Raw genomic sequence first — 55,680 nt, forward strand, 5'->3', positions numbered from 1 at the left:
GGCGGCGGCAATGGCGACATTCCGTTGCCCGGCAAGGTGGAGCTGGCCGAGATCTCGGGGTCCGACACCTTCGTCCACGTCGAGACGCTGGTGGGCGAGGTGGTTGCGCAACTGACCGGCGTGCATCGCTTTGACCTGGGTACGGCGGTCACGCTGTATTTCAGCGCATCGCAGGCTTATGTGTTCGATAGCGGCGAGCGGCTGGTCGTTGCGCCCGCCTGGCGCCACAAGGGAGGCTGACATGGCCCGCATCGACCTGGACCTCGCCCACGCCTACCGTCCCAACCCGACGGAGGACAGCGACTACGCACTCCTGCCGCTCAAGATGAGCTTCCGCGATGGCGGCGCCTATGCCTTGCTCGGCCCCTCGGGCTGCGGCAAGACCACGATGCTCAACATCATCTCGGGCCTGCTCGCGCCGTCGAAGGGCAGCGTCAAGTTCAATGGCCGCGACGTGACGCTGGAGACGCCGCAGCAGCGCAACATCGCGCAGGTGTTCCAGTTCCCGGTGATCTACGACACGATGACCGTGGCGCAGAACCTCGCGTTTCCGCTGCGCAATCGGAACATGCCCGCCGAGCAGATCCGCAGGCGTGTGGGCGAGATCGCCGAGATGCTCGACATGAGCGGCCAGCTCAACCAGCGCGCGGCGGGCCTCGCCGCGGACGCCAAGCAGAAGATCTCGCTCGGCCGAGGACTCGTTCGCAGCGATGTGTCGGCGGTGCTCTTCGACGAGCCACTCACCGTGATCGACCCGCACCTCAAGTGGCAGCTGCGGCGCAAGCTCAAGCAGATCCATCGCGAACTCAAGCTCACGCTGATCTACGTCACGCACGATCAGGTGGAGGCGCTGACCTTCGCGGAGGAAGTGGTCGTGATGACGCGCGGCAAGGCGGTGCAGATCGGCAGCGCGGAAGCGCTGTTCGAGCGGCCGGCCCATACCTTCGTCGGTCATTTCATCGGATCGCCCGGCATGAACTTCCTGCCGGCGCAGAGTGTGGGCGGCATGCTGGACATTGCCGGAACACGGCTGCAAGCGATACGCGAACTGCCGGAAGGCGCACTGAAGGTAGGCATCCGCCCCGAATACGTGGCGCTGGCGGCGCCAAACGCATCAGGAGCGGTGATGGCCACCGTGGCGCAGGTGCAGGACGTCGGCACGCACGTGATGCTGAGCGCGAAGGTCGGCGACAACACCCTGAAAGCCCGTTTCGGCCTGGAGACGCAAGTCCCGGCGGCGGGCGAGCCAGTCTGGCTGACCGTGATGAGCCGCCACACCTGCTACTACCGCGACGAAGAGTTGGTGGCCTGAACCGGAGGCTTCGACATGAACGGAATCAACAAACCGATCAACCAGAAGGCATGGTGGCTCGTGCTGCCGGTGCTGGTCTGCGTGGCCTTCTCGGCCATCATTCCGCTGATGACGGTGGTGAACTACTCGGTGCAGGACATCATCTCGCCGGACCGCCGCGTCTTCGTGGGCACCGAATGGTTCGCCTCGGTGATGCGCGACAGCGAGTTGCACGAGGCGCTGCTGCGCCAGCTCGGCTTCTCGTTCGCGGTGCTGTCGATCGAGATCCCGCTCGGCATCTGCCTTGCGCTGTCGATGCCGTCGAAGGGCTGGCGCTCGTCGGCGGTGCTGGTGATCGTCGCACTGTCGCTGCTGATTCCGTGGAACGTGGTCGGCACCATCTGGCAGATCTTCGGGCGCGCGGACATCGGCCTGTTCGGCTATGCGCTGCAGAAGCTGGGCATCGACTACAACTACACCGGCAACGCGACGCACGCGTGGCTGACGGTGCTGCTGATGGACGTGTGGCACTGGACGCCGCTCGTGGCGCTGCTGTGCTACGCGGGCCTGCGCTCCATTCCCGATGCCTACTACCAGGCCGCGCGCATCGACGGCGCGAGCAAGTTCGCGGTGTTCCGCTACATCCAGTTGCCCAAGATGCGCGGCGTGCTGGTGATCGCGGTGCTGTTGCGCTTCATGGACAGCTTCATGATCTACACCGAGCCCTTCGTGCTGACGGGCGGCGGTCCGGGCAATTCGACCACCTTCCTGAGCCAGTACCTCACGCAGAAGGCGGTGGGGCAGTTCGATCTCGGGCCGGCGGCGGCTTTCTCGCTGATCTATTTCCTCATCATCCTGCTGCTGTGCTTCGTGCTCTACAACTGGATGCTGCGCGTCGGCACGCAAGACGTAGAAGTTGGGGAGGCGAAATGAACGAAGACCGCCTGCGCAAGCGCAGCCTCTTTCTGGTGCTGTATATCGTCTTCGCGCTGTTGCCCATCTACTGGATGATCAACATGAGCTTCAAGACGAACGAGGAGATCCTGTCGAGCTTCTCGTTCTTCCCGCAGCATCTGACGTGGGAGAACTACAAGCGCATCTTCACCGACGAGTCGTGGTACTCGGGCTACATCAACAGCCTGATCTACGTCGGCATCAACACGGTCATCTCGCTCACGGTGGCGCTGCCTGCGGCCTATGCGTTCTCCCGCTATTCGTTCCTCGGCGACAAGCACGTCTTTTTCTGGCTGCTGACCAACCGCATGACGCCGCCGGCGGTCTTCCTGTTGCCGTTCTTTCAGCTCTACACGACCGTGGGCCTGATGGATACGCATCTCGGCGTGGCGCTGGCGCACCTGCTGTTCAATGTACCGCTGGCGGTGTGGATCCTCGAAGGCTTCATGAGCGGCATACCGCGCGAGATCGACGAGACGGCCTATATCGACGGCTACTCGTTCCCGCGCTTCTTCCTCACGATCTTCCTGCCGCTCATCAAGGCGGGCGTCGGCGTCGCGGCCTTCTTCTGCTTCATGTTCAGCTGGGTCGAGCTCTTGCTGGCGCGCACGCTGACCAGCGTGAACGCGAAGCCGATCGTCGCAACGATGACGCGCACCGTCAGCGCCGCTGGCATGGATTGGGCGACGCTGGCTGCTGCGGGTGTCTTGACGATCGTGCCGGGCGCGATCGTGATCTGGTTCGTGCGCCACTACATCGCGAAGGGATTCGCAATGGGGAGGGTCTGATGAAAACCACAGCGATTGCAGTGCGTTTTTGGGAACACCGCGGAACCGGCTTTGCCGGGCCGCTGGTGTTGCCCCCTGCAAGGGGGTTGGCGAAGCGACACGAAGTGCGCGAAGACTGGGGGTGTGCTCATGCTTGATTGGATGGTCTGGACCACGCCGGTGGCTGTCTTCTTCACCTGCATCGCGCTGATGCTCGTCGGAATGACCGTGTGGGAACTCAAGTCGCCCACCACCCTGCGCCGCGGCTGGCTGCCGCTGGAGACCACGCGCGGCGACCGGCTCTTCATCGGGCTGCTCACCGCTGCCTACATCAACCTCATCTTCATCGGGCTCGCCGGCAGGTTCCAGGATTGGATGAGCCTGGAGGAAGAGCCGTCGATCTGGATCAGCTTCGTCGTTTCCATGTGCGTGCTCGGACTGATCATGCGCAAGGGCTGACGCCGTCCACCTTTTTTGTTTTCAACTGGACCGGCTCTCCGCTTTCCCGGAGCCGACTCCTCCAGAACCGGGAAGCGCCATCGAGGAGACAGCCATGAAGATTCGCTACACAGCATTGGCACTGGCCGCGGCGACATTCGCCATGCAGAGCGCCGGGGCGGGAGAAGCGGAGGCCAAGAAATGGATCGACAGCGAGTTCCAGCCGTCGACACTGAGCAAGGACCAGCAGATGGCCGAGATGAAATGGTTCATCGACACGGCCAAGAAGCTGCAGGACAAGGGCGTGAAGGAAATCTCGGTGGTTTCCGAGACGCTGACCACGCACGAGTACGAGTCGAAGACATTGGCCAAGGCCTTCGAGGAAATCACCGGCATCAAGGTCAAGCACGACATCATCCAGGAAGGCGACGTCGTCGAGAAACTCCAGACCTCGATGCAGTCGGGCAAGTCGATCTATGACGGGTGGATCAATGACTCCGACCACATCGGCACCCACTACCGCTATGGCACCGCGCTTTCGCTCACCGACCAGATGGCGGGGCCGTGGAAGGAATACACCAATCCGGGCCTCGACCTGAAGGACTTCATCGGCACGAGCTTCACGACCGCGCCCGACGGCAAGCTCTATCAATTGCCCGACCAACAGTTTGCCAACCTCTATTGGTTCCGCGCCGACCTTTTCGCGCGCAAGGACCTGCAGGACAAGTTCAAGGCCAAGTACGGCTATGAACTCGGCGTGCCCCTGAACTGGAGCGCCTACGAAGACATCGCTGCTTTCTTCAGCGAAGACGTCAAGACCGTCGATGGAAAGCCCATCTACGGCCATATGGACTACGGCAAGAAGGACCCATCGCTCGGCTGGCGCTTCACTGATGCATGGCTGTCGATGGCCGGCGAGGCCGATGTCGGCATCCCCAACGGCATTCCGGTCGACGAATGGGGCATTCGCGTGGCGGCCGACAAGTGCACGCCGGTGGGCGCATCCGTCGAGCGCGGCGGCGGCGCCAACTCGCCTGCGGCCGTCTATGCGTTGACCAAGTACATCGACTGGATGAAGAAATACGCGCCCAAGGAAGCCACCGGCATGACCTTCGGCGAAGCCGGCCCGGTGCCGGCGCAAGGCCAGATCGCCCAGCAGATCTTCTGGTACACCGCCTTCACCGCCGACATGATCAAGCAAGGCCTGCCGGTGGTGAACGCCGACGGCACGCCCAAGTGGCGAATGGCGCCCGGCCCCAACGGTCCGTACTGGAAGCAGGGCATGCAGAACGGCTACCAGGACGTGGGCTCGTGGACCTTCCTGAAGTCCAACGACCCGAACCGCGCGGCGGCGGCGTGGCTCTATGCGCAGTTCGTGACGGCGAAGACGACTTCGCTGAAGAAGTCGATCGTCGGACTGACCTTCATCCGCGACAGCGACATCCGCTCCGACTACTTCACGCAGAACGCGGCGAAGTACGGCGGCCTGATCGAGTTCTATCGCAGCCCGGCGCGTGTCGCCTGGACGCCGACCGGCAACAACGTGCCCGACTATCCGAAGCTCGCGCAGCTCTGGTGGAAGAACGTGGCCGTCGCCGTGACGGGCGAGAAGACCCCGCAGCAGGCCATGGACAACCTGGCCACCGAGATGGATGACGTGATGGCACGCCTGCAACGCGCCGGCATGGCGCACTGCGCGCCCAAGCTCAACCCCAAGAGCGCGCCCGACAAATGGCTGAGCGACAAGGGTGCGCCGTGGAAGAAGCTGGCGAATGAGAAACCGCAGGGCGAGACGATCAACTACGACAAGCTCGTGGGTGCCTGGAGGGAAGGGCGAGTCCGCTGAGGCTGCATCGCATGCATCGCATGCATCGCATGCATCGGGCATGAGCTGCCGCCCCGTCGATTGCGAAGATCGGCGGGGCGCTTATCCTTCGAGCGCATGAACATCACCTTTCGCTGCGATCCGGCGCTCATCGACTTGTTGCCGCGCCCCGTGCCGGCGCACGCCATGCTGCCCGACTGGTTGCGCGCGATGCCGCCGCGCGTGCCGTCGGCAGTGCACCAGCGCAGCGTGCGCACGGTGAAGCAGTGCCCGCCCTTCGTCGATGCGATGTCGCACGGGTTCATGATGCTCCTGCCCTGCGATGTTCTCGTGGAGGCCATGCAGTTCAGCTGGGACTGGCCCTTGCCGCCGCTGGCCTCGGCCGCGCATCCCCGCGCGCCGTTGAGTTTTCATGTGCCGGAGCAGATCGAAGGGTCGCCTTTCGCGCACGACCGGCGCTCGGCGTTGAAGTTCAACAGCTTCTGGACCATCGAGCTTGAACCGGAATGGTCGCTGATGGTGGTGCATCCGGTTCATCGTGACGATCTGCCGTTTCGGCTGATCACCGGGATGGTCGATTCGGACCGGTTCGTCGATATCGGCATCAACTTTCCGGCCGTGTGGACCGACCCGGCTTTTCGTGGCGTGCTGCCGCGCGGGACGCCAGTGGCGCAGTGCTATCCGATGCGGCGTGAAGCACCGACGCTGGTGTGCGAAGCCATGTCGGCACAAAACGTCGAGCGCTACAACGAAGTGTCGGCAGGGATCATGGCCGGGCCAGGCGTGTATCGGCGGGGCTATCGGACCAAGCGAGATCGGCGCTGAGTCAGGCGGCGGGCGCGCTGCGCAATGCGGCGCGCAGGGCGTCGAGGTCCAGCCAGAGCCGGCCGGTGTTCGCGGCGGCCAGTGCGTGGGCGATGCGGCCGAACGTGTCTTCGCGCAGGCGGTAGGCGCGGCCATAGGCTTGCATCGCACTGGCGAAGTCGCCGCTTTCCTGCAGCACGATGCCGAGGTTCACTTCCGCTTCGGCGTATTGCGGCAAGAGGAATAGCGCGCTGCGCAGGGCGGCGGCTGCTCCGGCGAGGTCGCCGGTGTCTTGCCGCTTCAACGCGAGTTCGAACCATGCGGCGCCTACGGCGTGCCGGCGTTCGGCGCGGTCGGGCTGCAGGCCGTGGGCGCGTTCGAAGAAGGCCAATGCTTCGGTCGGTGCGCCTGCAGCGCGGGCGATGTCGCCTGCCAGCGCGAGGGTTGGACCATGGGCCGGTCGCATCGCAAGGCTTTGCGTGATGTGATCCCGCGCCTGGGCGATCTCGCCGTCCTGCAGCATCAGGAAAGCGAGCAATTGAAGAACCGCCGGGTGAGGTGCGTGCGCGATGAGTGCCTGATCGCAAAGCGCGCGTGCCTGCGCACGATCGCCGGCATTGACGCGCTGGATCGCAAGCGCCAGCAGCGCCTCCGCCGATGGAGCGGCGGTCGGCACCACGCCGACCGCGGACTGAAGATTGGTGCGCGCCTGCGCTTCGCGTTCCGAGCGCAACCCGGGCGTCAGATAGATCGGCTGCCGTTCGAGAAAGCGCGAAAGGATGGCGCGCCGTCGTTCTTCGAACAGCGGCTGCGCGACGTGCGCGTACTCGGTGCGAATCTGGCGCTCGTATTCCGCAAAGCGCGGTGGGGTGGCGCCCAGGATCGCCAGGTCGATGTCGACGAGCAGCGCCGCATCGTGGCCTTCGGGAACGGCGTCGTGCCGCGTCGCCATGACGAGGTCGTGCACTCTGCGGGCGGACTCCTCAGGCAAGCCGGCGGCGGTCAGCGCCTCGAAGGCCCAGGTGGCGCTTTGTGCTTCGTTGTCGTGGCGGTGTACGTCGTAGATTGCGTCGTGGAACCAAAGCGCGAGCGCCACTTCGGCCGGTCGCTCGGCTGCTTCGCGGTGTGCGTCCAGAAGGGCCAGACATTCGTCCAGGTGCTGGAGCGAGTGGTAGTGACGATGCGGCTCGGCGTAGCGCGCCAGCAATTGGGCGAGGAGAGGATCGTCGGCGGAAGATGTCGGCCTTTGGATGCCGATCGCTCGCCAAGCATCAGCCCACGCTGCGCGCAGACGGGTCGTGTCCGTTGAAGCGGCGGCGGGGGAGGGCGAGCGTTGCATCGTGCCGATTGTGCCGCCGGGAAGGCGCACGAGAACAGGCGTCTCGCTCGCCTTCTGCCTTCGACGTGCCGGGCGCATCCGTCACGGACGGACGAGCAGAAACCGATTGGTCGCCAACTGCTTCCGAGTAGGCACCACCGTTCGATCCGTCCCAATCAACGTGTTGAACAAGTCCAAAGTGAAGATCTTGTTCCCGAAGTACCACGAATGGCCCTTGATGCCAACGAATCCATTCGGCTCGTCCGCGAACGCCACGGCGCCATCGCTATCAAGCTGCTCGTAGTAAGTCGTGCAATCCACGTTGACTGCTTTCGCAGGTGCATCCGCCGGCAATTCAACGCGTCCCACCCGAGGCCCGAGCCCGATTCGCTTCGCATTCGAAATATCGAGAACCTCGTCGTGCCGATTGGAGTAGTTCGTGAACCGGATGCAATGCCGATACACCGACTGCGCGGCACTGTCGGTCGCGCTCATCGAGTCCGACGACACATCGCCGGCCGCAAAGAGAATCTGGCTGGCGGTCCAGGCACCGTTCTCCAGATTCGAATCGTCGGCATCGTCGCATGCCTCCCGAATGACATAGGCGCCTGTCGAATGCCCCAATAGGTGGACGTTGGTCACGCACGCCGTTGTCTGGACCTTGGAAAGATAGGTGATGCCATCCGATACCAACTGCAGAGCGGACTTCTTCGCGCGATGCCGATCCGGCAAATACGCCAGCGCCGAATTGTCGCTGGGCCAGTCGAACGATGCGACGACACCCTTGAAGCCCAGCGCCTTCAGATCGTCACGGATGCGGCGATGACGCACCATGATGTCGTCGATCGAAAGGTTGTACCCATGGACGATGAACAGCACGTCGCCGCGAAGCTCGCCTTGGCTGTTCGTCCATTCCGCAGCTTTCCGGACAGCGCTGCACCATGCGGTGCGCGTCATCGATTGAGCGGCGACCGGCTGCGGCATCTCGCCCTCAGGGACCGCCAGGAACTTGGACGGCCCGACATCCAACGCGAATGCGCCGCCGCGAACGGCGCGGGTTGACAAGACATAGTCGACCATGTGGCTCCTCCGTCTCTGCCGGTGTCCGAAACGAATCTTTGCGACAGGGGAATCAATATAGCTTGGGTCCGCGGCGCCATCACGGCCTGGGCATCCTCACAACGGAGGAGGTCAGTGCGCGACAGCATGCGGTCGTCCCATCCGGCGGTGACACGGAAAGTCGCAGATGTTGCAGCAAAGAGGCTTCGCCCTTGCGGGCGACGAGCGCGCTTGAAGGATCGGCCCAGGTCCACTAGCCTTGCTTTTCAAATCAGGAAGACACCGCATGACCATCGCAAGCTCGTCCCCGACAACCTACAACACCCTTGAACCGCTTCTGGCCTGGCAGGCGGCAGCGTTCGAGAGTTTCACTCAGGCGCAAAACTTCCAGCTTCAATGGATGAGCGCATGGCAGCGCACGTTCCCGGTCACCCAGGAACTATGGGACCAATGGGTCGCCCATTTCGGAGGCGGCGTGCCGTTGGACGCCTGAGAAGGCTCGAACTGCAGCCGCGTGAATAAACCCCGCCAGTGACGTCGCTCCGGCGGCGGCGGGAAGCAGCTTGGCCGCACGGCAAGGCCGCCGTTGTGGGCGCGAAGCTGATATGCCAACATTCTGGGTTTCGAACGATTCAGGACGATCCCCAAGTCATCATCACGCCATGAAAATCACCGTAGAAACCACCGTCGCCGCCCCCATCGCCGAGGTCTGGCGCGCCTATACCACCCCCGAAGACATCGAGCAGTGGAACGCTGCATCCGACGATTGGCACACCACGGCTGCCACGGTGGATCTGCGCGAGGGCGGCGCTTTCACCTCACGCATGGAGGCAAAGAACGGCAGCATGGGATTCGACTTCGCGGGCATCTACACCAAGATCGTGCCCAATGCGCTGATCGAATATTCCTTCGGCGACCGCACCGGGCAAGTCGAGTTCATCGATGGTCCAGGCGGCGTCAAGGTGCGCGTGACCTTCGACGGTGAAACAACCCACCCGGTCGAGCAGCAACGCGAAGGATGGCAAGCCATTCTCAACAACTTCGCGCGCCACGTGGAGAAGCGATAGTTCTCGATATGCCATGGAACTGTCCGACTGTAGCGAAGAAGAGCGCAGGGATCTCGCCGTCCTCGAAACGCGGATCGGTCGCGCGCACCTGCACCAACGCCTGAGCCTCGAAGGCGAGCATGAGGCCTACCTCGTCCGCCGCAACAGGAAGTGGTACTCGCTTCCCACCTTGATCCGCGTCTCGCTCGCGCTGACCGGGTTGCGCGCACGCGGGCGGCGCAACGTGCTGGACATCCGGCTGCGGGACAACGAGGTCCGGCTCGGGCGCCTGCCGCCGGCCTTCGAGGGTTTCAGGCTGCTGCACCTGAGCGACCTGCACATCGACATGAGCGAGACCCATCTGGAACGTCTGATCGGTAGCGTGCGCGGCGTTGCGCATGATGTCTGCGTGCTGACCGGGGATTTCCGGTTTCGCAGCTTCGGGCCGTACACGCCTACGCTCGACGCGCTGGCACGCTTGCGGCCTCATCTGGGCGAGGCAGTCTATGCGGTTCTGGGCAATCACGACACCATTCGCATGGTGCCGGGCATGGAAGCGCTTGGCATCGGCGTGCTCATGAACGAAGCGGTGGGGATCGAACGCGATGGCGATGTGCTCATGCTGGTCGGCATCGACGATGCGCACTACTTTCGGACGCACAACTTCCACAAGGCGGCTGCCGATCTCGCACCGGATGCCTGCGCGATCCTGCTTTCACACACGCCCGAGCCCTATCGCCTTGCGGCGCACGCCGATTTCAGCCTGATGCTCAGCGGGCACACCCATGGTGGGCAGATCTGCCTGCCCGGCGGCATACCGATCCTCACCGACTCCGACGCGCCACGCGCCACGGCCCGAGGGCCCTGGCGGCACCACGGGATGGCCGGCTACACCTCGGTGGGCTGCGGCTCGTCAGTGGTCGATGTCAGGTTCAATTGCCCGCCCGAGATCACGTTGCACCGGCTGCACAGGGCGCGTTGAGCCGCAACTTGCGCAGCCACTGCCAAAGGTGCACCCTTGCGCCATGAAACGACGAGCCGTCCTGGGCAGCGCGTTCGCCCTTGCGTTGATGCGGAACAGTTCGCTGGCAGGCGCAGCCGACAAGGTGCTGCGCCTCGGCTGGGTCACCGCGCAGGATGCCGCCAGCCTGATGCCGGTGGTCGCGGCGTTTCGGGCCTCGCTGGCCAAGCTGGGGTATGTCGAGGGCAGCAACCTCGTCATCGAGTTCAGGTACGGCGACGGCTCGGCCGGACGCGTCCCCGAATTGATCGCGGAGCTTCAGCGCATCCCGGTCGATATCCTGCTCGCACAGGGAGGGCCGGCGGTCGACATCGTCGCCGAGCTTCCGGTGGCCGTGCCGGTGGCCTACGTCTTCAGCGGCGATCCTGTCTCGGCCGGCTTCGCGAAGAGCCTCGCGCACCCCGACTCGAACATGACCGGCCTGACGCTGCTGGCCGCCGAGATCAACGGCAAGCTGCTGGAGATCCTGCGCGAGATGGTCCCGTCGCTGCGCGACGTCGCGATCGTGGCCAACCCTGAGCACCCCGGCTCGAACATCGAGCGTGACTACACCGACAACGCCGCAAGGCAACTCGGGCTGCACACCGAGTACTTTCCCGCGCGAACGCGTGACGAATTGACGTCCTCGCTCGAGGCGATGTCCGCTTCGCCGGCGCGCGCGGTGTCGATCTTCAGCGACAGCTTCGTGGTGTCCAGCCGGCGGCAGGTTCTCGATTTCGCCATCGCGCGCAAGATGCCCGTCATGTCGGGCTGGCCGATCTTCGCGGACAGCGGCGCACTCTGCACCTACGGGCCGCGCCTCGTGGACTCCTATGCGCGGCTCGCTTCGTACGTCGATCGCATTGCCAAGGGCGCCAGGCCCGCGGACCTGCCGATCGAGAGGCCGACGACCTTCGAACTGGTGCTGAACCTGAAGACGGCCGACGCGATCGGGCTCAAGCTGCCGCAGTCGCTGCTGGTGCGTGCCGACCGGTTGATCAGTTGAGCATCACCGGGCCATGAACCCGATCACCAAGGCGTTCACCAGATCGATGAAGAAACCGCACACCAGCGGCACCACGATGAAGGCGCGCGGCGCGGCGCCGTGTTCACGCGTCACCGCGCTCATGTTGGCGATGGCCGTCGCGGTCGAGCCGAGCGCGATGCCGCCGAAGCCGGCGCAGATCACGGCCGATTCGTAGTCGCGTCCCATGCACAGGTAGACGACGAAGATGGTGAAGGCGATCGCCATGATCACCTGCAGCACGATCGCGGTCAGCACGAAGACTGCGACGCCCTGCATCTGCCAAAGTTGGAGGCCCATGAGCGCCATGGTGAGGAAGACGCCGAGACAGATGTCGGCGATCAGGGACACGCCGGCCCGCATGCGGTCCCAGTGCCAAAGCTGGCCCTTCTGCGCGGTGAACAGTGCGGTCACGTTGCGCACCAGGATGCCGGCGATGAGAGCGCCGACGAAGGCCGGCAGCCTCAATCCGGTCATGGCGATGAGGTCGCTGATGCCGCGACCCATGATCAACGCCACATTGAGCCAGAGCAGCGCGAGCAGCACGCTGTTGTAGTCGAGGCGGGTGCGGTTCTCGTCCTCGTAGTGGGCGCCGGGCGCCAGCGCGGCCTCGGCAGACGAACGGACGCGGTGCCGTTTCATCAGGTAGGTGGCAATGGGCCCGCCGATGGCGCATGCGGCGATCAGCCCCGCCATGTTGCTCGACAGGCCGATGACCTCGGCGTTGGTGATGCCGAGGTCGCTGACGAAATGGGGCACCCATGCCAGGGTGGTGCCCACGCCACCCGTGAGGGAGATCGAGCCTGTCAGCAGACCCGCGCGGCGGTCGAGCCCGAAGCCGGTCGCCACGGCCATGCCGAGCAGGTTCTGCATCACCATGTAGCCTGCGGAGAGCGCTAGCAGAATCGCCAACGGCCGCCCGCCTTGGCGCAAGGTCCGCACGTCCGACGCCAGGCCGATGGCCGCGAAGAAATACAGCAGCAGGACGTCCCGCACGCCGAGCTGGAAGTCGACCTTCAGCCCGAAGGCGAGATACAGCGCGCTGACAGTCGCGATGCACACCAGTCCGCCCACGACCGGCTCCGGAATGCTGTAGCGCCGCAACAGCTCGAAGCGGCGCGTGCAGGTCTTGCCGACGAAAAGCAGCAGGACCGCGAGTGTGAAGCTGACGTAGGCATCGAAGTGGAATTCCTGTGGCAAGTCCGTGCTCCAGTCACTGGTCCATCGCGGCCCGCACCTCGCGCCCGAGCTCGATGACCGACATTGCGTAGTAGCTGCTCCAGTTGTAGCGCGTGATCACGTAGAAATTCTGCGTGCCGGCCACGTAGCTCGGCGGTTCGCCGCCGTTCTGCAATTCGATGAGCGCGAGCAGCCCCTTGAACCTGAGCGCCTCGCCTTCGAGCACGGCGCCGCCCGCCACGAAGGCATCGGCGCTGAAGGTCGGCACGATGTCCGGGGCCAGCAGGACGGCCTTCTGGAGCCTCGACGGGTCGAAGCCGACGGGGAAGATCGGCTGCATGCCCGGTTGCCAGCCGAAGGACTTGAAGTAGTTCGCCACCGAGCCGATCACGTCGACGGGGTTGTTGACCAGGTCGATGCGCCCGTCGCCGTCGAAATCCACTGCGTACTTGGCGATGCTGCTTGGCATGAACTGGGGCATGCCCATGGCACCGGCGTAGCTGCCCAGGGGTGCCATCGGATCTTCAGCCGTGCGGCTTTCGGTGCTCAGGAAGCTTTCGAGTTCGCTACGGAAAAAGGCCTGGCGCTCGGGCGCGCGTGGATGGGCTTGCGGAAAGTCGAAGGACAGCGTCGCCAGCGCGTCGATGACGCGGAAGCTGCCCATGTTGCGGCCGTAGATGGTCTCGACGCCGATGATGCCGACGATGATTTCGGCCGGCACGCCGAACTGGGCTTCGGCGCGCGCCAGCGTGTCGGCGTTGTTGCGCCAGAAGCGCACGCCGGCCGAGATACGCACCGGGTCGATGAAGCGGCTGCGGTAGACGTACCAGTTCTTCGGCGTGCCGGTGGGGGCGGGCAGCATCAGGCGCGGCACGTTCGGCAATTGCTTGGCGTTGCCGATGGTGGCGCGCACCCATTGGCGGTCGAGCTTGCGGCGCGCGGCGACCTCGTCGGCGAACTGCATCGCGTCTTCGCGGGTGGCATAGGAAATGCCGCTGCGCACGGTGGCGGTCGGCTTCGGCTTCTTGTGCGCGGCCTGGGCGGCAGAGGAATGCGTCGGGATCAGGAATGCGGCCGAGAAGAGGAGAGCCGAGACGAGCGGCGCCGAGAGAAAGGCGTTCGACAGAGGGCGTGGCATTGCGCGCATTGTGCCGTCCGCACGGCATTCACCGGAAAACTTCACATGTGGTTTCAGCGCGGCCACGACAGTCGGCGGAATTCGGAGCGCAGGGCCGACAAGGCGGCGCCGGGCGTCTTCGCATAACGCTGCGCTTCGAGGCGCAGGAGCCAGTCGTGTGCCGCCTGTGCATTCGCGCCGAAGCGTTCGGAAAGGCGCGTCGCCATCTGGCGCGGCGGGGCGGTCTCCGGCACGTCGATGCCGGCCTGCTTGAGCCGCGCGCGGGCCTGGCCGAGCAGCCGCAGCCAGGGGTCGTGCCGGCTGCGTTCCCAGAGCGTCCAGCCCGCAGCTGCCAGGCTGGCGGCGACCATCAGCACGAGGAGCACGACGATGAGGTCCTGCATGCTGGGTGCTTCGAACCCGAGGCTCTTGAGCAGATCGAGCTGCCGGCTTTGCGTGTAGCTGAGCACCCACTGGTTCCAGCCGTTGTTGACGGCCTCCCAGGCGGCGCGCAGGTGGTGCGCAAGGGTCGGCGTCACGACCTCGAATGCGCCTTCGATCAGGCCCGGCTGCGCCACAAGGCGCCGGAACTGGCCGACCCGGTCGGGCGAGATCGCGCCGGTCGGGTCGATGCGGACCCAGCCTGTGCCTTCCTGCCAGACCTCGGCCCAGGCGTGTGCGTCGCTGTGGCGCACGACCCAGTAGTTGTCGACGCCGTTGATCTCGCCGCCCTGGTAGCCGGTCACGATCCGCGCCGGGATGTCCAGGGCGCGCATCAGCACCACGAAGGCCGACGCGATGTGTTCGCAGAAGCCTGCCTTGATGTCGAACCAGAACTGGTCGGCGGTGTCATCGCCGTACAGGCCGGGCTCCAGCGTATAGGAATAGCCGCCTGTGCGAAGCCGCTGCAGCACGGCCTGGACGTAGGCCTGTGTGGACGCGCCGCGAAGGGCTGGGTCGCTGCGCATCTGCGCCGCAAGCGCGACGGTGCGCGGATTGGTGCCTGACGGTAGCGCGACGAAAGACTGCATGGCGGCCGTGCGGCGCGTCGGCCCGTACTGGAACTGCGTGAAGCTTTCCACGCGGTAGCGCACCAGATCGGTGAGAGGGCGGTTCGTGACCCATTGCAGCTCGGACGTGCCGAACACGTCGAAGTTGGGAAGATCGGGGCGGCTCGGCGTGGCGTCGAGCGTCAGCAGCATGGGCCGGTTGGAGGGCTCGAGCGTGACTTCATAGCGCGCGGGTTCGCCCTGCACCCGCAGGTTCAGCGGCAACTGGCGGCGCACGAACGGCGCTTGGGACGTCCATTCGCGACCGTCGAAATTCGACAGCACGGGTCCGCGGAAGTACAGGGCGGCTCGGGGCGGGATGACGCCGTTGTCGAATTTGATGCGTGCCGCGATGCCATCGTCGAGCGCGAGCTCCGCGATCGCGCCGACGCGCATCGTGTTCGACAGGCCCGTCCGGCCGGCCATGGCGTCGCTTGGCGTGCCCCACAGTGGCGCCATGCGCGGGAACAGCATGAACAGCACCACCATGATCGGTGCACCGAGCAGAGCCATCCAACCGGCCGTGCGGGCTGCCTGCGAAAGCGGCGGCCTGCCGACCGGCATGTGGGCGTTGACCAGGGCGGTCAGCAGGCCGAGCAATGCCAGAAGCATCGCGAAAGCTGTCGGCAGCGATTGCGAATAGAAGAAGTTCGTGAGCATCGTGAAGAAGCCCAGGAAGAAGATCACGAAGGCGTCGCGGCGGGCTCGCAGTTCCAGCGTCTTGAGGGCGAGGAGGATGACGATGAGGGTTACGCCTGCGTCGCGGCCCAGGAGCGTGCGGTGGGTGGAGAACGTTGCTATGAGGGTGAGGGCGAGGAGGGCGGCTCGCCACCACTTGGTGGGCAATGGCTTTGCCTGGACCGCGAGGCTGCCGCGCCAGAGGAGGACTATGGCGGCCAGGAGGCTGCACCACCAAGGGAGGTTGGGGACCTGGGGGAGGACGATGAGGGTGATGACCGAGAGGAGGAAGAGGGTGTCTCGGGTGTCTCTTGGGAGGGTTTGGAGGTTGGCTAGTGGGGTCATGGGCTTGGGGCTTTCTGACCTTGAGGGCCTTTGGGGAGGCTGTTGGCCGGGTCTCGCCCCGGCGGGCGACCTACTTTCTTTTGCTTCGCCAAAAGAAAGTAGGCAAAGAAAAGGCGACCCTGCTGTGGGCGTCCCTGCGCTTCGCTCCGGGCAACCTGCGGTGCTCGCTTTTCGTGGGGTCCGCGCAAACTCGCTTCGCTCAAACACGCGCGGCCCTGATCCACGAAAAGCTCCGCTMCTCGGCACCCCCAGAAGGGAGTGCTCGGGCCGTCGCTTCGCTCGGCCCACTGAATACCAACACCAATACCAATACCAGCAGCCAACACAACACAAGGACGCGCCACGGCGCGTTCTGCCTTGGTATTGGTCTTCGTCTTGGGGTCCCCTCTGTGCGTGCCGAGGAGCGCAGCTTCAGGCGGAAAAAGGGCCGCGCGTGTTTGAGCGAAGCGAGTTTGCGCGGACCCCGCCTGAAGCGAGCACCGCAGGTTGCCCGAAGCGAAGCGCAGGGACACGCACAGTGGGGTCGCCTTTCTTTTGCTTACTTTTCTTTGGCGAAACAAAGAAAAGTGAGTCGCCCGCCGGGGCGAGACCCGGCCCACCGCCTCAGCAACCCCCCCATTCAACATGTAGCAAGCACCTCCAAACACCGCCTCTTATGCCCCTCGCCCGCCGAAGGCGCAACCACCCGACCCCCAACCCGTACCCCGTACTCAACCCCCAACCGATCCGCCATCAAAACCCAAGCACAAACCCGAGAAACCTGAGCTTCCCCTTCAGGCAACCCCGCATGCTGAACATCCAGCCAGAGCTCTTCCCTCTGCGCCTGCTGCGCATCCCGGCTAACCAGTTCATCAGACCCCGCAGCCTGCGCCCGAGCCGCTCTTTTCCAGACGACAAGCTTCAACGAATCCCCCCGCCGATAAGCCCGCACCCCGTCATATTCCCCAGCCACATGAGTACGCGTCAACGCCGAAGCAGCCTGCCCCGCAAGCGGCTCCCCGACAGGCAGCGGCGGCGGATTCACCTCAGGCGCCGGATAGACCAGCACCTTCGAAGCCGGCCGCCAAACCGTCCACACCCGAAAGGTCCCCAACGGAAACCGGGTCTCGGCAGTCAGCGTCGGCACCGCATGCAGCCCACGCCGCTCAGGCCTGAACGCCACCTCCACCGTCGCGCTCCCTTGCGCAGGCACGTCACTCCACGACCATTGCCCACTGCGATGCACCGCCAGCCCGATGCCATAACGCGTGCTCCGCCGCGCGTTATGCAACACCACTCGAAAGACAGCCGCCGACCCCGCGTACTGCGCCTCGGGCGGCATCAGATGCATCGCCAGCCCCCGCAACGTCCCATGACACACATGCATCCCAACCGCCACGCACCCCGCGAGCAGAAAGGTCAGCAGATACCCCAGATTGAGCTGGTAGTTGATCGAAGCGACCAACAGCAGCAGCAGCGTCGCAGCCAGCATCAATCCGGCCACCGTCGGCACGATGTACACATTGCGCTGCGTGAGTTCGAGCGTGTCCGAAGGCGGACGACGCGAAATGAACCACCGGTCGATACGAGACCGGAGCGGCGCGAACGACCGCGCGACCCCGACGCGAGCCGGCGCAGGCACTTTCACGGCAGTGGCACCGCCGCGGTCATCGCGCGCACCTGTTCGACCGCGCCCCGGCCGGCGTCGCCCACAGGCGTGAGCCGGTGCGCGATGGTCTGCGGAAGCACGGCCTGCACGTCATCCGGCGCAACGTAGTCGCGATTGGCCAGAAGCGCTTGCGCCTTGGCGGCGCGCAACACGGCGATGCCCGCACGTGGCGACAGACCCTGGAGGAACCAGCGCCCGGAGCGCGTGGCGGCGATCAGGTCCTGAACGTAGTTCAGCAGCGGTTCCGACGCATGAACCTGGAGCACACGTTGCTGCAAGGCTGTCAGTTCGCCGGCTGTCAGCAGCGCGGGAAGGCTGGCAAGCAAGTCGCGCCGGTCGGCGCCCGCAAGCAACTCGCGCTCGGCGGCCCGGTCGGGGTAGCCGAGCGAGATGCGCATCAGGAAACGATCGAGCTGCGATTCCGGCAACGCGAAGGTGCCCAACTGCTCGTGCGGGTTCTGCGTGGCGATGACGAAGAAGGGCGTTGGCAGCGGGCGCGTCTCGCCTTCCACGGTCACCTGCTTTTCTTCCATCGCTTCGAGGAGGGCGCTCTGTGTCTTGGGGCTCGCGCGGTTGATCTCGTCGGCCAGCAGCACCTGGGCAAAGATCGGGCCCGGATGGAAGACGAAGGCTTGCTGTCCCCGGTCGTAGATCGCCACCCCCGAGAGATCCCCCGGCATCAGGTCGGCGGTGAACTGCACCCGCGAGAACTGCAAGCCGAAGGTATGTGAAAGCGCATGCGCCAGCGTCGTCTTGCCGACGCCCGGAACGTCCTCGATCAGCAGGTGGCCGCCCGCCAGCAAACAGGCCACGCAATCACGCACCTGAGCCTCTTTGCCCACGATCACCGTGTTAAGCTGACCGAGCAAACTGGCGAGCTTCGCGGCAACGTCCATTTTTGTATCCATATGCAAACCATACCTTAAGCCTTGTGGCCCCGTCCGGCCAGAGGCCAGGCGCAATCGATCCATGGGCAAAACCGGCTATTTCACACACCGCGACTGCTGGAAACACGACATGGGGCAGGGCCATCCGGAATGCCCCGCGCGGCTCGATGCCATCGAGGATCGGCTGCTCGTCACCGGCGTCGGCGACGCACTGCACAAGGGCGATGTGCCGCTCGCCACGCTGCCTCAGATCACCCGCGCACACAGCGTCGCGCACATGGAGCACCTCGAAGCGCTGAGCCAGCGGCTCGTCGAGGACGAACCGGCCGGTGGTCCGGACCATGCGCAGATCGATCCGGACACCTCACTGACCCGCTTCACCATGCTGGCCGCGCGCCGTGCGGCCGGTGCCGCGATCGCGGCGACTGATGCGGTGATTGCCGGCGAGGTCGACAACGCCTTCTGCGCCGTGCGGCCCCCAGGGCACCATGCTTGCCGTGACAAGGCCATGGGCTTCTGCTTTTTCAACAACGTCGCGATCGCCGCCCGCCACGCCATCGAAGAGCATGGGCTGGAGCGTGTCGCGATCGTCGATTTCGACGTGCACCATGGCAACGGCACCGAGGACATCCTGAGCAACGATCCCCGCGTGCTGATGGTCGGGATCTTCCAGCATCCTTTCTATCCGTACAGCGGCACCGAGCATCCGGCGCCGAACATGCTCAACCTGCCGGTGCCGGCCTATACCAAGGGCATGGATGTGCGCGAGCTCATCGAGGCCTGCTGGATGCCCCGGCTCGAAGAGTTCCGGCCGCAGATGATCTTCGTGAGCGCCGGATTCGACGCGCACCGCGACGACGATCTCGGTCAACTCCGGCTCAACGAACACGACTTCGCCTGGATCACCGGGCGAGTCGTCGACGTGGCCCGCCGGCATGCCGGCGGGCGCATCGTGTCCATGCTCGAAGGCGGTTACAACCTCGACGCCCTGGCGCGCAGTGTCGAGGCACATCTGCGGGTGCTCGCCGACCTCTAGTTCTGGTTTCGATCGATGGATTTCAGCGCTTTCAACGAAAAGCTTGGCCAGATCCATGCGCAAAACGTGTGGATCCAGCTCGGCGTATTGGCCGCCTGCATCGTCGTCGCATGGGCGATCTGCAGATGGTTCGGGCGCGATCAGCCCGAGGATTCGATCTGGTTCGGCGAGCGCGTTTTCGACGGCTTGTTGTTCCCGTTGCTGGCACTGCTGCTGAGCGAGCTTTCGCGACGCTCGGCGCTGTCATTGGGCTTTGAGCCCGCGCTGGTGTTGCGGATTGCTGTCTCGGTGTTTGTCTCGCTCGCGGTGATCCGCTTTTTCGCGCGCGTGTTGCGGGCTGTTTTTCCGGCCTCCGCGGTGGCGCGGCTGGTCGAGCGAACGATTTCGTGGATCGCGTGGATCGGCGCGATCCTCTGGATCGTCGGTCTCTTGCCGCCGGTCCTGGCGGAACTCGACGAGATCACGCTGGCTTTCGGGCGAACGCGGGTGAGCCTGCGCACCATCCTCAACGGCCTGCTGTCGGCAGGCCTGGTGCTCGTGATCGCGTTGTGGATTTCATCGACGATCGAAAAGCGCGTCCTGCGGGAGGCCGTACACGATCTGTCGATGCGCAAGGTCGCGTCGAATGCGGTCCGCGCCTTTCTGCTGCTGATCGGCCTGCTGTTCGCGCTGTCGGCGGTCGGGGTGGACCTGACGGCGCTGACGGTCCTTGGCGGCGCATTGGGCGTCGGCCTGGGCTTCGGCCTGCAGAAACTCGCGGCCAACTATGTCAGCGGCTTCGTGATCCTTCTCGAGCGATCGATACGCATCGGCGACAACGTCAAGGTCGATGGCTTCGAGGGCCGCATCACCGACATCAAGACGCGGTACACGCTGGTGAGGGCGGGCAACGGGCGCGAGTCGATCGTGCCGAACGAATCGCTGATCACGAGTCGTGTCGAGAATCTTTCGCTGGCCGATCTCAAGTTCGGCATATCGACCAACATCATCGTCGGGTACGAAAGCGACGTGTCGCAGGTGCAGGCGATCCTTTGCGGTGCGGCGGCTGCGCAGCCCCGCGTGATGAGGGATCCGGCGCCGATCGCCTTTCTGCTCAACTTCGTGCCTGATGGATTGGAGTTCAGCCTGAACTTCTGGGTGTCCGATCCGGACAAGGGCCGGGACAACCTGCGCTCGGCGATCAACATCGCGATTCTCGAAGGCTTGCGCAACGCGGGCATCGTCATCGCCAACCCGCAACGGGTGGTGCGTGTTGAATCGTTACCTTCTAGAGTTACGTCTCTAGGCGCGGCTCATCTATAATCACGAAAAAGCACGACCGTTCTTTTTTGCGCACCGACGATGGAGCGCACCCCTGATTGAAATGGACAGTTCGCGCAGAGGCCGGCGCCTAAAATCATCGGCTGCTCTGCATACCCCCGGTTTCGCAAATCAATGGAGTCAAACCAATGAAGATTCTGGTCCCCGTCAAGCGGGTCGTCGACTACAACGTCAAGGTTCGCGTCAAGAGCGACGGCACGGGCGTTGACATCGCCAACGTCAAGATGAGCATGAACCCCTTCGACGAGATCGCCGTCGAAGAGGCTGTGCGATTGAAGGAGAAGGGCGCGGCCACCGAGATCATCGCCGTGTCCTGCGGCGATGCGAAGTGCCAGGAGACCTTGCGCACGGCGATGGCCATTGGTGCCGATCGCGGCATCCTGGTCGAGACGACTGAAGAACTCCAGCCGCTGGCCGTTGCCAAGCTGCTGAAGGCACTGGTCGACAAGGAACAGCCCCAGTTGATCATCCTCGGCAAGCAAGCCATCGATGACGATGCGAATCAGACGGGCCAGATGCTCGCAGCATTGGCTGATCTTCCCCAGGCGACGTTCGCCAGCAAGGTCGAAGTGGCTGGTGACAAGGTCAACGTCACCCGCGAAGTCGACGGCGGCCTGGAAACCATCTCGCTGTCGCTGCCCGCAGTCATCACCACCGACCTGCGCCTGAACGAGCCGCGCTATGTGACGCTGCCCAACATCATGAAGGCCAAGAAGAAGCAGCTCGACACCGTGAAGCCCGAGGACCTCGGCGTGGACGTCAAGCCGCGCCTGAAGACATTGAAGGTCTCCGAGCCGCCCAAGCGCGGCGCCGGCATCAAGGTGCCCGATGTCGCCACGCTGGTGGACAAGCTGAAGAACGAAGCCAAGGTGATCTGATCATGACCGTACTTGTTATTGCCGAACACGACCACGCCACGCTCAAGCCGGCGACCCTGAACACCGTGACCGCAGGGATTGCCTGCGCCAGCGGCGATGTCCACGTGCTGGTGGCTGGCGCCAACGCTGCCGAAGCCGGCAAGGCAGCCGCCCAGGTGGCAGGCGTTGCCAAGGTGATCGTGGCTGACAGCCCGAGCCTGGCGGACAACCTCGCGGAGAACGTCGCAGCCCAGGTGCTGGCGATCGCGAAGAACTACAGCCACATCCTGTTCCCGGCCACGGCCAACGGCAAGAACGTCGCGCCGCGCGTCGCAGCCAAGCTGGACGTCGCTCAAATCAGTGACATCACCAAGGTCGACAGCCCCGACACCTTCGAGCGTCCGATCTATGCGGGCAATGCGATCGCCATCGTGCAAAGCTCCGACGCCATCAAGGTCGTCACCGTGCGCACGACGGGCTTCGATGCAGCGGCAGCCACAGGTGGCAGCGCAGCGGTGGAACCCGTGGACGGCGTAGCCGACAGCGGCAAATCGAGCTTCGTGGGCCGGGAAGTCACCAAGAGCGAGCGTCCCGAACTGACGGCCGCCAAGATCATCGTCTCGGGCGGCCGAGCCCTCGGCAGCGCGGAGAAGTTCACCGAGGTGATGGCGCCTCTGGCGGACAAGCTCAACGCGGGCCTGGGTGCCAGTCGCGCCGCAGTGGACGCAGGCTACGCGCCGAACGACTGGCAAGTGGGCCAGACGGGCAAGATCGTGGCGCCGCAGCTCTACATCGCCTGCGGCATCTCGGGCGCCATCCAGCATCTGGCCGGCATGAAGGACTCCAAGGTGATCGTGGCGATCAACAAGGACGAAGAAGCCCCGATCTTCTCGGTGGCCGACTACGGCCTCGTGGCTGACCTGTTCACGGCCGTGCCGGAACTGGTCAAGGCACTTTGAGAAACATCCATCGATGGTGAAGCCAAAGGGCATCGTTCGCGATGCCCTTTTTTTCGCATCGATTCGCATTCGGCCGCACGGCCATAGGAGAGACTCATGAGCTACACCGCTCCCATCAAAGACATGCTGTTCGACATCGAGCACCTCGCGAACATCGCACAGGTGTCTCAAATGCCGGGCCTCGAAGAGGCCGGCCTCGAAACAGCGCAAGCCGTACTCGAAGAGTGCGCCCGATTCAATCAGGACGTGATCGCGCCGCTCAACGTGGCCGGCGACCGCGAGCCTTCTTCCTTCAAGGACGGCAAGGTCACGACGACGCCCGGCTTCAAGGAAGCCTTCGCGCAATACGTGGCGGGCGGCTGGCAGGGTTTGCAACATCCCGCCGACTTCGGCGGCCAGGGCTTGCCGAAGCTCATCGGCGCCGCTTGCGTCGAGATGCTGAATTCAGCCAACTTGAGCTTCGCACTGTGCCCGTTGCTGACGGACGGTGCGACCGAGGCGCTGCTCACGGCCGGCTCAGACGAGCTCAAGGCCACCTACCTCGAGAAGCTCGTGAGCGGCCAGTGGACCGGCACGATGAACCTGACCGAGCCGCAGGCCGGCAGCGATCTCTCATTGGTACGAAGCCGCGCCGAACCGCAGGCCGACGGCACCTACAAGGTGTTCGGCACCAAGATCTTCATCACCTACGGTGAGCACGACATGGCCGAGAACATCGTCCATCTCGTGCTGGCGCGCGTGACCGGTGCGCCTGAGGGCGTGAAGGGCATCAGCCTGTTCGTGGTGCCGAAGTTCCTCGTCAACAAGGATGGATCGCTGGGCGCTCGCAACGATGTCCACTGCGTGAGCATCGAGCACAAGCTCGGCATCAAGGCATCGCCCACGGCGGTCCTCCAGTACGGCGACCATGGGGGCGCCATCGGCTACCTGGTCGGCCAGGAGAACCGCGGCCTCGAGTACATGTTCATCATGATGAATTCGGCGCGCTATGCGGTCGGCATGCAGGGCGTCGCGATTGCGGAGCGCGCCTACCAGCATGCGGTGGCCTATGCCAAGGAGCGCGTGCAGAGCAGGCCCGTCGACGGCTCGATGAACGCGAGCGCGCCGATCATTCATCACCCTGACGTGAAGCGCATGCTGATGACGATGCGTGCGTACACCGAAGGCTGCCGCGCGATGGCGTCGGTGGCTGCGGCAACCTACGACGCCGCGCACCATCACGCTGATGCAGACACGCGCAAGCAGAACGAGGCCTTCTACGAATTCCTGGTGCCGCTGGTCAAGGGCTACAGCACGGAGATGAGCCTGGAAGTGGCATCGCTGGGCGTGCAGGTGCACGGCGGCATGGGCTTCATCGAGGAGACCGGTGCGGCGCAGTACCTGCGTGACGCCAAGATCCTCACAATCTACGAGGGCACCACGGCCATCCAGGCCAACGACCTCGTCGGCCGCAAGACGGCACGCGACGGCGGCAAGACTGCAAAGGCAGTCGCCGCGCAGATCGAGGCTACGGAAGCCGAACTCGCAAAGCGCGACAGCGCCGATGCAAAGGCCGTGGGCAAGCGCCTGAAGGCGGCCCGCGAGGCGTTTGTCGACGTGGTCGACTTCGTCGCGGGCCAGACCAAGACGTCGCCCAACGCGGTGTTCGCGGGCAGCGTGCCTTATCTGTTGCTTGCGGCCAATGTGGTTGCGGGCTGGCAGCTTGCGCGCTCCCTGCTGATCGCGGAAGACCTTGCGAAGGCGGGCACCGACGTGGCCTTCATGAAGGCCAAGATCGCGACGGCACGCTTCTACGCGGAGCACATCCTGAACAAGGCGCCGGGCGTTCGAGACAGCATCGTCGAAGGCGCCGACAGCGTCACAGCCCTCGCAGTCGAGTCTTTCTAGGGATGTTGCTCTCCCCCAGGTTGGCCCACTTCGTGTGGCCGCCCACCCCTCACCGGGGGCAACACCAGCGGCCCGGCCAAGCCGGTTCCGCGGTGTTTCCCGAAGGGGCCTCGCTTTGCGGGCCGCTTTTTAATAGTTCATCCATAAGTTCCGGAGACCTCATGTCCAAGTTGCCACCCGTGCTCGCCAACCTGCCGCTGCCCATCATCGGCTCACCGCTGTTCATCATCAGCAACCCCAAGCTCGTGATTGCGCAGTGCAAGGCTGGCGTGGTGGGTGCGATGCCCGCACTCAATGCACGGCCCGCATCGCAGCTCGAAGATTGGCTCGCCGAGATCACGGAAGAGCTCGCGGCCTACAACAAGGCGAATCCGACGAAGCCGGCCGCGCCCTTCGCGATCAACCAGATCGTGCACAAGAGCAATGACCGGCTCGAGCACGACATGGAACTGGTCGTGAAGTACAAGGTGCCGATCGTCATCACCTCGCTCGGCGCACGCACCGACGTCAACGACGCGGTCCACAGCTATGGCGGCGTGACGCTGCACGACATCATCAACAACGCCTTCGCAAGGAAGGCGATCGAGAAGGGCGCCGACGGGATCATTGCCGTGGCGGCTGGAGCGGGCGGTCATGCGGGCGTGAAGAGCCCGTTTGCACTCGTCCAGGAAATTCGCCAGTGGTTCGACGGCCCGATCGCGCTGTCGGGCTCCATCGCCACGGGTGGCGCGGTGCTTGCGGCACAGGCCATGGGCGCGGACTTCGCCTACATCGGCACGGCTTTCATCGCGACTGAAGAGGCGCGCGCGAGCGACGAGTACAAGCAGGCCATCGTCGACGGCACGTCCGACGACATCGTCTATTCGAACCTGTTCACCGGCGTGCACGGCAACTATCTCGCGCCGAGCATCGTGGCCGCAGGCATGGATCCGGCCAACCTGCCCCAAGGCGAACTGAAGACGATGAACTTCGGCGGCGGCGAAGGCAGCAAGGCCAAGGCCTGGAAGGACATCTGGGGCTCGGGCCAGGGCATCGGCGCCGTGACCGAGGTCGCAACGGCCGCGGCCTTCATCGAGAAGCTCAAGCGCGAATACCAGGAAGCGCGCAGCCGCCTTGCCCTCTGAGCATCTGGCCGTAAGCACTGCGGCGCCGGCCTCGGTCAGTCGCATGCCGTTGCTGGATGCGGTGAAGGGCGTCGCCTGTCTCCTCATCGTCGGACATCACCTGTCGCGCTACGGGCCGCTTCCGGCGGGCGCTTCGTCGCTCGCGCCGGCGCTTTTCGACTGGCTGTCGCAGAACGGGCGCCTCGCGGTCCAGGTGTTCCTGGTGCTGGCGGGCTTTCTGGCTGCAGGCAGTCTTGCGCCCGACGGCGTTCTGCGGGTCGACCGGCCGGTGGCCCGGATCTTCCAGCGCTACGGCCGACTGGTGATGCCCTACCTGGCTGCATTGACCTTCAGCGTCATCGTCGCGGCACTGGTGCGGCCTTGGCTCGACGACGAAGCCGTGCCCGGGCCGCCGGGCATGGCGCAGTTGCTCGCGCACGGGCTGCTGCTGCAGGACCTGCTCGGCTTTGAAGCCCTGTCGACCGGTGTCTGGTACGTGGCCATCGACTTCCAGCTCTTCGTGCTCGCGTTCGCGGCAATCGCCCTGTCGGAGCTGATGCAACGGCGGTGGTCGGTCCGGCCTGAAAGATCGCGTTGGGTGATGTTGGGACTCGTGGTGTCGCTGGTCGTCTCGTCGCTGATCTTCTTCAATCGCCACGCCGAGCTCGACACAACCGCGCTGTACTTCTTCGGCTCCTACGGCCTGGGACTGCTCGTGTTCTGGATCGGGCGCGCGACGCGAAGCAGCACATGGCGCTCTGCGGTGCTGATGCTGGCGCTGTTGGGCGCCGCCGCACTGGCCGTCGAATGGCGTAGCCGCATCGCGATCGCGCTGGTCACCGCGCTGGCTGTCGCAGTGATCCAGCATCTCGACGGACTGAAGCCGGCCGCGTGGCCGTCAGTCGGCGAGCCGCTGGTGCGACTGGGGCGCATCTCGTATTCGCTGTTTCTGATTCACTTTCCGGTGCTGCTCCTGGTGAGCGCCGTGGTGAGTCATTTCCTGCCGGACACACCCTGGATCGACCTGATGGGTCTGCTGGCGACCGTTGCGTTGTCGATTGCCGCGGCAATGCTGCTGTATCGATGGGTCGAATCCCGGCCCGCGACATGGCGCGCCGTGCTGGGCCTCTTTGCAGGCCTGCTGGCCTGCGGCGCGATCGTGTCGTTGGTCTAGGGCCTGTTCACACTACTTCCGCGATCCCCGGAAGTAGTGTGAACAGGCCCTAACGGCTGCCCAGCGCCTTGGCGTAGTGCTCCGAGAATCGCTCGGCGACGGATTCCCAGTCGTAGTGTTTGGCGGTCGCTTGCGCGGCGTTGGACATTTCAATGCAACGTTCCGCGCCGAGGCTCGCGACTTCGCGCACGACTGCGAGGTCCTTGGCGCTGCCGTCGAAATCCAGGAAGAAGCCGTTGACGTCGCGTTGGACAAAGCCGTTGACAGGCTCCATGTCGCGGCAGATCACGATCTTGCCTGCAGCCATGGCTTCGAGGATGCCCACGCCGAAGCCTTCGTACTCGCTGCCCGTGATGAACACCGAGCGTTGCTGCAACGCCTGGATGAGCAAAGCGTCTTCGATGTAGGGATGCAGCTTGATCGAGCCGCCAAGCTGGAGCGCCTCGATCTTTGCCTTGAAGCCGTCCCCGAGATGGTCGAAGTCGGGACCTGCGACGAGGAGATCAATGGCGACCCCTTGGTCACGAGCCTGGGCGACAACGTCGATCACCGCGTCGATGCGCTTGTTGCGAGACCAACGGCCCCAGTAGATCCACTTCGTGGGATCCGGTGCGCCAGTGATGCGTCCGCGCTGGAATTTCGAGAAGGCAATGCCGTTGTCGCACTGGTCGACGTGGCCTGAGTAGCGGCCGAAGTACTCGGCATCCGATTGGCTGACCGCGAGAACCCGGCGGTAGTGACCCAGCAGCGGGCGCATCAGGAAATGCTCGTGTGCCCACTTGAATGCCTGGTGCTGGCGAGTGTGGCGGAACCCGCCGTGCGTGCTCAGGATGGCTGGAATGGCTCGGGATTGAAGCAGCACATTGCCGGTGAGCATCATCAATTGCGGGTCGTGCACGTGCAGCAGGTCGTAACCGGCTGCGAGGCTGCCGAAGCCGCGCGCGTAACCCACCAGCCGATTGCCGGTGACCGGGATCCGGTAGACGTTGATGCCGTCCATGCCGCTCACGGAATAGGCTGCATGCTTGGGCGACACATGCGCCACATCGACCTGCATGCCGTTGCCGGACATGCGGACGGCAAGCTCTCGCACCACGGACTCGATACCGCCCACTTCGGGGAAGTACGTGGGTGTGATGGAAAGGATCTTCAATTTCTTTTCTCCGTCGATCGTCCCTAGCTTAGCGGTTGCGTCATCGAGATTTGGCATGCTCCAAAGGGCTTTTGGCATCAAGATTGGCGAGAGTGCGATATCACCTATGATTGCTGAGTTTTCAGTAAATACTGAAATTCCAAGACAACGCTGTGAATCCTCCCATCCCGCCCATTGCCGGCCTGCGTGCGCTTGACGCTCGCGGCTTGGGGAATCTGGTCCAAGGTGTCGCGGCGCTACTTTGGTTGCCGCAGGCGGGTCTGTTGGCGTGGGCCGTGCAGCGGCTGGGCGCCGGCGAAGGCATCGGTGCGGTGCTGCTGCCGGCGGCGGGCATCCTGCTGTTCGGGCTATTGCGCGCGGCATGCGAGGCGTGGGGCACGCGCCGGGTCTATTCGGTGGCGCGATCCCGTCTGTCGCAACTGCGTATGCAAGTGACAGAAGCGCTGTCAGCGCGTTCGCCGGTCGACAGCGCGCGGCCGGCCTCCGGCCTCGCAGCCAGCGTGATCGCGGAGCAGGCCGAGGCGGTGGTGCCGTACCTGGTGCGCTATGGCCCGGCTCGCTGGCGCGCGACGGTCGTGCCCGTCGTGATCCTGGTGGCCGTGGCGAGTCTCTCGTGGACCGCTGCGGCGATATTGCTGATCGCGGCGCCGCTCATTCCGGTCTTCATGGCCATCGTCGGATGGCGCGCCAGGGCCGCCAGCGAGGCGCAGATGGTGGAGATGGGAGGGATGAGCGCCTTCCTGCTCGATCGACTGCGCGGGCTGGCGACGCTGCGCGCACTCGATGCGGTCGATGCCACCGCGAAGCGTCTCGGAGAGGCGGCGCAAAGCCTTCGCGAGCGCACGATGCACGTGTTGCGCATTGCCTTCCTGTCGTCTGCCGTGCTGGAGTTGTTCTCCGCGCTGGGTGTCGCGATGGTCGCGGCCTACGTCGGCTTCCATCTGCTGGGCACGTTCGAGTTCGGGACCTGGGGCCGGCGGCTGAGCCTCGGCGAGGGGATGTTCATCCTCCTGCTGGCGCCCGCATTCTTCGAACCTCTGCGGGAACTGTCCGCCGTGTGGCACGACCGCGCTGCAGGCGAAGCGGCGCTTGCTTCGCTCGACGGACTTGCACGGGATGGCGTCCTGTTGCCCGGCACGCGGACACCGACGCCTGCGCATGGCCTGGCCGCGCCGGGAGCGCCTTCGTTGCGCATTCGCGATCTGCATTTCTCGCAACCGGGCGGAGACATCCTCTTCGAAGGCTACGACCTGCGCGTGGCCGCGGGCGAGCACGTTGCATTGATGGGCTCGAGTGGTTCCGGCAAGACGGCCTTGCTGAGCCTCATCGCCGGTCTCGTGCCCGCGCGGCAAGGCGAGATCATCGTCGGCGGTGTGCCACTGTCGGATCGCACGGTGACTGCGCTGCGCGGCCGCATGGCGTGGATGGGTCAAAAGCCGCACGTTTTCGCGGGCACCGTGCATGCCAATGTGGCGCTGGGTCGTGCCGGAGTGCAGGCGTCCGACGTCGAGGCCGCGATGCAGTTCGCCGTGCTGGACGACGTCGCCCAGGCGCATCCCGGGATGTCTTTGGGGGAGGGCGGTAGCGGTCTTTCCGGCGGCGAGGCCGTGAGACTTGCGCTGGCCCGCCTGGCCGCGCATCCGGGCGCTGACCTTTTGCTGGTCGACGAGCCGACCGCGCACCTCGACACCTACACCGCAGAGCGCGTGGCCGACGCGCTGATCGAACTCGCACGCGGCAAGACGCTGATCGCAGCGACGCACGATCCCGTGCTGGCCGCGCGCATGAATCGCGTGATCCGCCTCGACGCCATGCCGGCGAAGGAGGCGGCATGAAGCTATGGCGCGACGTTCGTCCCGTGTTGACGCACTTCCTTGCCGCGGAGCCACGCCAACTCGCGCTCGGCGCTGCGCTGGCTGCGCTGACCGTGCTGATGGGCATGGCGCTGCTCGGCCTCTCGGGCTGGTTCATCACGGCCACGGCCCTTGCGGGGCTGCAGGCCGCGACGGCGATCCGCTTCGACGTGTTCATGCCGTCGGCCGCTATCCGGCTGCTGGCGCTCGGGCGCACGGCTTCGCGCTATGGCGAGCGACTGGTCACCCATGACGCGACCTTCGGTGTGCTGGCGGCGCTGCGCGAGCGCTTGTTCCGCGGCTGGGCCGAGCCGGCGGCTGCCCGGCAATTGCTGGCGCGACCGGCCCGGGTGCTCTTCCGTCTCACGGCCGACATCGACGCGCTCGAATCGTTCTATCTGCGCATGCTCGTTCCCGCAGGCGCAGCGCTCGGTGCCGCCATGCTGGCGGGCATCGTGCTCGGGGCGATGCGTCCCTGGATGGGCCTTGTGCTCGCGCTCTGGTTGATCGCCGCGGGCTGGGGCATTGCGCTGGTGATGGCTTCAAGGGCGCGTCCCGCAGCGGTTCGGCGGGCACAGGCCATGGAAGCACTGCGTTCCCGTGCCGTGGATCTGGTGGCAGGGCAGACAGAACTGGTGATGGCCGGCAGGATCGACGCCCAGCGCGAATCGCTGGCAGCAGCCGACCGCCATCTCGCACAGGCCGACCTGACGCTCAATCGCCTCGAAGTCGGTGCCGGCATGGCCTACAGCATGGCCGGCACGTTGACGCTGGCGGCGGTGTTGCTGGCGGTCGGCTCGCTGGCGGGCGAAGGTGCCATCAGCGCACCAGCGGCAGCGCTGGCGCTGCTGGTCGCGCTCACTGCCGTTGAGCCTTTCGCCGCCTTGCGTCGCGGTGCGCTCGAAGCCGGCCGTGCATGGCTGGCGGCAAGGCGATTGGCGCCCCGGATGGCAGTGCAGCACTCACGTAAGCCGCAAGCCTCTCGCGCCTCTGACGATCGCGGCGCGTTGCACTTGGCCCATGTCAGCGCGGCCCATCCCGGCAGCCGCGTGGCCGCGTTGCACGACATCACCCTGGCCCTGGCCGACGGCGAACGCGTGGCGCTGATCGGGCCGTCCGGCGCGGGCAAGTCGACGCTGCTCGCGGTCCTCTCGGGCGATCTCGCGCTGCAGTCGGGCGAGGTCAGCATCCGGCCCCATTGCCTGTTGACGCAACGCACCGAACTCTTCCAGGACAGCCTTCGCGACAACCTGCGGCTGGCCGATCCCGACGCGCACGACGCGCGGCTTCAGGCCGCGCTGACGGCGGCGGGCCTTGCGCACGAAGTGCAGGCCATGGCCTCGGGATACGACACCTTGCTCGGAGAAGGCGGCTTGGGCCTCTCCGGCGGGCAATCCCGCCGCCTCGCGCTGGCTCGGCTGCTGCTGCGCGACGTACCCATCTGGCTGCTGGACGAACCCACGGAAGCATTGGACACTGCGACTGCGCACGACGTGTTGCAGCGCCTCGACGTCGAGGCCGCAGGACGCACCCTCCTGGTCGCGACCCACCTGCGGCGCGAGGCCGCGCTGGCGGACCGCCTGGTCTGCATGCAGGGAGGCCGGATCGTGGCCGACCTCCAGCGCGGCACGCCGGCATTCGACGCGGCATTGAGTGCGCTCAGGCCCGATTGAGTCCAAACGTCACGCAAGAACACGAAAGGAACCCCATGGACCTCGATATCGTCGCTCTCTCACGATTGCAGTTCGCGCTCACGGCGCTCTACCACTTTCTCTTTGTGCCGCTCACCATCGGCCTCTCTGTGCTCATCGCGATCATGGAGACCGTCTATGTGATGACGGGCCGAGTCATCTGGCGCGACATGACGAAGTTCTGGGGCATTCTCTTCGGCATCAACTTCGCGATGGGCGTGGCGACGGGCATCGTCATGGAGTTCCAGTTCGGCATGAACTGGAGCTACTACAGCCATTACGTGGGCGATGTTTTCGGGGCGCCCCTGGCCATCGAAGGGCTGATGGCCTTCTTTCTCGAAGCCACCTTCGTCGGCCTGTTCTTCTTCGGCTGGGACAAGTTGTCCAAGGTCGCGCACCTGATCGTCACCTGGCTGGTCGCCATCGGCTCCAATCTGTCGGCGCTGTGGATCCTCATTGCCAACGGCTGGATGCAGAACCCCGTGGGCGCGGCCTTCAACCCGCAGACGATGCGCATGGAAGTCACCGACTTCGCCGCGGTGCTGACCAATCCGGTGGCGCAGGCCAAGTTCGTGCACACGGTGTCGGCGGGCTACACGGTCGCGGCCGTCTTCGTGCTCGGTGTATCGGCGTGGTATGTGCTCAAGGGACGTCACTTGCAACTCGCGAAGCGCTCGATGACGGTCGCCGCATCCTTCGGTCTCGCGGCCTCCTTGTCGGTGGTCGTGCTGGGCGACGAAAGCGGCTACCTTTCCACCGAACACCAGAAGATGAAGGTCGCGGCACTCGAAGCGATGTGGGAAACCGAACCTGCGCCGGCCGCTTTCACCGCCTTCGGATTTCCCGACCAGCGCACGCGCGAGACGCACTTCGCGGTCCATATCCCGATGTTGCTCGGTCTGATCGGAACGCGTTCGCTGACCACGGTGATCCCGGGTATCGACGAACTGGTGCAGCGCGCCGAGGTGCGCATCCACGACGGCCTCAAGGCCTACGACGCGCTGCAGAAGATCCGCGAAGCGGGCAGCGACGCGAACATCCCGCCCGAAGTCCGCGCGGACTTCGAAAACTTCGGCAACGAGATGGGCTATGCGCTGCTGCTCAAACGCTACGTGGACGACCCGAGACAGGCCACGCCCGAGCAGATATCCAAGGCGGCATGGGACACGATGCCGGCCGTGGCCGAGCTCTACTGGTCCTTCCGCATCATGGTCGGGCTCGGCATGTTCTTCATCGTGCTCACCGCCACGTTCTTCGTGCTCTCCACGCGGCGAAAGCTCGATGCCTACCCCTGGTTGCTCAAGGTTGCGGTCTTCGCGATTCCGCTGCCGTGGATTGCTGCCGAGCTGGGTTGGATCGTGGCCGAAGTCGGCCGCCAGCCCTGGGTGATCGAGGGCGTGCTGCCGACCGCGGTGGCCGTGTCGAACCTCGGTGCCATGACGGTACTGCTGACGATTCTGGGCTTCGTGCTGATCTACACCATCCTGATCGTGATCGAGATGAAGCTGATGCTCAAGGCAATCCGCAAGGGGCCCAAGGAAGGCCCGACACCCGCGCCGTCCGTCTATCGCGGCGAAGCCGATCCTGAAGTGGCCGCGCTGACGCGCAAGCCTCTCGCCGCCGACTGATACGGAGCAACGGAGCACCACAATGATTCTTCACACACTGCTTTCCTACGAATTCCTGCGCGTCGTCTGGTGGCTGCTGCTCGGCGTGCTGCTGGTCGGCTTTGCCGTGACGGACGGCTTCGACCTTGGCACCGGCATCCTGCTGCCCTTCGCGGGCCGCAACGACCTGGAGCGCCGCGTGATCGTGAACAGCGTCGGCCCCGTCTGGGAGGGCAACCAGGTCTGGCTGATCCTGGGCGGTGGCGCCATCTTCGCGGCCTGGCCGCAGCTTTACGCCGTGTCGTTCTCGGGCTTCTACCTCGCGATGTTCGCGATCCTTGCCGCGCTGATCCTGCGGCCGGTCGCCTTCAAGTTCAGGGGCAAGCGCGACGACCGGGCCTGGCGCACGCGCTGGGACATCGCGCTCTTCATCGGCGGCTTCGTGCCTTCGCTGATCTTCGGCGTCGCGATGGGCAACGTGCTCAAGGGCGTGCCGTTCCGCTTCGGGACCGACATGCACATCTTCTATGACGGTTCCTTCTTCGGGTTGCTCAACCCGTTCGCGCTGCTGTGCGGACTGTTGTCGGTCGCGATGCTGATGATGCACGGTGCCGCCTGGCTGCAGTTGAAGACCACGGGGCCTGTCGCAGATCGCGCACGCGGCTACGGAAGCGCCGCGGCGCTGGCGACCGTCGTTCTCTATGCGTTGGCCGGGTTCATGTTGTGGTCCTTCGTCGACGGCTATCGCGTGACGAGCGCATTGCCGGTGGACGGGCCGTCGAACCCGATGCTCAAGACGGTGGAGGTGCATGCCAGCGCCTGGTTCACCAACTACGAGGCGCAGCCGCTGCTGTATGTGGTGCCGGGCGTGGGGCTCGCAGGCGCGCTCCTGGCGTTCATCGGGCTGCGCAGCCGTGCCGAGATCATGACGCTGCTGGCCAGCGGGCTGAGCATCGCGGGCATCATCCTGAGCGTCGGCGTGTCGATGTTCCCGTTCATCCTGCCGTCGTCGATCGACCCGCGCGCGAGTCTCACGGTGTTCGACGCCTCGTCCAGCCATCTGACGCTCTTCATCATGCTGGTGGTGACCGTGATCTTCATTCCGATCATCCTGGCCTACACCAGCTGGGTCTATCACGTGCTGCGAGGCAAGGTGGACGCCGACGCGATCCGCGAAGACCGCGGCCACGCCTACTGATCACATCCAACCATCAACCGAGGAATTCATCCATGTGGTACTTCGCCTGGATTTTGGGATTACCGCTCGCCGCGACCTTCGCGGTGCTCAATGCGATGTGGTACGAATTGATGGACGACGAGGCCATCCGGCACGACAAACTAGACAAGCCCTGACTCTCCCCCAGGTTGCTCACTTCGTGTAGCCGCCCACCCCCTCACCGGGGGCAATACCAGCGGCCCGGCGAAGCCGGTTCCGCGGTGTTTCTGGAATGGGCCGGCGCCTACGGGGCGGGCTTTTCCTTCTTGGCGCCGGTCAGGCGGTCCTTGAGGCCTAGGACCTTGGTCACCGTGGCACCCATGCCCATGAGTTGCATGGCGGTCTCGGGGGCGAGGCGCTGCACGTCGTCGAACCAGGTCATGAGTCGGTCGATCAGGTCGTGCATCTCGCGCATGCGTTGCTGGGCATGGCGCTCTTCGTCGGAGGTGGGTTCTTCGAGCATCGCCATGCGGAGCATCGAGAGCGTGGGTTCGATTTCGCGGCGCCGCCGTTCCTCGGCCAGCACGCGAAAGATTTCCCATACATCGGAGGGTGCTTCGAAGTATTCGCGGCGGTCGCCCGGATGATGGCGCAGGTGCACCAGCCGCCATGCCTGCAATTCCTTGAGGCCCATGCTCACGTTCGAGCGCGAGAACTCCAGCAGTTCGGCAATCTCGTCGGCGTTGAGCCCGCGCTCGGAGATGAAGATCAGCGCATAGATCTGGCCGACCGTTCGATTGATGCCCCACTTGCTGCCCATTTCCCCGAAATGAGCGATGAACTGGCGATTGAGCGGGGGCAGGGGCTGAGCGGGCATCCGGCGATTTTGACTCAGCCCCGGTGGATTGATCTCTTCTCTATTTCCAAGGGGTGGGTGCCGGGACCTCGCAGGCCGGCTCGACGTCGACGCTCTTGAAGTCAGCCGGCGAGACGATTTCCAGGTACTCCATGTCGGGCGAATAGTCGAACAGGTAATGCCGGATGCCCGGGCGTTGATGCACGACGTCGCCGGCTTCGACCAGCGTTTCCTTGTCCTCGTACATGAAGCGCGCCCAGCCCTTCACCATGATGACGATCTGGAAGTCTGCCTCGTGCCGGTGCCATCCGGTGCCCGTTTCCGGTGCCATGTTGGCCTTGACGAGGTGCGCGATGACCTTGCCGTGGGTGGCGTCGGCAATGCCCAGGTCGCGGTAGAGAAAGAAGTCGCGCAGTCCACCCGAGACGTATTCGGTGTCGCCCGGCTTGACGTGGGAAAACTTCGTGTCGGTTTTGTCCAGCATGCGCGTTCCTATCAAGTTGAGAGTGGGGATGCTGCGCCGCAGCACGCAAAAATTACACCAACCCACCGGCGGCCCGGCGAAGCCGGCTCCGCGGTGTTTCTGGCGACCGGCGTGCGTTCCAGCTTTGTTGGGATAATCCGGCGCTATGAGCGGCAATACTTTTGGCACCCTTTTCGCAGTCACCAACTTTGGCGAGTCCCATGGGCCTGCGATCGGGTGCGTGATTGATGGGTGCCCGCCGGGGATGGCTCTGAGTGAGGCGGACATTCAGGGGGACCTGGATCGCCGTCGGCCCGGCACCAGCCGGCACGTCACCCAACGCAACGAACCCGATGCCGTGCAGATCCTCAGCGGCGTGTATGAGGGCAAGACCACCGGCACGCCGATCGCGCTGCTGATCCAGAACACCGACCAGCGCAGCAAGGACTACGGCCAGATCGCGCAGCAATTCCGGCCCGGCCATGCCGACTTCACCTACTGGAAGAAGTACGGGATTCGCGATCCGCGCGGCGGCGGGCGGTCGTCCGCTCGGCTGACTGCCCCGATGGTGGCTGCGGGCGCCGTGGCCAAGAAGTGGCTCTTCGAGAAGTACGGCACCATTTTTCGCGGCTGCATGACGCAGATCGGCGAAATCGTCGTTCCCTTCGAAAGCTGGGAGCATGTGCCGAACAATCCGTTCTTTGCGCCTGTCGCCGATGTCTCGAAGCTCGAGGCCTACATGGATGCCCTGCGCAAGGCCGGCGATTCCTGTGGCGCGCGCATCCGCGTGACCGCGTCGAACGTGCCCGTGGGGCTTGGCGAGCCTCTCTTCGACAAGATGGATGCCGACATCGCATGGGCCATGATGGGCATCAACGCCGTCAAGGGCGTGGAGATCGGCGCGGGTTTTGCCAGCGTGACGCAGCGCGGCACCACCCACGGCGACTCGATCACGCCCGAAGGCTTCCTGAGCAACAACGCCGGCGGCGTGCTCGGCGGCATCACCACGGGCCAGGACCTGGACGTGAGCATCGCGATCAAGCCGACCAGTTCGATCATCAGTCCACGCCAGTCCATCGACGTGAACAACCAGCCGGTCGAAGTCGTCACCAAGGGCCGACACGACCCCTGCGTGGGCATCCGTGCAACGCCGATCGCCGAGGCGATGCTGGCGCTGGTCGTGATGGAGCACGCCTTGCGCCAACGCGCGCAATGCGGCGACGTGTCGCACGGCGAGCCGTCGGCGGCCGCCGGCTCCGAGTCGCCACAGGCGTCCTTCCTCTAGTCGTACCTTCCGCTGTGGTTGAAGGGCGGCGGGTTGACCGGATAGAGCGCGTCGCCTTAAAGTAAGGATTCCTTACTTCAAGAATTTCCCATGCTCGCCAAGATGACCTCCAAGAATCAGCTGACACTGCCTCGCAGCGTGACGGATCAGATCGGCGCGACCGAATATTTCGACGTCGAGGTGCGTGAAGGCCAGATCGTGCTGACGCCCGTGCGGATCCAGCGCAGCGACGCGGTTCGCGCCAAGCTCGCGGCGCTGGGGCTGACCAGTGACGACGTGCAAGGCGCCATCGACTGGGCCCGCCAGACGGCCGCGCGGTCGGCGCCGATCGCGGCGGAGCCCGTTGCCGCCTATGCGATCAAGCCTGCACGGCCGGGCAAGCCGACCCCGACGAAGCCCAAGCGCAAGGCATGAGTGGCGCGGCCACCAGGCCTGTGGTGTTCGACACCAACGTGGTTCTTTCGGCATTGCTGTTCGGTGGTCCCGCGACTCGGATGTTGCGCGGCTTGTGGCAGCAGCGCGCGTGCTCGCCGCTGGTGAGCGCCGCGACGGCGGGCGAACTGGTTCGGGTGCTCGCGTATCCGAAGTTCCGGCTTTCGCCCGAGGAGCGCGAAGAACTGCTGGCCGACTATCTGCCCTACGTCACCGTGTTGGCACTGCCCGTTCCGCCGCCGGCCGTGCCCGACTGCCGCGATCCGTTCGACATGCCGTTTCTCCAGCTTGCGGCGGCGGGCAACGCGATGCTCGTTACCGGTGACCGCGATCTTCTCGTGATGGCGGGCACGACGACATTTCCTATCGTCGGCGTCGAAGCATTCATCGAGCGCTTCAGCGCGCGCTGACCGGCCTCGCTCAATCCAGATCAGCGCGCCGAGGCATGTCCGCCCCGCGGCGTGAACAGGTGATTGCGGCGGCGCGCGCGGCAAACCGCAGCAGGGTGTCGAGCGATGCGGCATCCAGGTTCGACAGCGCTTCGGGCGTGAGCGCGCCGTGCTCGTCGAGCCACGTCAGCAGCGCGGCCTGGAAGGTATCGCCCGCGCCGACCGTGTCGATCACCTTCGTCTCGGGCGACGGCACGTCCGCTTGCGCGGCGCGGGTCCACGCGCTTGCGCCGTGGCGGCCGCGCGTCACGGCCACCAGCGCGGCGCCCTGGGCCAACCATCGCGCCGCGACCTGCTCCGGTGTTTCGGCCGGATAGAGCAGGCCAAGGTCCTCGTCGCTCACCTTGACCAGGTGCGCGATCGACACCATTTGCTCCACCACTGCGCGCCAGTGTGCAAGGTCGGGTTCGACATTGAGGCGCACGTTGGGGTCGTAGGCGATCAGACGCCGATCCCGCTCGCGCGCCGCCAGGGCGCGCAATGCGCTGCCGACCGGTTCGACGGCAAGTGCATACGAACCGAACTGCAGCACGCGCGTGGCCGGTGGCAGGGCGGGCAGCGTGTCGTGCGTGATCTGGCGGTCTGCCGCGCCATTGCCGTGGAAGGCGTAGCGCGGCACACCGCTGGCGTCGACGCTGACGACGCTGAGCGTGCTCGGCGCGTCGTTGCGCAGGATCAGCGAGGTGTCGACCCCTTCGGCCTTGAGCGACGCCAGCAGGCGCTCGCCGAGCGCATCGGTGGACAGAGCCGTCAGGAAGGCGGATGGCCGCGCCAGCCGCGCGAGCCCTTGCGCGACATTGAGCGGCGAGCCGCCGATGCGCGCATCGAGCGTCATGCCGGTGGGCGTGGATCCACCCATGTAGACGTCCATCAAGGCTTCGCCGCAAACCACGAACATGGTGGCTCTCCTTCTTCAGGCTTCAGGCTGCTGTCTTCAGCGCGGCGCTTGCCAGCCCTTGTAGTCCTTGACGTTGGCACGCGTGATCAGGGTCGAGGGCAACAACGTCATGGTCGCCTCCGGCTTCTTGCCGTTGAGGATGTCGTGGCCGATCTCCACCGCCTTCTGCGCGATCATGTACGGGTCCTGGCTCGCGGAAGCCTGCACCTGCGTGTCGCTCTTGAGCGCGGTTTCGATATCGGGCGCGCCGTCGACTGAGGTGATGACGATGTTCTTGCGGTTGAGCTGCTTGGCGGCGAGGTCGGCGCCGATGGCCTGCGGATCGTTGATGGCGAACACCGCATCGATCTTCGGGAAGCGCGTCAGGTGGTTCTGCATCACGTTCAGGCCGCCTTCGCGCGAACCCTTGGCGTCCTGGTCGTCCGAGAGCACCTTGATGTCCGGGCTCTTCTTGAGCACCGTCTTGCAACCGTTGACGCGATCGATCACCGCCGACACCTGCGGGCCGTTCTGGATGATCACGTTGCCTTTACCGCCGAGCTTTTCGACGATGAACTGGCAGGCGATCTCGCCGGCCTGCACGTTGTTGGTCTGCACGGTGGCGTCCGCGCCGTTGGCCGCCACGTCGACACCGACCACGACGATGCCGGCCTTCTTGGCCTTCGTCAGCGCTGGCTCGATGGCCTTCGCGTCCACTGCGTTGACGAGGATCAGGTCCGACCCGGCGGAGATGAAGCCGTCGATCTGCGAGAACTGCTTGTTGAGGTCGTAGTCGGCCGACAGCGCCGTGACTTTGACGTTCGGGTTGTATTGCTTGGCCTTCGCTTCCGCGCCCTTGGCGAGCGAAACGAAGAAAGGATTGCCCATCGACCCGAGCGTGATGCCCACGTTCTTGAATTCCTTCTGCTGGGCGTGCGCCACGGGCATGGCGAGCGCGGCGGCAATGGCGGCGAGGGCGAAGAGTTTGTTGCGCATGAGAGTCTCCTGGTTGGTGGTTGAAAAAAAAGCGATGGTTAGGTCACTGATTCGGGAAACACCGCGGAACCGGCTTCGCCGGGCCGCCGGTGTTGCCCCCTGCAAGGGAGTTGGCGTAGCGACACGAAGTGGGCGAAGCCTGGGGGTGTGCCTATGTTCTTGCGGAGTCCTTGCGGCGATAGCGGTCCAGTGCGACGGCGCCGATGATCACGAGGCCCTTGACGATGTACTGCCAGATGTCGGACACACCCATCAGGATGAGCCCGTTGGTGAGCACCGCGATGATCAGCGCGCCGATCAGCGTGCCGAGGATCGAGCCGGTGCCGCCGACGAAACTGGTGCCGCCGAGAATCACCGCCGCGATCGCGTCGAGTTCGTACGATGAGCCGAGTTGAAGGCCGTTGGCCGCATAGAGCCGTGCCGAAGCCATGACGCCGCCCAGGCCCGAGAGCAGTCCCGACGTGCAGTAGACGAAGAGCAGCACCGCCCAGACCTTGATGCCCGCGAGGCGCGCGGCCTCCGGGTTGCCGCCGACCGAGTAGATGTTCAGGCCCAGCACCGTGCGCCGCAGGATGAACCACGACAGCGCCACCACGGCGAAGGCGATGATCACGAGCCACGGCACGCCGAGCACTTCACCGTTGCCGATGAAGGCGAACGGCAACTGCGGATTGAACACCGTGGTGTCGTTGCCGATCAGCCGCGCGATCCCTCGCACCGCCGTGAGCGAGCCCAGCGTGACGATGAAAGGCGGCAGCTTGACGAAGGCGATCAGCACGCCGTTGATCAAGCCGAACAGCAGCCCGCAGGCCAGGCCGGCGGCGATCCCGAGCATGCCGAACTGCGGCACGTTCGACACCAGCATCGCGACCACTGCCGACGCAGCGAGGATCGAGCCCACCGACAGATCGATGCCGCCCGTGAGGATCACGAAGGTCATGCCGGCTGCGAGCACGATGTTGATCGACGCCTGCTGCGTCATGATCGACAGGTTCTGCAGGCTGAAGAAGTTGTCGCTCGAGAAGCTGAATCCGATGCACAGCAGGATGAGCACCGGCAGCATGCCGAGCGCGCGAATGATCTCCTTGCCCGTGGCGCCGCGCAGCGCAGGGGGCAGGGCGGGGCTGTCCGACGCCGGGACGGCCGGCGATGTCTGCTTGGTCATGTCTTGTCTCCTGGGCTGCTTCAGTGCAGGGTCGGCGTGTGGGATGGCACCGCGCCGGTGGCGAGCGCGACGATGTTTTCCTGCGTGATGGCCTGGCCGCTGCCGCCGCCCACCTCGCCGACGAGGTGGCCTTCGCGCATCACGATCACGCGGTCGCAGATGCCGACCACTTCGGCCAGTTCGCTTGATATGACAAGCACCGCCACGCCGCGGCGGGCGAGCTCGTCGATGAGGCGGTAAATCTCGCTCTTCGCGCCGATGTCGACACCGCGCGTCGGCTCGTCCAGGATGAGCACGCGGGGTGCGAGTTCGAGCAGGCGTGCCAGCAGCACTTTCTGCTGGTTGCCGCCGGAGAGCGAGCCGACATTGACGCGTGCCGATGCGACGCGGATCGAAAGTTGGGCGATCGCATCGCGTGCCCGTTGCGTCGCTCGCTTGCCGTCCATCACGCCGCCCGCGTTCGCATCGCGGGGGCACACCATCACGTTGATGTTGTCCTTCACCGACAAGTCCAGGAAGAGTCCCTGGCCCTTGCGGTCCTCGGTCAGGTAGAGGATGCCCGAGCGGATGGCATCGATCGGTTTCTCGATCTTCAGCGGACCGGCGAGTTCGTCGAGCGACACTTCGCCGGCGGTGCGTGGATCGGCGCCGAAGATCAGGCGTGCCAGTTCGGTGCGACCCGCGCCCACCAGGCCAGCCAGCCCAAGCACTTCACCCGAGTGCAGCTCGAAGCTGCAGTCGTGCACACGCCGGCCATCGCTGAGGCCGCGCACCGAGAGCGCCTTGGCACCCGTGTGCTCTCCATGGTGTTCCTTGCGATAGAAGCCCGAGAGGTCACGGCCGACCATCATTTTCACCAGCTTGTCGCGCGAGAGTTCAGCGCGCTCGAGCGTGCCGACGTAGGTGCCGTCGCGCAGTACCGTGACCTCGTCGGCAAGCTCGTCGATCTCGTCCATGCGGTGGCTGATGTAGAGGATCGCCATGCCCTCGTTGCGCAGGCGCTTGATCAGCGCGAAGAGGCGGTCGGTCTCGTGCGTCGACAGCGGCGTCGTCGGCTCGTCCATCACCAGGATTCGGCAGTCGAAATGCACAGCACGGGCGATTTCCACTAACTGGCGTTGCGCGATCGACAATGTCGCGACGCGCGTCGTCGGCCCGAAGTCGGCGCCGAGCCGCTGCAGCGTTGCCTCGCAGGCGGCGGTCATGCCGGCCCGGTCGACCAGGCTGCCGCGGCGCAAGGGCCGGCCCATGTAGACGTTCTCGGCCACCGTGAGATTGGGCGCAAGGCTCAGCTCCTGGTAGATGACCGACACGCCAAGGTTCTTGGCGGCGAGCGGTCCGTCGATGTGGACGATCTGTCCGTCGATCAGGATCTCCGCGCCGGGGTCCGGCATGTACGCGCCCGACAGCACCTTCATCAGCGTCGACTTGCCCGCGCCGTTTTCGCCCATCAGCGCATGCACGTGGCCGGCCCGGGCGCGCAGCCGCACGTCCTGCAGCGCCTTGACGCCGGGAAAGGTTTTCGAGATCTTGCGCAGTTCGAGCAGCGCGGCGGCTGCGTTGGGGTCAGGCATGGGTGGTCTCCAGATGAGCACGATGCGAACGTCCGCGCAGCACATCGGCGCGGGGCGAAAAGTTGAAGAACATCGGCAGGCTCGCCGCTCCGATAGCGCCGGCGTCCGCGCGGAAGCTGCCGCGCAACAGGCGCGGCGTCTGTCGGGCCTCTGGCGCGATCAGGCGCAGGCCGGCGTCGATGCGCGTGATGAGGTCGCCGATCAGCCCACTGTCGATGTCGCAGTCGATCACCACCGCAGGCAGGTCGAGCACCGCGAGCGACGCCCGCACCGAAGGCACGAGCGCGTCCACGCAGTCGTCGAGCCATTCGCGGACCTCGGCGCTGCCGGACTTGACGCAGGCTTCGAGATCCGCGTGCCCCCGCACGACGATGCCGTGGTGCCGCAGATGGCGGGCGAGCGAGTTGAGCGATGCGCGCGAGAGCAGGATGTCCCACCGCCGATCCAGCACCGGCGCCGAAGGCAGGCGACTCGGCGGCACCGGCATCAGCCCGAGGTCGGCCGCGTTGCCGCTGCTGCCGCGCAGGCTCTCGCCGCCGATCACCGCGCCGGCGCCGAGCGCCGCGCCGAGGAAGACATAGAGAAAGTCGTCTTCCTCGCGCCCGACGCCGAAGAACATCTCCGCGATCGCGGCGGCGTTGCCGTCGTTCTCCTTGAACACCGGCTGCCCGACCGCCTGGGCGAGCAACTGGCCGAAGTCCACCTCGTCCCAGACACGGAAGTCGGCCTTCAGGTCGAGTTCGCGCAGCCAACTGCCGAGGTTGTAAGGCTGCGCGAGCCCCACGCCCATCAGCCGCCGACGCTGCGGGCCGTCGAGCGCAGTCAGCACGCGGGCGATGTCCTTGCGCACCAGCGACAGCGCGTGGTCGGGTTGGGGGAGCAGCACGTCGTGCGCCTCGCGCGCCAGGATCTTGCCGCCGAGGTCGATCAGCACCGTTTCGATGCTCGTGCGGTCGAGGCGCACGCCGACGCCGTAGGCACCCTCGGGGTTGATGCGGTAGAGCCCGGCGGGCTGGCCGCGCTGGCCTTCCTGGCGTCGGCCGGCGGGCTCGATCAGGCGCGACTCTTCCAGCGATTGAACGATGCTGCCGACGGCCGTGTTCGTCAGCTGTGCCCAGCGCGCGAGATCGGCCTTCGACGCTTCGCCCGCACGACGCAGACGCTGCAACAGCGTGCGCTCGTTGTAGAGGCGGAGGTTCGCCGAATTCGTGCCCCGCCCGGGACCGGCTGACTTCACGGACTGTCTCCTTCGACCTCGGCTGACTGCCGTGGTCATTAATTAATTCAAGTTGAATAAATAGTAGGAGCGTCGCCTGGGTCGACCTTGAGGGTTAACCCGGGAAGTTGCAAGAAAGTATGTATCCGGGCCTGACTGCACCGCCCGCATCTGGTTGCAGGGAATCTCGGTATCGAACAGGGCGGCGGCGAGTTGCGCGGGGTTCGCGGACATTTCGGGATAAACCCGCGTAGCGTTCGATCATCGATCAACAAAGATCGTTAATCGCATATACGGCCGCGTTTTCGCTGTCCTGCGAGGCTGCCGAACCCTACATTCACGTCGCGCCTTCCCGAACTGCGCGATAACCGAACGAAGTCGGTGTCGGTGCAGGCAAGGCACGGTGTTTCCCAGATCCACACGACCACCCATCGGAGAGACAAATGAGCAACCCCAAGGACCACGAGCCGCAAGGCCGACACCAGTCGAAGAAGGCCGCCGCCAGCGGCTGGATCGGCTCGGCGCTGGAGTACTACGACTTCTTCATCTATGCGACCGCGGCGTCGCTCATCTTCCCGCAGATCTTCTTCCCGTCGGGCAATCCGCGGATCGCGATCATCGCGTCGCTGGCGACCTACGGCGTCGGCTATGTCGCACGGCCCATCGGCGCCTTCGTGCTCGGCCACTGGGGCGATACCCGGGGCCGCAAGCATGTGCTGCTCGTCTGCATGTTCCTGATGGGCTTCTCCACCATCGCGGTCGGCCTGTTGCCGACTTACCAGCAAGTCGGCTTGCTCGCACCGGCACTGCTCGTCGTGCTGCGTCTGATCCAGGGCTTCGCGGTGGCCGGTGAAATCTCCGGCGCAAGCTCGATGATCCTGGAGCACGCGCCCTTCGGCCGCCGTGGCTTCTTCGCCAGCTTCAGCCTGCAAGGCGTGCAGGCCGGCCAGATCCTGGCAGCGGCGGTGTTCCTGCCGCTCGCGCACTACATGCCCGAAGACGCGTTCCTCTCGTGGGGCTGGCGCATTCCGTTCCTGCTGAGCTTCGTCGTGATCGTCGCGGGCTACATCATTCGCCGCGAAGTCGACGAGACGCCCGCCTTTGCGGAAGAAGTGCGCCAGGGCGAAGTGCAGAAGGCGCCCATCGTCGAGGCCTTCACGAACAGCTGGCGGGACATGGTCCGCGTCGTCTGCGCGGCGCTGATGAACGTCATTCCTGTGGTTGCCACCGTGTTCGGTGCCGCCTATGCGGTGCAGCCGGCCTACGGCATCGGCTTCGAGAAGGACATCTTTTTGTGGATCCCGGTCCTGGGCAACATCCTGGCAGTGGTCGTCATTCCCATGGTCGGCAACCTGTCGGACAAGGTCGGCCGGAAGCCGCCGATCGTCATCGGCGCTCTCGGTGCGGGCTTGCTCTCGTTCGGCTACCTCTATGCGATCAGCATTCACAACGTGCCGCTGGCGATCGTCATGTCGCTGCTCATGTGGGGCATCGTGTACCAGGGCTACAACGCCGTCTTCCCGAGCTTCTACCCGGAGCTGTTCCCGACACGTTCGCGCTGCTCGGCGATGGCGATTTCGCAGAACACCGGCACGACCATCACCGCCCTGCTGCCCGCGCTCTTCGTCGCCGTGGCGCCTCCCGGTGCGGCGAACATCCCGCTGACCATCGGCGCGCTCACCTTCGGCATCACCGTCATCTCGGCGCTCGCAGTGCTGAGTGCCCGCGAGACCTACCGCATCCACCTGAACGACCTCGGCAATCCGAACGCGGTGCCGGTTCCCAGGCAGGACTACGAGCGGATGCGCGCGCAGACCTTGGCCGAGGCGCGGCTGGCCAAGGCGGCTGGCTGAGTACGAGTTCGGGCGGTCTCATTGCGATGGTCTCGGCGCTTTCGCGAGGGATTGCCCCGCCTTTTATGGCTACGTAAGAGATTGCACGATACGCATGCCGGCAGGCCACTAAGGCTTGCGCCTGTGACCCGCTTCGCGCTGATGGCGCAATGCAAGGACGAAGACGGTGTCGATATCGGCGACATGGCGGTAGAGCGCAACGTAGGCTCGCGATCCCTGGCCGATGAGCAGTTCCCGTTTGGCGCCTTTGACAGGCCGGCCAATAAGGGGACTGTGAGCCAGGATTTCTATCGCCTGCATGATCTCGCCCAGGCGTTGCGGGATGTCGGTGGCTTCGAAACGCGTCAGGTGGTCGATAAAGCGGTCGAAGTCATCGAGCACTTCGGGAGCGAGTTCGATTCGCGTCATCCCGGAGGTCAGCGTCCCAGCTTTTGGGCTAGCGGCTTCATGGGCTTCTCGCCTCGGCCTCGGGCGGCAAGATACTTTTTCGTATCGTCCCAGGACACGGTCTTTCCGGTCGCCACCACTTTCGACCAGCGCTTGCCGGCAATGCGATGGATCTCCTCTTCCGCTTCGAGCTGTTCCACGGTCTGGGCGACGGCTTCGACGATGAATGCATGAGCAGTCTTGCCTGCCCTGTCGGCTGCGGCAGCGATCCGTTCTTTCAAGTTGTCGTCAATGCGAATGGTGGTGGTGGACATATGGATTCCCCGGTAGGGGGTTACTGTAGCACTCCTGTGCTACAGCCAGAATCGAGAGACTCCTCCTGGTCCTGACCCTAAATCAAGCTCCGCATCGCCTGCGCGGTTTCGCGCAAGACAGGGAGGACGCGGGCGACCGCGTCCTCGCTGCTTTCATGGCCCATGGGCATCGTCACGTTGAGCGCGCCGACGAGATCGCCATGCCGATCGCGCAGCGGCACCGCGATGCCGCGTGAATTCAGATCCAGTTGCTGTTCCGACAATGCCCACCCCTGCGCGCGGATGCGGGCCAGTTCGAGCTTCATCCGTTCCTTGCTCGAGATGGTGTGCGACGTGAAGACCGCGAGCTCGCGCGCTTCGAGCCAGGCGCTGCGTTCCTCGTCGCTGCGCATGGCCAGCATCAGCATGCCGGAGGCGGTCACCTGCGCCGGCACGCGCGCACCCAGCACGTAGCCCGTGCTCATGCTGCGGTTCGGGCCGTTGCGCGCGATGTAGACGACCTCGTCGCCGTCCATCACGCTGAGGTAGGCGATCTCGTGCGTGCCCGCCGCGACGCGCTGGAGAAAGGGCTGCACGATGCGCGGCAGCCGGGCGGATTCCAGATACGACTGCCCCAACCGCAGCACGCGCGGCGTCAGCCAGAAGAGCTTGCCGTCGCCTGCCACGTAGCCCATGTGCTGCAGCGTGAGCAGGTAGCGGCGAGCGGCGGTGCGGGTCATGCCGGTGCGCTGGCCCGCCTCGCTGGCGGTCATGCGCGGGTGCGCGTCGTCGAAGGCTTCGATGATCGAGACGCCGCGTTCGAGCCCGGCAATCCAGTCGCGCTTGTCGAGGCCGGGCGGGGCGATGGACGTTTCTGCGGTCATATGGCTTCGGGACAAACCCTGGGTTCGTTCGATAATCGATCAGTGTAGTCCGATCATCGAGTTTTCACACGTCCCGATCGGATGAATCGCACGGACTCACCGCTACATTAGCGGCGCTTCCTTGGTGATTCGAGCGATAGTCGAACATTTCCACAGCTGAAGCGAGGCACGATCCCATGTTCCCTTCCATCGTCGGCAGCACGTCTCTCTACCTCCTTCCCGGGGACCCGGTGACGAACGTGCGCCTGCCGCGCATGTTCAACGCCGTCTTCGAGCATTGCAGCATCGACGCCGTGATGGCGCCTGTGCAGGTGGCACGGCGCGATCTGGCGGTCTTCGTCAAGGCGGCTTTCCTGGCCAGGAACGTGCGGGGCATGGCCATCGCGCCGCCGCACAAGCCGCTGCTGGTCGACCTGCTCGACGGCTGCGGGCTCTTCGGCCGCGTGGCGGGCTCGGTCAATGTGGTGCGCCGCATCGACAACGGCGAACTCGAAGGCGACCTGTTCGACGGCGAGGGCCTGCTGGGTGCGCTCGATCGCTACAACATCCCGTTTCGCGGCAAGCGCGTGCTCATCATCGGCGCCGGCGTGAGCGCCGCGGCGATCGGTGTCGCGCTGGCGGAAGGCGGCACGGTCAACGGTGCCGAGCACATCGCCTTCCATGACGTCGAGGCCGGCAAGGCGGCCGGTGTCGCGGCCAAGCTCGATTCCTTCTTCGACGCGACCACTGTTGCAGTCGACACCAACGATCCGGCCGGCTATGACCTCGTGGTCAATGCCACTTCGCTGGGCCTGAAGTCCGAAGACCCGCTGCCTGTTGACGTCGCACGCATGGATTCGCACGCCGCGCTGTTCGACATCCTCCTGCGCAACCAGCCCACGCCGCTGGTGCGCGCCGCACGCGAGCGAGGACTCAACGCCCAGGCCGGCTTCGAGATGCTGATCCAGCAGATGCCGCATTACCTCGACTTCTTCGGCCACAAGGAGGCCGCGAACGTGGTCCGGCACGACGCGGACTTTCTCCGCGAGCTGATCTATCCCGCCGCGATGGCCGACGAAATCCATCAACCGCTGCGCTACCACTCGGCCAGCGTTGCCTAGCGTCAACGCTTTGTTCATTCGACCCACAACTATCTTCAAGGAGAGACACCATATGGCCATCACGATGAATGCGTCGACGACGGACGCCCGAGGGGTTCACGAGCCCGAGGTCGTCAAGACACCGCGCAAGGCGGCTTTCGCAAGCTGGATCGGCAGCGCCGTCGAGTACTACGACTTCTTCATCTACGGCACTGCGGCTGCGCTCGTATTCGGAAAGATCTTCTTCCCGTCGGTCGACCCCAAGCTCGCCACGGTGGCGGCCTTCGCCACCTTCGGCGTCGGCTACATCACGCGCCCGATCGGCGCTTTCTTCATGGGCCACGTCGGCGACAAGTTCGGCCGCAAGAAAGTCCTGACCTTCACGCTATTGCTGATGGGCCTGTCGACCTTCCTGATCGGCCTCCTGCCGACCTACAACCAGGTCGGCATGGCCGCGCCGATCATGCTGGTGATCCTTCGCCTGCTGCAGGGCCTCTCGGCTGCCGGCGAACAGGCCGGGGCCAATTCGATGACGCTGGAACACGCGCCGGACCACCGCCGCGCGTTCTTCACGAGCTTCACGCTGAGCGGCACGCAGATGGGCTTCATCCTGGCCACGATCGTGTTCCTGCCGATCTCCGGCTTGCCTGAGGAGCAGTTGCTGTCCTGGGGCTGGCGCATTCCGTTCTTCCTCAGTGCGGTCGTGGTCGCCGTCGGCTTCTGGGTTCGTCGCACGCTGCCCGAAACACCGGCTTTCAAGGAAGAAGCCGAGGCCCACGAGACCGTCAAGCTGCCTGCCGCGGTGCTCTTCCGCGATCACACGCCGGCCGTGCTGCGCGTGATCTTCGGCGCCCTGGTGTCGGTCGTGAGCACGATCTTCGGCCTGTTCGTTCTCTCGTATGCGGTGAACACGGTGCACATTCCCCGCGCCACGATGCTCACGCTGCTGGTCTGCAGCAACGTCGTCGCGCTGGCTGCGATTCCGCTCTGGGCCATCCTGGCCGACCGCATCGGCCGCAAGCCGGTCTTCATCTTCGGCGCGCTGGGCTGCGCGGTGCTGATCTGGCCGACGCTGTGGGCCATCAGCCAGGGTGATCTGATGTTGATCTTCATCTTCGGCCTGCTGACGTCCGGCATCGTCTACAGCGCGTCGAACGCCATCTGGCCTTCGCTCTATGGCGAGATGTTCGACACCCGCGTGCGGCTTTCGGGCATGGCGATCGGCACGCAGATCGGCTTCGCGCTCGGCGGCTTCGCGCCGAGCATCAGCGCGGCGATCATGGGTGAAGGCCCGAACGGCTGGATGCCTGTGGCTGCGCTGGTGACTGTCTCGTGTCTCGTCTCGTCGGCCGCGATCTTCACGGCACGCGAGACCTACAAAGTCCCGATGAACCAACTCGGCAAGAAGTGATGTCCACGTCTGCTGCATTCACGGATAGCGCGGTGCGCGTGGACGGCGGCATATTGGCCGGCGTGTCCGATCCGGTGATAGGCGTGCGGGCCTACCTCGGCGTGCCGTTCGCCGCGCCGCCGGTGGGCGAGCTGCGCTGGCGTCCGCCTTCGCCCGTGCTGGCGTGGGACGATGTGCGCAAGGCCGACAGCTTTGCGCCCCAGTGCGTGCAGCCGGGCCGTGCCGCCGATTCGGTCTACGCCGAGTTCGCCGGCGAGCAGGCGATGAGCGAGGACTGCCTCTACCTGAATGTGTGGACGCCGGCGAAGACGCCCACCGACGCATTGCCCGTGATGGTCTGGATCCACGGCGGCGCCTTCCAGCAGGGGTCCGCGGCGAATCCGGTGTTCGTGCGCGGCAACCTGACGGCACAGGGCGTGGTGCTGGTCACGATCAACTACCGACTCGGGCCTTTCGGATTCATGGCCCACCCCGAATTGACCGCCGAAGGGCAGGGGGCCTCGGGTAACTACGGCTTGCAGGACATGGCCGCCGCGTTGGGTTGGGTCGAGCGCAACATCGCGGCATTCGGGGGCGACCCTGCGAAGGTCACGGTGTTCGGCCAGTCCGCCGGAGCGCATGGCGTGATCGCGTTGATGGCGTCGCCCGAAGCGCGCGGCCTTTTCAGGTATGCCATTGCGCAAAGCTTCGGCATCAGCCGCACGGAGAACCTCGCGTCGGGCGAAGCGCAGGGCGTCCGCTTCGCCGAAGGTGCGGGCGCAGGAAACGTGGCGGCGCTGCGTGACCTGAGCGCCGACGAACTCCTTCGTCGTTACCTCGCGCAATCCGAGCGCTTCATGCCGATCGCCGACGGTCGCTTCCTGCCCAAGCCCCTGGCCGACATCTACGCCGCGGGCGAGCAGCAGGCCGTTCCACTGTTGACTGGCTGGGTCCGCGACGAGGGCACCGCGTTCCCCGCCGCAGCGAACGCCGAGGCCTTCCACCTGCAGCTGAAAGAGCGCTTCGGCGACCGCGCAGAGACTGCCGAGAAGCTCTACCCCGCCGGCGATGACGCGCAGGCGAAGAAGTCGAGTCGGGAATTGTTCGGTGACGAACTTTTCGCCGCAGGTGTGCATGCTGCCGCGCGCGCACAGGCGCGGATCGCGCCCACCTACGTCTATCACTTCGCACATCTGCAGCCCTTCAAGGCGGGACAACACTATCGGGAGGCGAATCCCGCCACGGCGCTCGGTGTGTTCCACAGTTCCGAATACCCTTACATCTTCGGCACCACGCGCGAACTGACACGCGATTGGGCCGAAGACGACGACCGCATGACGACGCTCATGCAGGCGATCTGGAGCCGCTTCGCGAAGACCGGCAATCCGAATGCCGAGGGCCTGCCGCAATGGCCGCTGTTCCAGGACGGCGGCCGCACGATCCTCCAGCTCCAGTCCGAGCCGACACTCGTCGACCTGCCGCGCGCCACGCATCTTTCCTTCGTGGCCTGACCTTCCACCCTTCAAGACCGAGACCCCCATGGCTATCGCCCTCGACCGCTTCGGCTTCAACACTGTCACCATGGGTGGCGAACTCGACCACAAGCTGGAGTGCATGAAGGCAGCCGGCTTCTCGGGGGTCGAGCTGTGGGCGCGTGACCTGATCAACCACCCCGCGGGTGTCGAGAAGGCCGCGCAGCTGGTCAAGCAGAGCGGCCTCAAGGTCACCGACTTCCAACCACTGCGCGACTTCGAATGCGCGCCCGACGCCATGCGCCCGCACCGGCTCGAAATGGCGCGCGAGCAACTGCGGCAGATGGCGCTGGTCGATACCGATCTGCTGCTGTGCTGCTCGACCACGTCGCCGCTCGCCATCGACGATCCCGACCGCGCCGCCGAAGACCTGCGCACGCTCGCCACGCTGGCGACGCCGCTGGGCATCCGCATCTGCTACGAGGCGCTCTCGTGGGGACGGCACACCAACCGCTGGTATCAGGCGTGGGACATCGTGCGCCGCTGCGACCGCGAGAACGTGGGCCTCAACCTCGATTTCTTCCACATGTCCGTGCACGGCGACGACACCGAAGAAACGCTCGCCCAACTGGCCGAAGTACCGGTGGAGAAGATCTTCCTGGTGCAGCTGGCCGACTATTTCTTCGAATACAGCGACCGTCAGGCCGACATGATCGAACTCGCGCGCCACCAGCGGCTGTTCCCGGGCGAGGGCCTGCACGACGTGCGCGACTTCGTGCAGTTGCTCGAGGACAAGGGCTATCGCGGCTACTACACCTTCGAGGTGTTCAACGACGACTATGTGAACTCCGACCCGATGGTGGTCGGTGAGCGTGCCATGAAGAGCGCGCGCTGGATCAGCGAATCGCATGTTGCCGGCGGAGGGCCGGTGCGCGTGCCATCAGCCTCGCCATAGACAACAACGACAACAAGAATTTTTTCCGTGCTTTCATCAACCACAAACGAGGAGACTTCAATGCCCATTCACAAACCCCGCCGCTTCGCGATCCGCCTGGCTGCCGCTTGCGCATTCGCGGCCTGTGCCGCCGGCGCTTTCGCGCAGGACACCATCAAGGTGGCCAACATCCAGGAGCTGTCCGGCACCGGCGCCACCGCCGGCACCAACTTCAAGAACGGTGTCGAACTGGCGATCAAGGAAATCAATGCCGCCGGCGGCATCATGGGCAAGAAGATCGAAAGCGCGATCAGCGACACGCAATCCAACCCGGGTATCGCCAAGGCGATGGCCACCAAGGCAGTCGACAACGACGTGATCGCCGTCTTCGGACCCGGCTTCTCGGGCTCGATGATCGTCAGCATGGCCGAAACCCGCCGTGGCGAGACGCCCAACTTCACCGGCGCCGAGGCGACCGCCATCACCGCGCAGGGCAATCCCTTCGTCTTCCGCACGAGCTTCTCGCAGGTCAATGCCATGCCCAAGCTCGCGCGCTATGTGGCGGCCAATATCAAGGCCAAGACCGTCGCGGTGGTCTTCGTCAACAACGACTTCGGCAAGGGCGGGCGCGAAGCCTTCATCAAATCGGCCGAAGCCAACGGCATCAAGGTCGTAGCCGACATCTCGACCGAACCGGGCCAGGTCGACTGGTCCGCGCCGGTGCTCAAGGCCAAGCAGAGCAATGCCGACGCGGTCTTCGTCTACACCAACGAAGAAGAATCCGCGCGCGCGCTTCGCGAGCTGCGCAAGCAGGGCTGGAGCAAGCCGATCCTCGGCGAGACCGTGCTGCCGAGCCAGAAGGTGATCGAACTCGCGGGAGAGTCCGCCAATGGCGCGTTGGCCCACGTCGGCCTCACGGTGGATGCGCCGATCCCGTCGATGCGTGCCTTCCGCGCCAAGTTCGAGAAGGAATACAAGTACATCCCCGATCACAACGGCATCAAGGGCTACACCAGCGTCTACATGTTCAAGGCCGGTGTCGAAAAGGCCGGCAAGCTCGACCGCGTCGCCATCGCCAAGGCGCTGCACGGTTTGTCGATCTCGGCGGCCAAGGAGCCGGGCGTGTTGATGGACGTGACCATCGATGAAAAGGGAGACCTCGATCGTGAGAGCTTCATCGTCGAAGTGAAGAACGGCAAGCAGGAGGTCAAGGAGATCCTGCCTGCACTGGGCAAGAAGCTGTAAGGGTCCGGCCGGGCGCCATGACCGATTTTCTGCAGCTCTTTTTCTCGGGACTTGCCACCGGCGCGATCTACGCGCTGGCGGCGCTCGGGTTCACGCTGCTGTGGCAGGCCAGCGGCACCATCAACTTCGCCCAGGGCGAGTTCGTGATGCTGCCGGCGTTCGCCATGCTGGCGTTTCTCTCGTTCGGCGCGCCGCTCGGGCTGAGCTTCGTGCTGACCGTCTTCGTCGCGGTGTTCGTGCTGGGCTGGCTGTTCAAGCGCGGCCTGGTCGATCCACTCTTCAAGTACGGAATGATGCCGATCGTGGTGGCCACCATCGGCCTGTCGATCGCGATGCGCAACGGCGTTCGCGCCGCATACAGCGCAGAGGCGCAGCCTTTCCCGAGCCTGTTTGCGGACAAGCTCTTCAACGTGGCGGGCGTGACGGTCACGCTGTCGGACCTCGGCACCTTCGCGCTCGCCGTGGCGATCGTGCTGGCGACGCAGTCCTTCCTCTCGAAGACAGTGACAGGCCGCGCGATGCAGGCGGTGGCGCAGAACACCGAGAGCGCGAGCGTGCTGGGCATCAACGTGCCGCGCATGGTCTTCTATACCTTCGCGATCAATGCCGCACTCGCGGTGGCGGCGGCGCTGCTGATCACGCCGACCTACCTCGCCAAGTTCGACATGGGCGAGAGCCTGGGCAACAAGGCCTTCTTCGCCGCCATCATCGGCGGCTTCAACAATTCGCGCGGGGCCTTGCTGGGCGGCCTGATCGTCGGCGTGGCGGAGAACCTCGCCGCGGCCTACATCTCGCCGGCCTACAAGGACGCGGTGGCGCTGGTCATCTTCATGATCGTGATCCTGTTCAAGCCGCAAGGCCTCCTCGGCCGGAAAGAGGAGCGCAAGGTATGAGAAAGCTCAACACGCTCCTGATGGCCGCGGCGCTGGCCGCGATGCTGATCGCGCCGCAGTTCCTCAAGAACTTCGGCATCTACCTGCTGAGCTACTGGCTTGTCTTCATCATTGCCACGATGGGGCTCAACCTCACCGTGGGCTATGCGGGGCAGAAGTCACTCGGCCATGCGGCGTTCCTGGGCATCGGCGCATACACGGTGGCGCTGCTGCTCAAGACGGGTGTCAGCTTCTGGCTGGGCCTTCCGGCCGCGGCGGTGCTGTGCTTCGCGGTGGGACTGGTGCTCGGTTTCCCGGCTTTGCGCGTGCAGACCATCTACCTGGCCTTCGCGACGCTGGGCTTCAACACGGCGATCTGGCTGGTGATGCGGAACGAGGAATGGCTGACCGGCGGCACCTTCGGCATCAACAACATCGCACGTCCCTCGTTGTTCGGACTGTCGCTCGAAGGCAACCGGGCCTACTACTACCTCGTGTTGGCGGTGGCCGTGCTGCTGGCTCTGCTGCTCTGGGGGCTGTTGCGTTCACCCTGGGGCAAGGCCTTCACGGCGCTGCGCGACAACCCCATCCGTGCCGAGAGCCTCGGCATCAGCGTGCGCGGCTACACACTGCTGAGCTTCGCGATCGGTGCCGCCTATGCGGGCGTTGCCGGCGGGCTCTTCGCTTCGCTGGTCCAGTTCATCGAACCCGCGCCGTTCACCGTCGCAGCGTCGATCATGATGTACCTGATGGTGGTGGTCGGCGGTCCGGGCTACTTCTGGGGCCCTGTGCTGGGCGCTGCCGTGGGCGTGGTGCTGCCGGAGTGGCTGCGCGACGTGCCCGGCGTGGCCGACTGGTATTTGCCGCTGTTCGGCGCCTCGGTCGTGGTGCTGATGGTCTGGCTGCCCGACGGGCTGCTGTCGATCCCCGATCGCATCAAGGCGCGGCGCGAGTCGCGTGAGGCATCGGCGGCCCGAGCGGCGGTCGCGCAACGAGCGGGGGCTTCGACATGAGCGGCATGCTTCCTCCCGTGTTGCGCGTGACCGACCTGCGCAAATCCTACGGCGCCATCCAGGCCGTCGGCGGCGTGAGTTTCGAGGTGCGCCCGGGCGAGATCTTCGGCGTGATCGGCCCCAATGGCTCGGGCAAGACGACGCTCTTCAACAGCATGCTGGGCCAGATCAGGCCCGACAGCGGGCGCATCGAGCTCAACGGCGACGATGTGACGAAGCTCGGTCCGATGCAACTCAACCGCCGCGGCGTCGGCCGCACCTTCCAGACGCTGCAAGTCTTCGGCAAGATGACCGTGCGCGAAAACCTCATCGTTGCTGCGCAGGAGCATCATGGAACGATGTGGAGCCGCATGTTCGCGCCGGGCGATTCGGGGCTGGGCGGAAAGGCCGATGCGCTGATCAACCAGTTCCGTATCCAGCATGTCGCCGACAAGAAGGCCGGCACGCTGTCTTATGGGCAGCAGAAGCTGGTGGACATCGGCATGGCCTTCATGAGCGACCCCGACCTGGTGCTGCTCGACGAACCTTGCGCCGGCGTCAATCCGAGTCTCGTCGGCGGCCTCTCATCGCTGCTGAAGGAACTCAACCGCACGCGCAAGGGCAGTTTTGTCGTGATCGAACACAACATGGACTTCGTGATGGACCTGTGTCATCGCATCATGGTGATGGTCGAGGGCAAGGTCATGGCCATCGGCACACCGGCGGAGATCCGCGCGAACA

Annotated in this window: 53 protein-coding genes (2 of these 53 running past the window's edge); 35 read left to right on the plus strand and 18 right to left on the minus strand. The window is 65.0% G+C overall.

Annotated elements, in window-relative coordinates; translation table 11 throughout:
• From AC1DN9_RS13385 to AC1DN9_RS13415, 7 genes are all read left to right on the plus strand, one after another.
• A protein-coding gene (locus AC1DN9_RS13385) for an ABC transporter ATP-binding protein (protein ID WP_478100850.1) crosses the window boundary here: on the plus strand, positions 1–240 show its 3' end. 837 nt of this gene lie to the left of the window's left edge; 240 of the gene's 1,077 nt are visible here — the last part of the coding sequence; its start codon lies off the left edge, out of view; its stop codon occupies positions 238–240.
• Between the two features lies 1 nt (position 241).
• The gene (locus AC1DN9_RS13390) at positions 242–1,312 is read left to right on the plus strand and encodes an ABC transporter ATP-binding protein (RefSeq protein ID WP_478100852.1); all 1,071 of its coding nucleotides are present in this window, start codon (positions 242–244) and stop codon (positions 1,310–1,312) included.
• 15 nt (positions 1,313–1,327) lie between these two features.
• Positions 1,328–2,224, plus strand: a complete 897-nt coding sequence (locus AC1DN9_RS13395) for a carbohydrate ABC transporter permease (protein ID WP_478100854.1) — start codon at positions 1,328–1,330, stop codon at positions 2,222–2,224.
• Positions 2,221–3,033: a carbohydrate ABC transporter permease gene (locus AC1DN9_RS13400; protein ID WP_478100856.1), complete on the plus strand. Its 813-nt coding sequence runs from the start codon at positions 2,221–2,223 to the stop codon at positions 3,031–3,033. Before AC1DN9_RS13395 ends, AC1DN9_RS13400 begins: the two co-directional genes overlap by 4 nt.
• A 129-nt stretch (positions 3,034–3,162) precedes the next feature.
• Positions 3,163–3,471, plus strand: coding sequence for a DUF2160 domain-containing protein (locus tag AC1DN9_RS13405; RefSeq protein ID WP_478100858.1), 309 nt, complete (start codon positions 3,163–3,165; stop codon positions 3,469–3,471).
• Between the two features lie 94 nt (positions 3,472–3,565).
• Positions 3,566–5,296 carry an ABC transporter substrate-binding protein gene (locus AC1DN9_RS13410; RefSeq protein ID WP_478100860.1) on the plus strand — a complete coding sequence of 577 codons (1,731 nt, stop codon included), beginning with the start codon at positions 3,566–3,568 and terminating at the stop codon, positions 5,294–5,296.
• 96 nt (positions 5,297–5,392) lie between these two features.
• The gene (locus AC1DN9_RS13415) at positions 5,393–6,100 is read left to right on the plus strand and encodes a hypothetical protein (protein ID WP_478100862.1); all 708 of its coding nucleotides are present in this window, start codon (positions 5,393–5,395) and stop codon (positions 6,098–6,100) included.
• A gap of 1 nt (position 6,101) precedes the next feature.
• Here the strand turns inward: AC1DN9_RS13415 and AC1DN9_RS13420 are convergent, their stop codons facing one another.
• Both AC1DN9_RS13420 and AC1DN9_RS13425 read right to left on the minus strand, forming a co-directional pair.
• Positions 6,102–7,418, minus strand: a complete 1,317-nt coding sequence (locus AC1DN9_RS13420; RefSeq protein ID WP_478100864.1) for a hypothetical protein — start codon at positions 7,416–7,418, stop codon at positions 6,102–6,104.
• A gap of 81 nt (positions 7,419–7,499) precedes the next feature.
• Positions 7,500–8,477: an alpha/beta hydrolase gene (locus tag AC1DN9_RS13425; RefSeq protein ID WP_478100866.1), complete on the minus strand. Its 978-nt coding sequence runs from the start codon at positions 8,475–8,477 to the stop codon at positions 7,500–7,502.
• A 265-nt stretch (positions 8,478–8,742) separates the two neighbouring features.
• On the opposite strand from AC1DN9_RS13425, the gene AC1DN9_RS13430 reads away from it, so the two are divergent.
• The 4 genes from AC1DN9_RS13430 to AC1DN9_RS13445 all read left to right on the plus strand — a co-directional run bounded on the left by AC1DN9_RS13430 (position 8,743) and on the right by AC1DN9_RS13445 (position 11,508).
• Positions 8,743–8,949, plus strand: a complete 207-nt coding sequence (locus AC1DN9_RS13430) for a hypothetical protein (RefSeq protein WP_478100868.1) — start codon at positions 8,743–8,745, stop codon at positions 8,947–8,949.
• 169 nt (positions 8,950–9,118) lie between these two features.
• On the plus strand, positions 9,119–9,523 hold the full coding sequence (locus tag AC1DN9_RS13435) for an SRPBCC family protein (protein WP_478100870.1): 405 nt from the start codon (positions 9,119–9,121) through the stop codon (positions 9,521–9,523).
• Positions 9,524–9,536: 13 nt separating this feature from the next.
• Entirely contained in the window at positions 9,537–10,484 is a 948-nt protein-coding gene (locus AC1DN9_RS13440; RefSeq protein WP_478100872.1) for a metallophosphoesterase, read from the plus strand.
• Between the two features lie 43 nt (positions 10,485–10,527).
• Complete coding sequence (locus AC1DN9_RS13445; protein ID WP_478100874.1) at positions 10,528–11,508, plus strand: ABC transporter substrate-binding protein; 981 nt, start codon at positions 10,528–10,530, stop codon at positions 11,506–11,508.
• A gap of 3 nt (positions 11,509–11,511) precedes the next feature.
• Here AC1DN9_RS13445 and gltS read toward each other — a convergent pair whose 3' ends face one another.
• The 5 genes from gltS to AC1DN9_RS13470 all read right to left on the minus strand — a co-directional run bounded on the left by gltS (position 11,512) and on the right by AC1DN9_RS13470 (position 18,438).
• Positions 11,512–12,726 carry a sodium/glutamate symporter gene (gltS, locus tag AC1DN9_RS13450; RefSeq protein ID WP_478100876.1) on the minus strand — a complete coding sequence of 405 codons (1,215 nt, stop codon included), beginning with the start codon at positions 12,724–12,726 and terminating at the stop codon, positions 11,512–11,514.
• A gap of 13 nt (positions 12,727–12,739) precedes the next feature.
• On the minus strand, positions 12,740–13,843 hold the full coding sequence (gene mltB / locus AC1DN9_RS13455; RefSeq protein ID WP_478100878.1) for a lytic murein transglycosylase B: 1,104 nt from the start codon (positions 13,841–13,843) through the stop codon (positions 12,740–12,742).
• A gap of 53 nt (positions 13,844–13,896) precedes the next feature.
• A complete protein-coding gene (locus AC1DN9_RS13460; RefSeq protein ID WP_478100880.1) occupies positions 13,897–15,894 on the minus strand; it encodes a transglutaminase TgpA family protein in 1,998 nt (665 codons plus the stop codon).
• Positions 15,895–16,513: 619 nt separating this feature from the next.
• Positions 16,514–17,395, minus strand: coding sequence for a DUF58 domain-containing protein (locus AC1DN9_RS13465; protein ID WP_478100882.1), 882 nt, complete (start codon positions 17,393–17,395; stop codon positions 16,514–16,516).
• 122 nt (positions 17,396–17,517) lie between these two features.
• Complete coding sequence (locus AC1DN9_RS13470) at positions 17,518–18,438, minus strand: AAA family ATPase (protein WP_478100884.1); 921 nt, start codon at positions 18,436–18,438, stop codon at positions 17,518–17,520.
• 73 nt (positions 18,439–18,511) lie between these two features.
• Here AC1DN9_RS13470 and AC1DN9_RS13475 point away from each other — a divergent pair, with 73 nt between their 5' ends.
• The 7 genes from AC1DN9_RS13475 (at position 18,512) to AC1DN9_RS13505 (ending at position 26,765) form a co-directional block, all read left to right on the plus strand.
• Complete coding sequence (locus AC1DN9_RS13475; protein ID WP_478100886.1) at positions 18,512–19,465, plus strand: histone deacetylase family protein; 954 nt, start codon at positions 18,512–18,514, stop codon at positions 19,463–19,465.
• A 15-nt stretch (positions 19,466–19,480) separates the two neighbouring features.
• The gene (locus tag AC1DN9_RS13480) at positions 19,481–20,767 is read left to right on the plus strand and encodes a mechanosensitive ion channel family protein (RefSeq protein WP_478100888.1); all 1,287 of its coding nucleotides are present in this window, start codon (positions 19,481–19,483) and stop codon (positions 20,765–20,767) included.
• Positions 20,768–20,913: 146 nt separating this feature from the next.
• Positions 20,914–21,663, plus strand: a complete 750-nt coding sequence (locus tag AC1DN9_RS13485; RefSeq protein ID WP_478100890.1) for an electron transfer flavoprotein subunit beta/FixA family protein — start codon at positions 20,914–20,916, stop codon at positions 21,661–21,663.
• A 2-nt stretch (positions 21,664–21,665) separates the two neighbouring features.
• Positions 21,666–22,601, plus strand: a complete 936-nt coding sequence (locus AC1DN9_RS13490; RefSeq protein WP_478100892.1) for an electron transfer flavoprotein subunit alpha/FixB family protein — start codon at positions 21,666–21,668, stop codon at positions 22,599–22,601.
• A gap of 96 nt (positions 22,602–22,697) precedes the next feature.
• The gene (locus AC1DN9_RS13495) at positions 22,698–24,488 is read left to right on the plus strand and encodes an acyl-CoA dehydrogenase (protein ID WP_478100894.1); all 1,791 of its coding nucleotides are present in this window, start codon (positions 22,698–22,700) and stop codon (positions 24,486–24,488) included.
• A gap of 161 nt (positions 24,489–24,649) precedes the next feature.
• The gene (locus tag AC1DN9_RS13500) at positions 24,650–25,612 is read left to right on the plus strand and encodes an NAD(P)H-dependent flavin oxidoreductase (protein ID WP_478100896.1); all 963 of its coding nucleotides are present in this window, start codon (positions 24,650–24,652) and stop codon (positions 25,610–25,612) included.
• A 43-nt stretch (positions 25,613–25,655) separates the two neighbouring features.
• Positions 25,656–26,765 (plus strand): acyltransferase family protein, encoded by a 1,110-nt coding sequence (locus AC1DN9_RS13505; RefSeq protein ID WP_478101122.1) that lies wholly within the window; start codon positions 25,656–25,658, stop codon positions 26,763–26,765.
• 49 nt (positions 26,766–26,814) lie between these two features.
• On the opposite strand, the gene AC1DN9_RS13510 is transcribed toward AC1DN9_RS13505, so the two are convergent.
• Positions 26,815–27,918 (minus strand): glycosyltransferase family 4 protein, encoded by a 1,104-nt coding sequence (locus tag AC1DN9_RS13510; RefSeq protein ID WP_478100898.1) that lies wholly within the window; start codon positions 27,916–27,918, stop codon positions 26,815–26,817.
• A gap of 152 nt (positions 27,919–28,070) precedes the next feature.
• Between AC1DN9_RS13510 and cydD the strand changes: the two genes are divergently transcribed.
• From cydD to cydX, 5 genes are read left to right on the plus strand one after another with little or no spacing between them, the layout of a single operon-like run.
• The gene (cydD, locus tag AC1DN9_RS13515) at positions 28,071–29,753 is read left to right on the plus strand and encodes a thiol reductant ABC exporter subunit CydD (protein ID WP_478100900.1); all 1,683 of its coding nucleotides are present in this window, start codon (positions 28,071–28,073) and stop codon (positions 29,751–29,753) included.
• A complete protein-coding gene (locus AC1DN9_RS13520; RefSeq protein ID WP_478100902.1) occupies positions 29,750–31,444 on the plus strand; it encodes an amino acid ABC transporter ATP-binding/permease protein in 1,695 nt (564 codons plus the stop codon). Before cydD ends, AC1DN9_RS13520 begins: the two co-directional genes overlap by 4 nt.
• Before the next feature lie 35 nt (positions 31,445–31,479).
• Entirely contained in the window at positions 31,480–33,090 is a 1,611-nt protein-coding gene (locus AC1DN9_RS13525) for a cytochrome ubiquinol oxidase subunit I (protein ID WP_478100904.1), read from the plus strand.
• Positions 33,091–33,112: 22 nt separating this feature from the next.
• Positions 33,113–34,267, plus strand: a complete 1,155-nt coding sequence (gene cydB, locus AC1DN9_RS13530) for a cytochrome d ubiquinol oxidase subunit II (protein WP_478100906.1) — start codon at positions 33,113–33,115, stop codon at positions 34,265–34,267.
• A 32-nt stretch (positions 34,268–34,299) separates the two neighbouring features.
• Positions 34,300–34,422, plus strand: a complete 123-nt coding sequence (gene cydX, locus AC1DN9_RS13535; protein WP_286367183.1) for a cytochrome bd-I oxidase subunit CydX — start codon at positions 34,300–34,302, stop codon at positions 34,420–34,422.
• 107 nt (positions 34,423–34,529) lie between these two features.
• Here the strand turns inward: cydX and AC1DN9_RS13540 are convergent, their stop codons facing one another.
• Together AC1DN9_RS13540 and AC1DN9_RS13545 are read right to left on the minus strand one after the other, a co-directional pair.
• Positions 34,530–35,102: a GbsR/MarR family transcriptional regulator gene (locus tag AC1DN9_RS13540; RefSeq protein ID WP_478100909.1), complete on the minus strand. Its 573-nt coding sequence runs from the start codon at positions 35,100–35,102 to the stop codon at positions 34,530–34,532.
• A gap of 40 nt (positions 35,103–35,142) precedes the next feature.
• Entirely contained in the window at positions 35,143–35,565 is a 423-nt protein-coding gene (locus AC1DN9_RS13545; protein ID WP_478100911.1) for a cupin domain-containing protein, read from the minus strand.
• A 145-nt stretch (positions 35,566–35,710) separates the two neighbouring features.
• On the opposite strand from AC1DN9_RS13545, the gene aroC reads away from it, so the two are divergent.
• From aroC to AC1DN9_RS13560, 3 genes are all read left to right on the plus strand, one after another.
• A complete protein-coding gene (gene aroC, locus AC1DN9_RS13550; protein ID WP_478100912.1) occupies positions 35,711–36,829 on the plus strand; it encodes a chorismate synthase in 1,119 nt (372 codons plus the stop codon).
• A 90-nt stretch (positions 36,830–36,919) separates the two neighbouring features.
• Entirely contained in the window at positions 36,920–37,243 is a 324-nt protein-coding gene (locus AC1DN9_RS13555; RefSeq protein WP_478100914.1) for an AbrB/MazE/SpoVT family DNA-binding domain-containing protein, read from the plus strand.
• Complete coding sequence (locus tag AC1DN9_RS13560; RefSeq protein ID WP_478100916.1) at positions 37,240–37,671, plus strand: putative toxin-antitoxin system toxin component, PIN family; 432 nt, start codon at positions 37,240–37,242, stop codon at positions 37,669–37,671. Before AC1DN9_RS13555 ends, AC1DN9_RS13560 begins: the two co-directional genes overlap by 4 nt.
• 10 nt (positions 37,672–37,681) lie before the next feature.
• Here AC1DN9_RS13560 and AC1DN9_RS13565 read toward each other — a convergent pair whose 3' ends face one another.
• The 5 genes from AC1DN9_RS13565 to AC1DN9_RS13585 form a co-directional block, all read right to left on the minus strand.
• Positions 37,682–38,608, minus strand: coding sequence for a carbohydrate kinase family protein (locus AC1DN9_RS13565; protein WP_478100917.1), 927 nt, complete (start codon positions 38,606–38,608; stop codon positions 37,682–37,684).
• Positions 38,609–38,644: 36 nt separating this feature from the next.
• Complete coding sequence (locus AC1DN9_RS13570; protein WP_478100919.1) at positions 38,645–39,583, minus strand: ABC transporter substrate-binding protein; 939 nt, start codon at positions 39,581–39,583, stop codon at positions 38,645–38,647.
• Positions 39,584–39,734: 151 nt separating this feature from the next.
• Positions 39,735–40,748, minus strand: a complete 1,014-nt coding sequence (locus AC1DN9_RS13575; protein WP_478100921.1) for an ABC transporter permease subunit — start codon at positions 40,746–40,748, stop codon at positions 39,735–39,737.
• Positions 40,749–40,768: 20 nt separating this feature from the next.
• Positions 40,769–42,322, minus strand: coding sequence for a sugar ABC transporter ATP-binding protein (locus AC1DN9_RS13580; protein ID WP_478100923.1), 1,554 nt, complete (start codon positions 42,320–42,322; stop codon positions 40,769–40,771).
• Positions 42,315–43,559 (minus strand): ROK family protein, encoded by a 1,245-nt coding sequence (locus AC1DN9_RS13585; protein ID WP_478100925.1) that lies wholly within the window; start codon positions 43,557–43,559, stop codon positions 42,315–42,317. The genes AC1DN9_RS13580 and AC1DN9_RS13585 overlap by 8 nt, the downstream gene beginning before the upstream one ends.
• Before the next feature lie 422 nt (positions 43,560–43,981).
• On the opposite strand from AC1DN9_RS13585, the gene AC1DN9_RS13590 reads away from it, so the two are divergent.
• Entirely contained in the window at positions 43,982–45,391 is a 1,410-nt protein-coding gene (locus AC1DN9_RS13590) for an MFS transporter (RefSeq protein ID WP_478100927.1), read from the plus strand.
• A gap of 108 nt (positions 45,392–45,499) precedes the next feature.
• Here the strand turns inward: AC1DN9_RS13590 and AC1DN9_RS13595 are convergent, their stop codons facing one another.
• The 3 genes from AC1DN9_RS13595 to AC1DN9_RS13605 form a co-directional block, all read right to left on the minus strand.
• A complete protein-coding gene (locus AC1DN9_RS13595) occupies positions 45,500–45,799 on the minus strand; it encodes a type II toxin-antitoxin system RelE/ParE family toxin (protein WP_478100929.1) in 300 nt (99 codons plus the stop codon).
• Positions 45,800–45,807: 8 nt separating this feature from the next.
• Positions 45,808–46,092: a CopG family ribbon-helix-helix protein gene (locus AC1DN9_RS13600; protein WP_478100931.1), complete on the minus strand. Its 285-nt coding sequence runs from the start codon at positions 46,090–46,092 to the stop codon at positions 45,808–45,810.
• A 77-nt stretch (positions 46,093–46,169) separates the two neighbouring features.
• The gene (locus tag AC1DN9_RS13605; protein WP_478100933.1) at positions 46,170–46,955 is read right to left on the minus strand and encodes an IclR family transcriptional regulator domain-containing protein; all 786 of its coding nucleotides are present in this window, start codon (positions 46,953–46,955) and stop codon (positions 46,170–46,172) included.
• Between the two features lie 176 nt (positions 46,956–47,131).
• Here AC1DN9_RS13605 and AC1DN9_RS13610 point away from each other — a divergent pair, with 176 nt between their 5' ends.
• The 8 genes in view from AC1DN9_RS13610 to AC1DN9_RS13645 are tightly spaced (at most 60 nt apart) and all read left to right on the plus strand, a layout consistent with a single transcriptional unit that may run on beyond the window.
• Entirely contained in the window at positions 47,132–48,055 is a 924-nt protein-coding gene (locus AC1DN9_RS13610; protein ID WP_478100934.1) for a shikimate dehydrogenase family protein, read from the plus strand.
• Positions 48,056–48,107: 52 nt separating this feature from the next.
• On the plus strand, positions 48,108–49,445 hold the full coding sequence (locus tag AC1DN9_RS13615) for an MFS transporter (protein WP_478100936.1): 1,338 nt from the start codon (positions 48,108–48,110) through the stop codon (positions 49,443–49,445).
• The gene (locus AC1DN9_RS13620) at positions 49,445–50,935 is read left to right on the plus strand and encodes a carboxylesterase/lipase family protein (RefSeq protein ID WP_478100938.1); all 1,491 of its coding nucleotides are present in this window, start codon (positions 49,445–49,447) and stop codon (positions 50,933–50,935) included. The genes AC1DN9_RS13615 and AC1DN9_RS13620 overlap by 1 nt, the downstream gene beginning before the upstream one ends.
• 28 nt (positions 50,936–50,963) lie before the next feature.
• Entirely contained in the window at positions 50,964–51,851 is an 888-nt protein-coding gene (locus tag AC1DN9_RS13625) for a sugar phosphate isomerase/epimerase family protein (protein WP_478100940.1), read from the plus strand.
• 60 nt (positions 51,852–51,911) lie between these two features.
• A complete protein-coding gene (locus AC1DN9_RS13630) occupies positions 51,912–53,075 on the plus strand; it encodes an ABC transporter substrate-binding protein (protein WP_478100942.1) in 1,164 nt (387 codons plus the stop codon).
• Positions 53,076–53,092: 17 nt separating this feature from the next.
• Positions 53,093–53,968, plus strand: coding sequence for a branched-chain amino acid ABC transporter permease (locus AC1DN9_RS13635; protein ID WP_478100943.1), 876 nt, complete (start codon positions 53,093–53,095; stop codon positions 53,966–53,968).
• Complete coding sequence (locus tag AC1DN9_RS13640; protein ID WP_478100945.1) at positions 53,965–54,960, plus strand: branched-chain amino acid ABC transporter permease; 996 nt, start codon at positions 53,965–53,967, stop codon at positions 54,958–54,960. Before AC1DN9_RS13635 ends, AC1DN9_RS13640 begins: the two co-directional genes overlap by 4 nt.
• A gap of 5 nt (positions 54,961–54,965) precedes the next feature.
• Positions 54,966–55,680 carry the 5' portion of an ABC transporter ATP-binding protein gene (locus AC1DN9_RS13645; RefSeq protein WP_478101123.1) on the plus strand. Its footprint extends 32 nt past the window's final position, so 715 of the gene's 747 nt are visible here — the first part of the coding sequence; the start codon lies at positions 54,966–54,968; its stop codon lies off the right edge, out of view.

The organism is Variovorax sp. 05L425 (assembly GCF_056397705.1).

Excerpts from the sequence above, each read along its gene's own strand:
- AC1DN9_RS13410 (WP_478100860.1), top strand. The coding sequence starts at position 3,566 with ATGAAGATTCGCTACACAGCATTGGCACTGGCCGCGGCGACATTCGCC.
- AC1DN9_RS13460 (WP_478100880.1), bottom strand. The coding sequence starts at position 15,894 with ATGACCCCACTAGCCAACCTCCAAACCCTCCCAAGAGACACCCGAGAC.
- AC1DN9_RS13415 (WP_478100862.1), top strand. The coding sequence starts at position 5,393 with ATGAACATCACCTTTCGCTGCGATCCGGCGCTCATCGACTTGTTGCCG.
- AC1DN9_RS13565 (WP_478100917.1), bottom strand. The coding sequence starts at position 38,608 with ATGTTCGTGGTTTGCGGCGAAGCCTTGATGGACGTCTACATGGGTGGA.
- AC1DN9_RS13620 (WP_478100938.1), top strand. The coding sequence starts at position 49,445 with ATGTCCACGTCTGCTGCATTCACGGATAGCGCGGTGCGCGTGGACGGC.
- AC1DN9_RS13610 (WP_478100934.1), top strand. The coding sequence starts at position 47,132 with ATGTTCCCTTCCATCGTCGGCAGCACGTCTCTCTACCTCCTTCCCGGG.
- cydX (WP_286367183.1), top strand. The coding sequence starts at position 34,300 with ATGTGGTACTTCGCCTGGATTTTGGGATTACCGCTCGCCGCGACCTTC.
- AC1DN9_RS13625 (WP_478100940.1), top strand. The coding sequence starts at position 50,964 with ATGGCTATCGCCCTCGACCGCTTCGGCTTCAACACTGTCACCATGGGT.
- AC1DN9_RS13425 (WP_478100866.1), bottom strand. The coding sequence starts at position 8,477 with ATGGTCGACTATGTCTTGTCAACCCGCGCCGTTCGCGGCGGCGCATTC.
- AC1DN9_RS13430 (WP_478100868.1), top strand. The coding sequence starts at position 8,743 with ATGACCATCGCAAGCTCGTCCCCGACAACCTACAACACCCTTGAACCG.
- AC1DN9_RS13390 (WP_478100852.1), top strand. The coding sequence starts at position 242 with ATGGCCCGCATCGACCTGGACCTCGCCCACGCCTACCGTCCCAACCCG.
- AC1DN9_RS13635 (WP_478100943.1), top strand. The coding sequence starts at position 53,093 with ATGACCGATTTTCTGCAGCTCTTTTTCTCGGGACTTGCCACCGGCGCG.
- aroC (WP_478100912.1), top strand. The coding sequence starts at position 35,711 with ATGAGCGGCAATACTTTTGGCACCCTTTTCGCAGTCACCAACTTTGGC.
- AC1DN9_RS13490 (WP_478100892.1), top strand. The coding sequence starts at position 21,666 with ATGACCGTACTTGTTATTGCCGAACACGACCACGCCACGCTCAAGCCG.
- AC1DN9_RS13485 (WP_478100890.1), top strand. The coding sequence starts at position 20,914 with ATGAAGATTCTGGTCCCCGTCAAGCGGGTCGTCGACTACAACGTCAAG.
- AC1DN9_RS13600 (WP_478100931.1), bottom strand. The coding sequence starts at position 46,092 with ATGTCCACCACCACCATTCGCATTGACGACAACTTGAAAGAACGGATC.
- AC1DN9_RS13545 (WP_478100911.1), bottom strand. The coding sequence starts at position 35,565 with ATGCTGGACAAAACCGACACGAAGTTTTCCCACGTCAAGCCGGGCGAC.
- AC1DN9_RS13470 (WP_478100884.1), bottom strand. The coding sequence starts at position 18,438 with ATGGACGTTGCCGCGAAGCTCGCCAGTTTGCTCGGTCAGCTTAACACG.
- AC1DN9_RS13555 (WP_478100914.1), top strand. The coding sequence starts at position 36,920 with ATGCTCGCCAAGATGACCTCCAAGAATCAGCTGACACTGCCTCGCAGC.
- AC1DN9_RS13400 (WP_478100856.1), top strand. The coding sequence starts at position 2,221 with ATGAACGAAGACCGCCTGCGCAAGCGCAGCCTCTTTCTGGTGCTGTAT.
- AC1DN9_RS13605 (WP_478100933.1), bottom strand. The coding sequence starts at position 46,955 with ATGACCGCAGAAACGTCCATCGCCCCGCCCGGCCTCGACAAGCGCGAC.
- AC1DN9_RS13405 (WP_478100858.1), top strand. The coding sequence starts at position 3,163 with ATGCTTGATTGGATGGTCTGGACCACGCCGGTGGCTGTCTTCTTCACC.
- mltB (WP_478100878.1), bottom strand. The coding sequence starts at position 13,843 with ATGCCACGCCCTCTGTCGAACGCCTTTCTCTCGGCGCCGCTCGTCTCG.
- AC1DN9_RS13570 (WP_478100919.1), bottom strand. The coding sequence starts at position 39,583 with ATGCGCAACAAACTCTTCGCCCTCGCCGCCATTGCCGCCGCGCTCGCC.
- AC1DN9_RS13525 (WP_478100904.1), top strand. The coding sequence starts at position 31,480 with ATGGACCTCGATATCGTCGCTCTCTCACGATTGCAGTTCGCGCTCACG.
- AC1DN9_RS13615 (WP_478100936.1), top strand. The coding sequence starts at position 48,108 with ATGGCCATCACGATGAATGCGTCGACGACGGACGCCCGAGGGGTTCAC.
- AC1DN9_RS13505 (WP_478101122.1), top strand. The coding sequence starts at position 25,656 with ATGCCGTTGCTGGATGCGGTGAAGGGCGTCGCCTGTCTCCTCATCGTC.
- AC1DN9_RS13640 (WP_478100945.1), top strand. The coding sequence starts at position 53,965 with ATGAGAAAGCTCAACACGCTCCTGATGGCCGCGGCGCTGGCCGCGATG.
- AC1DN9_RS13395 (WP_478100854.1), top strand. The coding sequence starts at position 1,328 with ATGAACGGAATCAACAAACCGATCAACCAGAAGGCATGGTGGCTCGTG.
- AC1DN9_RS13475 (WP_478100886.1), top strand. The coding sequence starts at position 18,512 with ATGGGCAAAACCGGCTATTTCACACACCGCGACTGCTGGAAACACGAC.
- AC1DN9_RS13575 (WP_478100921.1), bottom strand. The coding sequence starts at position 40,748 with ATGACCAAGCAGACATCGCCGGCCGTCCCGGCGTCGGACAGCCCCGCC.
- AC1DN9_RS13580 (WP_478100923.1), bottom strand. The coding sequence starts at position 42,322 with ATGCCTGACCCCAACGCAGCCGCCGCGCTGCTCGAACTGCGCAAGATC.
- AC1DN9_RS13420 (WP_478100864.1), bottom strand. The coding sequence starts at position 7,418 with ATGCAACGCTCGCCCTCCCCCGCCGCCGCTTCAACGGACACGACCCGT.
- AC1DN9_RS13500 (WP_478100896.1), top strand. The coding sequence starts at position 24,650 with ATGTCCAAGTTGCCACCCGTGCTCGCCAACCTGCCGCTGCCCATCATC.
- AC1DN9_RS13440 (WP_478100872.1), top strand. The coding sequence starts at position 9,537 with ATGGAACTGTCCGACTGTAGCGAAGAAGAGCGCAGGGATCTCGCCGTC.
- AC1DN9_RS13480 (WP_478100888.1), top strand. The coding sequence starts at position 19,481 with ATGGATTTCAGCGCTTTCAACGAAAAGCTTGGCCAGATCCATGCGCAA.
- AC1DN9_RS13445 (WP_478100874.1), top strand. The coding sequence starts at position 10,528 with ATGAAACGACGAGCCGTCCTGGGCAGCGCGTTCGCCCTTGCGTTGATG.
- AC1DN9_RS13630 (WP_478100942.1), top strand. The coding sequence starts at position 51,912 with ATGCCCATTCACAAACCCCGCCGCTTCGCGATCCGCCTGGCTGCCGCT.
- AC1DN9_RS13540 (WP_478100909.1), bottom strand. The coding sequence starts at position 35,102 with ATGCCCGCTCAGCCCCTGCCCCCGCTCAATCGCCAGTTCATCGCTCAT.
- AC1DN9_RS13495 (WP_478100894.1), top strand. The coding sequence starts at position 22,698 with ATGAGCTACACCGCTCCCATCAAAGACATGCTGTTCGACATCGAGCAC.
- AC1DN9_RS13435 (WP_478100870.1), top strand. The coding sequence starts at position 9,119 with ATGAAAATCACCGTAGAAACCACCGTCGCCGCCCCCATCGCCGAGGTC.
- AC1DN9_RS13560 (WP_478100916.1), top strand. The coding sequence starts at position 37,240 with ATGAGTGGCGCGGCCACCAGGCCTGTGGTGTTCGACACCAACGTGGTT.
- AC1DN9_RS13590 (WP_478100927.1), top strand. The coding sequence starts at position 43,982 with ATGAGCAACCCCAAGGACCACGAGCCGCAAGGCCGACACCAGTCGAAG.
- cydB (WP_478100906.1), top strand. The coding sequence starts at position 33,113 with ATGATTCTTCACACACTGCTTTCCTACGAATTCCTGCGCGTCGTCTGG.
- AC1DN9_RS13520 (WP_478100902.1), top strand. The coding sequence starts at position 29,750 with ATGAAGCTATGGCGCGACGTTCGTCCCGTGTTGACGCACTTCCTTGCC.
- AC1DN9_RS13595 (WP_478100929.1), bottom strand. The coding sequence starts at position 45,799 with ATGACGCGAATCGAACTCGCTCCCGAAGTGCTCGATGACTTCGACCGC.